Source organism: Haloferax sp. AS1 (assembly GCF_014530665.1).
Classification (GTDB): domain Archaea; phylum Halobacteriota; class Halobacteria; order Halobacteriales; family Haloferacaceae; genus Haloferax; species Haloferax volcanii.
This window is the reverse complement of sequence record NZ_SPSA01000001.1, coordinates 944,042-999,275: the sequence shown is the minus strand read 5'-3', so window position 1 is coordinate 999,275 and position 55,234 is coordinate 944,042. Positions and strand designations below refer to the sequence as shown.

The following is a 55,234-nucleotide window of genomic DNA, read 5'->3' as shown; positions in this document are numbered from 1 at the left end:
GCCGAGGACGCCCTGCGGGTGACCGCGCTGACCGAGGCGGCCTACGAGTCAGCGACGACCGGCAGGCGGGTCAACGTCGACGGCGACGCCTGAGCAGAGTGTGATTTGAGTTCTCGACTCGGGCCGTCACACCCCGGACAGCCGGTTCAGCGCGCCCGACGACCCGGTCACGACCCCTCGGTCGCTGGTGCAGACGTACAGTTCGCCGTCGGGGTCGCGGCCGAACGCGAGGACGTTCGTCCCGCCGTCGTCGCGGTCCGTCACGGGTAGCTCCGCGATGTCCCACGGGCGCGACTCGCTCGGGCGGGCGGCGAACAGTCTGCCCTCGGACTGCCAGTCGGCGAAGACGTACGCGCCCGAGAGGTCCGGAATCGCCTCGCCGCGGTAGACGTGGCCGCCGATGACGGCCACCCCGGACGGCCCGTCGCCGCTGTGGGGGTACTCCAGCACCGGGTCGATGAGCGGCGCGCCGTCGGGCGTCTCGGTCGGGCAGTCGCCCGCGCGAAAGCAGTGTGCGCCCTCGCGGACGTTCCAGCCGTAGTTGCCGCCGCGCTCCAAGAGGTTCACCTCCTCCCACGCGCCCTGTCCCACGTCGGCGACGTAGCAGTCCTCGCCGTCGAACGAGAGCCGCCACGGGTTTCTGAACCCCCACGCGTACTGCTCGTCGCGGCCGTCGGAGCCGACGAGCGGGTTATCCTCGGGGATTCCGTAGGGCCGGTCGTCGTCGCCCGAGACGCCGCCGGTCGAGTCCACGTCGATGCGGAGGACGCTCCCGAGGAGGTTCTCGGTCACGTCCTGTCCGTTGCCGCCCGGCACGGCGTCGTACCAGTCGTCGATGTGGCCGCGCCCCTCGTCGTTCGCGCCGCCGCCGTCGCCCGTGGCGACGTAGAGATAGCCGTCCGGGCCGAACGCGACGGCTCCGGCGTTGTGGTTCGACTGGGGTTGCGGGAGTTCGAGCAGCGTCCGCTCGGCGTCGGCCGAGACGGTCGTCGCTTCGGGGTCGACCGTCAGTTCGCTCAAGACGAACGTGTGGCTGTCGTCGGAGGGCGTTCCCGGTCGCCGCGGGGCGCTGTACCGGAGGTAGAGCCGCCCGTTGTCGGAGAACTCGGGGTGGAAAGCGACGCCGAGGAAGCCGCGCTCGTCGTAGCCGCCGACGTCGACGACGCGGTCGGTGATGTCGAGATACGATTCGCTTCGCAGTCCAGAGTCGTCGTGCAACCAGATTCGACCGGGCTGGTCGACGACGAACCGTCGGCTCCCGCCGAACGCCTCGGGGATGGCCACGTCGACCGGCGAGGCGAACCCGGTCGCCACCGTCTCGTAGGCGACTTCGAGGCCCGCGAGCGAGCCGCCGCCCCCGGAATCTGCGGTCGCGGTCGAGCCGTCGGTCTCGCCGGTCGTCGCGTCGCTGTCGGTCGTCGCTCCGGCGTCGTCGGTCGGTGCGCTCGCACAGCCCGCGAAGCCGCCCAAGAGAGCCGCGCCGGTCGCGGCGAGGAACTCGCGTCGGGACCCGTTCATGTCAACGTAGTACAGCGCGAGCGGAGTAAGGCTTGCTGCGGTCGGGTCGGTTAGGGCCCCGCGCTCGTCCGCCGGCCCCGCGACTCGAATCGAGCGGCGATTCCGAATCTCTTACCACCCGATAGTGACGACGGGTACGACATGGACGAGGTACTCGCCGCCGACGGCCTCAGGAAGTCCTACGGCGACGTGGAGGCGCTCTCGGGCGTCTCCCTGTCGGTCGCCGCGGGGGAGGTCTTCGGCCTCATCGGTCCGAACGGCGCGGGGAAGACGACGCTGGTTCGCGCCCTCACGGGCACGACCGCGGTTGACTCGGGGTCGGCGGCCATCCTCGGACGCGACCCGACCGAGGTGGACCGCCAGCGCCTCGGCGTCCTCCCGCAGGAGTTCCGGCCCGCGGGTCGGCTCACCGCCCGCGAACTCGTGGCCTACTACGCGGGGCTGTACGACGACGCCCGCGACCCCGACGCGGTGCTCGACGAGGTCGGCCTCGCAGACGCCGCCGACACGTGGTACGAGAACCTCTCGGGCGGCCAACAGCGCCGCGCCTGCATCGCGCTGACGCTCGTCAACGACCCCGACGTGCTGTTCTTGGACGAGCCGACCACCGGCATCGACCCGGCGGGCCGCCGGTCGCTGTGGGGACTCGTCGAAGACCTCGCCGCCGGCGGGACGACGGTGTTTCTCACCAGCCACTCCATGGCGGAGATAGAGCGCCTCGCCGACCGCGTGGGCCTGCTCAACGCGGGCGAACTCGTCACGGTCGGCCAGCCGGACGCCCTCGTCACCGAGTACGGCGGCGAGAGCCGCCTCGTCGTCCGAACCGACGGCGACGCCGATGCCGACGCGGCCCTCGGCTCGGTGTCGCTCCCGGCCGCGCTCGACGCGACGGTGTCGGGCGACGGCATCACCGTCCACGGCGTCGGCCCGCGCGACATCGGCGACGTGGTCGCCGCCTTCGACGACGCGGGCGTCGTCTACGAGTCGCTCGTCTGGAAACAGCCCGGCCTCGAAGAGGTCTACCTCTCTTTGACCGGCGAGCAGTTCGAGGCGGCCCGTCCCGCCGCGGCCGCCGCGGTCGGAGGTGACAGATGAGCCTCGCCGCCCGCGTCCGCTCGGAGTTCGTCGCCTCGTGGCACTCGTTCCTCCGGCGGCGGACGGCGGTCTTCTTCACGTTCTTCTTCCCCGCCATCATCGTCGTCATCTTCGGGGCGCTCGTGCAGACCCAGCCGACCGGCGGCGGCCTGTTCGCCGAGCCGAAGGAGTACTACATCGCCGGCTACCTCGCGGTCGTCGTGCTGTTCACCCCGCTGTCGCGGGTCGGCAGCACCATCGCGCGCCACCGCGAGGGGAGTCGCTTCGAGAAGCTGGCGACGACGCCGCTGTCGCGCGCCGAGTGGCTCCTCGCGCACTCGCTCGTCAACGTCGTCGTCATCGGCCTCGCGGCGCTGTTGCTCCTCGCGCTGTCGGCGCTCGTGACGGGCGCGTCGATTCCGCTGACGCCCGCGACGCTCGCAATCGTCCCCTTCGTCGCGCTCGGCGTGACGCTGTTTTGCGGCCTCGGGGCCGTCATCGGGAGCGTCGCGGACTCGCAGGACGGCGTCATCGCCGCGAGCAACGCCATCGCGCTGCCCCTGTTGTTCCTCTCGGAGACGTTCGTGACGCCCGACCTGCTCCCGGCGTGGTTCGTCCCCGCGCTGAATCTCTCGCCGCTCACGTACTTCGCCCGCGGCGTCCGGGCGCTCACCTACGGCGGCGGCGACTGGCTCACCAACCTCGCGGTTCTCGCGGCCCTCGCGGTCGTCTTCTTCGCGGCGGGGACGGTTGCGATTCCGCGGACCGACTGAGGCGGAGACGCGCGACCGCGCCGCGACGCGCAGCGCGGCAACCGTGGCTCACGGGTGTGCTCGGAGCGCTCCCCGAGGGCGTCCGGCGCGCCCGCAAACTCAAGCCTTAACCCGCGGCCGACCCCACGTGGTGGCATGGTCGAAACTGAGACGTACACCATCGAGGGACCGGGCGGAGACACCGAAGCGCTGGAACTCCCCGCGGGCCTCGTCGACATCTTCGCGGAGCAGGGCGAAGACCCGACCGACGTCGTCGCCGACGTGGTCGTGCAGGCGTTCGCACAGCAGGCACACGTCGTCGCGCACCACAGCGAGGGCGGCGCGCCGGCCGACATCGCTGAAATCAACGAACAGATGGAAGAGCTGTTCGAGGAGCGCTTCGGCGTTCCGCTGTCGGACGCGCTCGGTCACTCGCACTAAGCCGCGTTCGCGGCTCGCGGTTCACAGTTTTCTCTGTCGTTCCGAGTCGAAAGCGAGAGCCACGCGTCTGGGCCGTCGTGGCGGGTCCGCCGCGCTCAGATGAACGCCAGCGGGACCATGACGGCGAAGCCGGCGACGAGGCCGGCGAGCAGTTCGACCCGGCCGCCGCGCGGGAGGCGCTTTCCGAGTTCGAGCGCCTCGGGGATGAACTCCGTGAGGACGAGAAACACCATCGCGCCCGCCGCGAAGCCGAAGCCGAACGGGAGGAACTCCCGGGCGATGCGGACGAAGTAGAACGCGATGACCGCGCCGATGGGCTGGGGCAGACTGGAGAAGATGGCCCACCAGACGAGCTTCCAGTTCGAGACGTTCATCGACCGCAGCGGGATGGAGATGGCCAGCCCCTCGGGGACGTTGTGAATCGAGATGGCGATAGTCATGAACACCGCGAGCAGCGGGACGACGAAGCCGAACAGCTGGAAGCCGCCGTCGAGGCCGAGGTCGGCAAACGAGACGCCGACGGCGACGCCCTCGGGAAAGCTGTGGACGGTGAGGATGCCGAGAATCAACAGCAGTTTGCGGAAGTCGGCCTCCTCGTACTGCTTGGGGTTGACCTCCGCGCCCTCGATGACGTGATGGGCGACGAGGACGAGCGCGACGCCGGCGAGCATTCCGATGCCGAGTTGGAGCGGCGTCCCGTTCGCGAGTCCCTCGAAGACGAGGCCGAACAGCGACGCCGACACCATGATGCCCGAGGCGACGCCCCACAGCGCCACGTTCCAGCGGTCGCTCACGTCCGAGACGAAGAAGAACGGAATCGCGCCGACCCCGGTCGCGATGGCCGTGACGAGCCCCGCGAGAAAGACGAACGTGAGAGCGGCAAACTGGTCCATACCGAACGTAGCCACTCGGCGCCGATAAGTATTATCATATACCAGATATTTTTGGCTCGCCTAAATATTTGAGTTGCGGGTAGCAAGCCTCAGACAGTTTAGACGGGCCAAAAACTCCGACAGGAAGATGAGATAGATATTCTGATATATCGGGACTCTGCGGTCAGTCGTCGGCCGGCGACGCGCCCTCGGGTGAGTCGGTGTCGCCGCCCATAGGCGAGACGGGGGTGGCCGCGACGGAGCGGGCCGACCCCATCCAGCGCTCGACGTTGGCCGAGACGTAGTCGCGCGCGCCGAAGGCGACCGCGCCGCCGACGCCGATGGCGAGGGCCGCGGCGATGCCCCACGCGAACGCCTGCGCGATGGTGAACAGGATGGCCACGTCGATGCCCATCGTGCTCAGACCGATGACGACGGCGGTGAAGTAGAGGAACATCCGGGTGCCGACCGCGAAGACGCTCGTGTACGGCGTCTCGGTCGCCGCGCGGGTCCGGGTGATGGCGTCACCGATGAAGTCGGCGACGACGAATCCGAGGACGATGACGAGCAGGCCGGCCACGAACGACGGCGCGTACGACGCCGCGGTCGAGACCCATTCGGAAAACAGGTCGACCGCGAGCACGTCGGCGGCCGCGAGCACGGCGATAGCGTAGACGAACCACTTGCCGAGCGTCCCGAACGCGCCCGAGACGGCCTTTTCGGTCCCGCCGAGAATCTTCCCGACGGGCGTCGCCAACACGGCCTTGTCGACTTCGACGCGGTCGGCGACCCGCGTGATGAGCCGGGCCGCGATGCTGCCGATGAACCAGCCGACGATGAGAATCAACAGCGCGCCCACGAGCCGCGGGACGAACGCGAGCACGGCGTTGGTCAACTCTGCGATGGACTCGGTCAGCGTGACTTGTAACGGGTACATTGTTGCGGGTGGAACGTCGCGCTCCCCGAAGTTAGTTAAGAATACAAGAACCGTGAATAAAATCATCTCGTAATCGGAACCCTCCGGTTTCTCCGATACTCGGGGAAAACGGACGAACTGGCGATTCTATCGGTTGATCTTTGATTTCTCGACCGGCCGACTCGCGGGCGAGACGGTCTCTGGTTCGAGCGCGTCGGCCGTGATTTAATCTCAGCTTGATTCGTCGCCCCGGCCGCGAGAACCGGTGCGTTCGTCGGCGAGACGGCCGAGCTGCGTCGCGATTTCCTCCATGGCGACGACGAGTCTGGCGGCGTACCAGATGACGACGACGATGACGACGAGAAACACCCACGCGAGGACTTGCTGGGCGATGAGAAGCGCGTAGGCGAGCGTCAGCGCGAGGAACACCGCGACGGCGACTTTCGCGCCCGCGGTCCGGTGGAGTGGCGTGTCGTCCGGTGGTGGGGACATGGCCCGTCGTTTTCAGGCAACGGAGTTATATGTTTGGCCGCCACGGGCCGGCGTCGATACCCCCCACTTGACGAGCGTATTCGGCCCAATTCTGTGGTATAAATCACGAACCCTCCCGATTAATTGCGCTACTGTATCGTGCCACCAAAGGCCGTGAGAGCGCCCACACCACCGAGTTTATCAGTCAATGACGGGAATCAACAACCAATGGGAGAGCTATCCGAATTGTTCGCGCCGAACCGAATCGCGGTGGTCGGTGCGACCGAGCGCGAAGGAGCAATCGGACGGGCAATCATGGACAACCTCATCGACGAGTTCGACGGTGAGGTCGTTCCGGTCAACCCCAAGTACGACGAACTGTTCGGCCTCCAGTGCTACGGCGACGTCGGCGAGACGGACGCCGACCTCGCGGTCATCGTCGTCCCTCCGAAGGTCGTCCTGCCGGCGATGAAGTCCGCCGGGGAGGCGGGCATCCAGAACGTGGTCGTCATCACCGCCGGCTTCGGCGAGACGGGCAGCGAGGGTGCCGCCCGCGAGCAGGAACTCCGCGACATCGCGGAGGAGTACGACCTCAACGTCGTCGGCCCGAACAGTCTGGGCATCATGAACACGGACGTGGGCATGAACGCGACGTTCGGCCCCGACATGGCCCTCGACGGCAACATGTCCTTCATGAGCCAGTCGGGCGCGTTCATCACGGCCGTCATCGACTGGGCTAACGACGAGGACATCGGCTTCAAGGACATCGTCTCTTTGGGTAACAAGGCCGTCCTCGACGAGGCCGACTTCATCGAGGCGTGGAACGACGACCCCGACACCGAGGTCATCATCGGCTACCTCGAAGGCATCTCGGCGGGTCGCGAGTTCATCGACTCCGCCCGCGACGTGACGAAGGACACGCCCATCGTCCTCGTCAAGTCCGGCAAGACCGACGCCGGCGCGCAGGCAGCCTCCTCGCACACCGGCACCATCGCCGGCTCCGACGCCGCCTACGAGGCCGGCCTCGAACAGGCGGGCGTCATCCGCGCGGACTCCGTCCAGCACCTGTTCGACACCGCCCGCGTGCTGGGCGACCAGCCGCTCCCCGAGAACAAGGACGTGGCCGTCATCACGAACGCCGGCGGCCCCGGCGTCATGACGACCGACGCCATCGGCGAGTCGGAACTCCAGATGGCCGACTTCACCGACGAGACGCTCGAAGCGTTCTCCGAGTCGCTCCCCGCCGAGGGGAACATCTACAACCCGGTCGACATCGTCGGTGACGCCGACAACGCCCGGTTCAAGGAGGCCCTCGACGTGGCGCTCGCCGACGACAACGTCGGCATGGCGCTCGTCTTGACCTGTCCGACGGCCGTCCTCGACTACAACCAACTCGCCGCCGACACCGTCGAACTCCAACAGGAGTACGACAAACCCATCGCCGCCTGCTTCATGGGCGGCGAGCGCGTCGATGCCGCCTCCGACGTGATGAAAGACGCCGGCATCCCGAACTACTTCGACCCCTCGCGCGCCGTCGACGGCCTCGAAGCGCTCTCGGAGTACGCCGACATCCGCCAGCGCGAGTACGACGCGCCCACCGAGTTCGACGTGGACCGCGAGCGCGCCCGGGAAATCCTCGAAACCGTCGAGGACCGCGACGAGACTCGCCTCGGCGTCGAAGCGATGGAACTGCTCGACGCCTACGGCATCGAGACGCCGGCCGGCGACATCGTCGACGACCCCGCCGACGCGCTCGAAGTCGCGGAGGACATCGACGGCAACGTCGTGATGAAAATCGTCAGCCCGGACATCCTCCACAAGTCCGACATCGGCGGCGTCAAGGTCGGCGTCGAAAACGAGGACGTCTACGACGCCTACGAGGACCTCATCACCCGCGCGAAGAACTACCAGCCCGACGCCAACATCCTCGGCGTGCAGGTCCAAGAGATGGTGAACCTCGACGACGGCGTCGAGACCATCGTCGGCATGAACCGCGACCCGCAGTTCGGCCCGCTCATGATGTTCGGCCTCGGCGGCATCTTCGTGGAAATCCTCGAGGACACGACGTTCCGCGTCGCGCCCGTCTCCGAGACGGAAGCGGAAGACATGACGAAGGAAATCGACGCCGCGCCGATGCTCCGCGGGGCCCGCGGGAACGACCCGGTGGACATCGGCGGTATCACGGAGACCATCCAGCGACTCTCCCAGCTCGTCACCGACTTCCCGGCCATCCTCGAACTCGACATCAACCCGCTCGTCGCGCTGCCGGACGGCGTGAAGGCCGTCGACGTTCGACTCACCGTCGACCCGGACGAACTTTAAACACTTCACCACCCTATCACTCAACAATGAACACGGTACTCGTCACCTCGACCGGAGAAAGCACCGGGAAGACCGCAATCACGCTCGCACTCGGCGTCCTCGCCACGGAGCGCGGACTGGACGTGGGCTACATGAAGCCCAAGGGCACCCGGCTCCAGTCCAGCACCGGCAAGACGCTCGACGAGGACCCGATGCTCGCCCGCGAACTGCTCGACATCGACGCGGAGATGCACCAGCTCGAACCCGTCGTCTACTCCCCGACGTTCATCCAGGGCGCGGTCCGCGGCAAGGAGAACGCCGAGGAGCTTTCGGAGGTCATCTCCCACCACTTCGAGGACATCTCGGCCGGCAAGGACCTGATGCTCGTCGAGGGCGGCGGCTCCTACCGCACCGGCGGCATCGTGGACCTCACCGACGGCGACGTGGCGGACCTCCTCGACGCCGAAGTCGTCCTCGTCGCCGACTACCAGCACCCGAGCGACCTCGACGACGTGGTCGCGGCGGTCGAAGACATCGGCCCCGACCGCCTCGCGGGCGTCGTCTTCAACCGCGTGAGCGATTCCGCCTACGACGAACTCGAAACCGAGGTCGCGCCGTTCCTCGAAGCCCGCGGCGTTCCCGTCCTCGGCGTCGTCCCGACCGAAAAGGACCTCGCGGGCGTCACCGTCGAGGAACTCGCCAACGAACTCGGCGCGGACCTCGCGACCGACGCGCCGACCGACGCCTTCGTCGAGCGCTTCCTCGTCGGCGCGATGGGCGGCGACGCGGCGCTCCGCTACTTCCGCCGCACGAAGAACGCCGCGGTCATCACCGGCGGCGACCGCGCGAACATCCAGCGCGCCGCGCTCGAAGCCCCCGGCGTCAAATGTATCATCCTCACCGGCGGCCACCGACCCGTCGGGGCCGTCATCGGCAAGGCCGAAGAGAAAGGCGTCCCGGTGCTCCTCGTCAACGGCGACACGCTCTCCGTGACCGACCGCGCCGAGGACATCGTCAGCACGGGCCGCACCCGCGACGAGCGCACGGTCAACCGGATGCGCGACCTGCTGTACGAACACGCCGACATCGACGCCATCATCGGCAACGTCGAGCCGTCCGGCGACGGCGGCGCGGCTGACGACGGTGTGACTGACGACGCGGCCGCCGACGAAGACGACGAGTAACGGCCGACGCGTCGGTATCGACTACGGTACTGATTTTTTCGGGATTCGGACTCAGACCCCGTTTTCGTCGCGCTCGCGACTATCGAGGTAGTCGTTGACGAGCGACGGCGCGCCGACGCCGACGCCGAGGAGCGCGAAAAACGAGAGGACGAACTGTCCGGTGGCTAGCTCGACGAGATAGGCGGCGGGGAGGGCGGCGAGGACGAACCCGGTGACGACGAGCGTCTGTCGGGAGACCATACGCCCGCTACGGTGGTCAGGAAGTTAATAGTTCCAGGTCACGTTACCGGTGGCCGGTCAGCAGCGCCAGCCGCGGTCGGTGTCGTTCAGGAGTTCCGCGCCGTCGTCGGTGACGACGACGAGGTCCTCGATTCGGACGCCGAACTCGTCGGGGAGATAGACGCCCGGTTCGACGCTGAAGACGTTCCCGACTTCGAGTTCGCGGTCGCTCCCGGCGACGATGTACGGCTCCTCGTGTACGTCGAGACCGACGCCGTGGCCGGTCCGGTGGATGAATCGGTCGCCGTAGCCCGCCTCCTCGATGACCTCGCGGGCCGCGCGGTCGACGTCGCCGGCGGCGACGCCCGGTTCGACGGTCTCGACGGCGGCGGTCCGGGCGGCCTGTACGACGCCGTGGACCTCAGCGAACTCCGCGGGCGGCTCGCCGGCGAAGACGACGGTTCGGGTCTGGTCGCTCGGGTAGTGGTCGACGACGGTCCCGAAGTCGAGGACGACCGGGTCGCCCGACTCGATGACGCGGTCGCCGTGGCTGTGGTGGGGCATCGCGCCGTTGGGACCTGACCCGACGAGCGGGCCGAAGGGAATCCCCTCGCCGCCCTCGTCCGCGAGGAGGCGCTCGATTTCCGCGGCGAGTTCGTTCTCGGTCATGCCGACGGCGTCCGCGCCCATGTCGCGGACGCGCTCGACCGCGCGGTCGACGGTCGCCCCGGCGCGGCGGAGCGCGTCGAGTTCGGCGTCGTCCTTCCGCGCGCGCAGCGGCGCGACGACCTCGCTCGCGAGGCCGAAGTCGGCGTCGGGGAGCGCCGCCCGGAGGTCCTGCGAGAAGCGCGCCCACATCGTGTCGTCGACGAGGACGCGGCCGCCGGCGAGGCCGAGGTCCGAGACGATGTCCGCGAGGGCGTCCCGCGGGTCGTCGTCGTCGCTCCACGTTCGCACGTCAGCGACCCACGACTCGGCGCGGACCTGCGTCTCGTAGAGGTCGGGGACGAGGAACGCCGGCGCGCCCTCGCGAGGGACGAACAGAAGCAGGTGGCGCTCTGCGGGTTCCTCGTCGAAGCCCGAGAGGTACAGCAGGTTTCGGCTGGGGAACAGCACGGTCGCGTCGGCGTCCACGTCGGTCAGTCGCTCCTGACAGGCGCGGGTCCGTCGTTCGAAGGGCGTCATGCGAGTCGATACGAGCGCCGGGGGAAAAGCGTGGGCGGTCCGCGAGCGCGGCGGGTCGCGGACCACCGGCCGGCCCACCCCGGTCCGCGGGCGTCCTACGCCCCGAGGTCCAGCGGGTCGTAGAGCTGGCCGGTGATGGATTCGAAGGCGTCGGAGGCGGTCACGAGGCCGACCACGGAGCCGCTTTCGGGGTCGCGGACCATGGCGAGTTCCTGATTTTCCTCCTGAAAGCGGTCGATGAGGTCGCTGACCGAGAGGTCCGAGGGGACCGAAAGCGGGGGCGCGGCGATGTCGTCGAGGCGGCGGTCGCCCGACTGGAGGCGGTCGATGTTCGAGAGCACCGTCGGCGCGTAGACGACGCCCCGCACGTCGTCCAGCGAGTCCCCGACGAGCGGGAACCGCGAGTGCTGGGGGTTCGACCGGACGCGTTCGAGGCTCTCGTCGGTGGTCGCGTCGGCCGAGAGCGCGACGACGTGGTCGGCGGGGACCATCACGTCGCGGACGGGCAACTCACCGATTCGGAGCGCGTTGAGCACTTCCTCGCGGCGGTCCTCGGGGAGCGAACCCTGTGAGAGCACGTCCCCCATCTGGCTGCGGACCTCGCCGCGCGTGAGCCGGGTGCCCTCACCCGCGGAGCCGTCGCCGTCCTCGTCGTCGAGTTCGGCTTCCTGCCACGAGCGGGTTATCTCGACGCCGACGAGCGACAGCAGGCGTTTCGCCAGCCAGTCGGCGACGACGATGACCGGGTACATCAGCTTCGTCCAGCCGTAGAGGACGGGCGCGGTGTACTTCGCCACCGTGCGGGAGCGCTCGACGCCGAGGTACGTCGGCACCTGCTCGCCGAGGACGACGTGCGAGAGGTTGATGACGACGAGCGCCAGCCCGACCGAAAGCGACGTGTGGGAGCCCGCCGCCCCGCCGCCGCCGAGGACCGCGTCGAACGTGGCCGCGACCGCGGGTTCAGCGACGACGCCGAGGCCGACGCTGGCGATGGTAATCCCGACCTGACAGCCCGAGAGATACACTTCGAGTCGCTCCGTCATCTCCCACGCGAGTTCGAGCCCGCGGGAGCCCTCGAAAGCGGACTCGTCGAACTGCGGGACGCGCGTCATCGCGAACTCGGAGACGACGAAGAAGGCGTTCGCGAGCAACAACACCAGACCGCCGCCGAGGCGAAGCGCGGTTTCGACACCTACCATGTACCGCGAGCGTTCGAACCGGACTCCCCTGAGGGTGTCGGCTCGGCCCCGCGGTGTGAACGCCCCGCGGACGACGTCGATGGGTGGCGCTTCCGGGCGGTAGACGCGACCGGCGTGCGAGAGACACCTTAGCGCTCGAACAGCTTTATCTCGCGGGGCGTCGCATTGTCGGCCATGAGTTGGAAAGCAATCGACGCCCTCGACGACGCTCGTGACGCCACGACGTCGCTCCTCCTCCCGTTCGACGCGGGTCGATGGGCGCGCCTCGCATTCATCGCCCTCTTCGTCGGTGGTCTCGGCGGGAGCGGCGGTGCCGGAAGCAACACCGGCACGACCACCCCCACCGGAGGCGGCTCGACCGACATCCCGACCGATTCGCTCCCCGGGTTCGTGACGCCCGAAAACGTCTTCGCCGCGGTCATCGCGCTCGTGGCGGTCGGTATCGTCCTCTGGCTCGTGTGGATGTTCGTCGGCTCCGTGATGCAGTTCGTCCTCGTGGACGCCGTCGTCACGAAAGACGTGCGCATCCGCAAGCCGTTCCGCGAGCGCTTCTGGCTCGGCGTCAGGCTGTTCGGCTTTCAGGCCGGACTGTTCGTCGCCGTCCTCGCGGTCATCCTGCTCCCGATCGCGGCGGTGCTTCTCGGTTCCGTCGCGGTCACGCCCGCGGTTGGCCTCCTCGCCATCCCGCTCGTCTTCCTCGCCATCGCGCTACTGCTCGTCGTCGCCATCGTCATGCAGTTGACGACCGACTTCGTCGTCCCGACGATGATAGCCGAAGACCGCGCGCTCCTGTCGTCGTGGGGACGGGTCGTGCCGGTGTTCCGCGCCGAACTCTCCGAGTTCGGCCTGTACGTCATCGTCCGGTTCATCCTCGGCATCCTCGCGAGCATCGCTGTCGGCATCGCGGCGCTCCTCGCCGTGCTCGTCGTCGCCATCCCCTTCGCCATCGTCGGCGGCGCGGCGTTCCTCGCGCTCAACGCCGCGAACGTCGCGCTGTTCTCGACGGTCGGCCTGGTCGTCTTCGGCGCGCTCGGCGTGCTGTTCGTCCTCGCGGCCATCGCGGTCGGCGCGGTCGTCCAGATGCCCGTCGTGACGTACTTCCGGTACTACTCGCTGTTCTTGCTCGGCAGCGCCGACGACTCGCTCGACCTCGTCTCGCAGTTCCGGTCCGACGACGACTCGTCGGCCCCGGACGGCCCGACGCCCGCCTGAGAATCGAAGACTCGCTCACCGACTTGGCCCGCCCGCCGACCCGGGTTCCTTTTTTTCACCCCGCCGTCGACGTGACCGCCTCGCGGTCCAGCCGTCCGAGGAGCACGAGAATCGGAACCATCAGCGCGCCGCCGACGACGAACGGTGTCCAGAACGCGACACCGGTGTAGAGCCCGCCGGCCAGCGCCGGCCCGAACGTCCGAGCGAGGCTTCCGGCGCTCTGAGTGAGACCGAACGCGCCGCCCTGCTCGTCGTCCGTCGCCGAGCGGGAGACGAGCGTGTTCAAAGAGACGTTCGTGAGCGCGTTGCCGAACGACAGCGGCGTCATCACGACGAGCAACGCGAGCACGCCCGCCGGGAGGACGGGACCGACAGGCAAGAGCGCACCGAGGTCGGGGACGAACGCGCCCAGTTGCGGTGAGAAGGGGACGGCCGCGAGCGTGAGCACCTGAATCGCCGCGCCGCCGACCGCCAGTCGGTACTCCCCGAAGCGGTCGGTGAGCGGGCCGACGAGGCCGCCCTGGACGACCGCGAGGACGACGCCGACGTAGGTGAGAAGCACCGCGTTCTCGGTCGCGCCGTAGCCGTACTGGTCGTTGGTGAGGAAGATGAACTGGCTTTCGAGCGCCGAGAAGGCGAAGGAGACGAGGAAAAAGGAGGCGACGAGCGTGCCCAGTCCGGGCGACCGGAGCGCCGAAAGGAGCTGTTGGACGCGAGACTCGCGGGGCTCGGCCGAGGCCGGCGTCTCGTGCGCATCCGGCGGCCGCGACTCGGGCAGGACGAAAAAGGCGACGACGAGGTTCGTCCCGGTGATGACCGCGGCGGCGAAACTCGGCAGCGAGAACTCCGAGACGGGGACGAACGCGGGCAACACGCCCCGCGCGGCCGCGATGACCGATTCGCTGGCGAAGAAGCCGCCGAGCGCGGGGCCGAACACGAAGCCGAGGCCGAAGGCGGCCCCGAGGAGGCCGAGCCCCTTCGCCCGGTCGTCCGCGGCGGTGATGTCGGCGATGTACGCCTGCGCCGTGGCGATGTTGCCGCCCATCGCGCCCGCGAGCATCCGCGCGGCGAACAACACCGCGAGCGACCCGGCGACGCCGAACAGGAGCCACGCCAGAACGCTCCCCGTGAGCGACAGGAGCAGCACGGGCCGCCGACCGCGGGAGTCCGAGAGGCGACCCAAAAGCGGCGCGGCGAGGAACTGCATCGCCGAGTAGGAGGCGATGAGCAGGCTCCCGACGAACTCCGTCGCGCCGAACGAGAGGGCGTACAGCGGAATCACCGGGATGAGGATACCGAACCCGAGGAGGTCGACGAAGACGATGAGAAACACCACCCCGAGCGCCCGCCGCGGGTTCTCGACTGTCATCGTCTCCTCCGTTGGCGCGGCGTGGAATAACCACACCGATACCGTCCGTCTCGGACAGTAAGCGGTGATTAATTAATACGTTGACACGCCTGCGTGTCAGTATGTCCTTCGAATGGGTCTCGTACTTCACGTGCGAGGAGTGTGGGCTGGAGCGCCCGTCGCCGGAGGTGCCCTACGACCGACTCGGGTACGCGGTCTGTCCGGGGTGCGGTGCGGAGACGCGCCCGGCGGCCGCGGCGATGGCCGACGCCTCGACGCCGGTGGATGGGTAGACACTTCGGGCTTCGCCGCCACTCACCGGCATGAGCTGGACGGAAGTCCGTCGGGACGACCGCATCGTGGAGTGGGAGCGGAGCGACGGTCACGCGACCATTCGGCTCCGACGCGGGCCGAACGCGTGGCACGTCAGAGTCGACCGGCTCTACCAGTCCGCCGAGGGCCGCGGCTACGAGGGCGAGCGGTTCGAGTCGGAAGCCGAGGCGCGCGAGACCGTCGACGCGTGGAAAGCCGAGTACGACGTGGACGGCTGACGCCGGGCTACTGGAGTCGGCGGGTCGTCTCGACAAGCGGGTGTCGGGCGTAGTCGACGATGTCGATGTCCGAGATGGAACTGAGGCCCTCCTTTTCGGCGGTCCGCTGCATCCCGAGTTCGACGGGGTCGTCGACGACGATGACGTAGGCGTCCATCTCCTCGATGCCGATGCGGTCGGCCGCGAGGACGCGGTGGTGGCCGTCCGCGAGGAGCAGCGTCCCGTTGTTGTCGATGACGACGAGCGGTTCGGCGAGGCCGCGTTCGAGTTCGTACCGGCGACCGTCGAGTTCGTCGGCGTAGACGCGGGCCTGCGTGGGGATGAGGGCCGAAAGCGAGACCGTGCGGCGCTCTTGGTGGACCGTGATGCCGTGAATCTGTTCGAGCGTTCGCATGAGTTTGCCCACCTTCTCGGGCGTCGCGCGCTCGATTTGGCTCCGGATGACATCGGTGTTCGAGATGATGCCGACGAGGTTACCCGCGTCGTCGACCACCGGGAGTTTCTGGATGCCCGACCGGAGGATGACGCGGGCGGCGTCGTTCACGTCCATCTCGGGATGAGCGACGACGAGGTCCGTCGCCATCACCGTCTCGATGGGCGCGTCGTCCGCCGACAGGAGGATATCGCGGGCCGTGACGAAGCCCTCGGCCTTGCGTCCGTCGCAGACGGGGAACCCGTTGTGTCCGTCGCTCTCCGCGATGCGTTGGGCGACGTCCGCGACCGTGTCGGTCGGAGAGACGGTCTGGACCTCGCGCGTCATGTACTCCTTGACGGTCGCTTTAGTAGTCATCTCCCACCTGATAGGGCCACCGTCGGCAAAAACGTGTGGGCGCTCACTCATCTAACGGGTACTCGAAGGCCACGTCGGTGTCCAGACTCGGCGTCGGCGTCGCGTGTTCGAGCGTCTCGAACACCCGTCCGGCGACGATGTCGGTGACGATGGTCGCGAGCGACTCCCGAGAGTCGTCGCCCACGTCGTCGAGGATGCCGAGCGGAATCTGTGCGCCCGCCATGTCGGCGTGGCCGCCGGCGCTCCCGATGGAGCCGAGCGCCTCCCGGAACGCCTCACCGAGGTCGACCCGCGCTCCGCGGGCGCGACCGGAGACGTAGACCGTCCCGTCCATCAGGCCGTAGACGACCGTCACCTCGACGCCCTCCATCCCGAGGAGGTGGTCGGCCGCCTGCGCGAGCGCGTCCCGCTCGCGGATGTCACCGACGTTCGTCGTGAGGACGTTCCCCCGAACGTCGCGGTTCGAGACGGCGCGCGCGAGCGTCTCCATCGTCTCGGAGGTCAGACTCGGCGTCTCGACCCGTTCGAGCAGGTCCACGTCGACGTGCGGGATGAGGAAGGCGGCGGCCTCGAAGTCGGCGGTCGACACCTCCCGCGTGAAGTCGTTGGTGTCGACCTGAATCCCGAACAACAGCGCGGTCGCCACCGTCGTATCGGGGACGATACCGAGCCGTTCGAGATACTCCGCCAGCAGCGTGCTCGTCGCGCCGACGCCGCGTCTGAGGTCGACGTACGCCGCCTCGACCGGCGCGCGCGGCGGGTGGTGGTCGATGACGACGTCGATGGTCGTCTCCGGCGGCAGGCGGTCGTTGACGCCCGGCCGGGAGTGGTCGACGAGCGCGAAGCCGGCGTACTCGTCGTCCGCGGGCACCTCGTCGAGGACGCGGAGGTCCAGTTCGAGGAGGTTCACGAGCGCGCGGTTCTCTTGGTGGGAGATATCTCCGAAGTAACACACGTCGGCGTCGACGCCCGCCCGCTCGGCGATGGCTTGGAGCGCCAGCGCCGCGGCGATGGCGTCGGGGTCGGGGTTGTCGTGCATCACGACCGCGAGCCTGCCGTCGACGTTCCGAAGGACCCGCATCAGCCGGTTCAGCCGCTCCGTGTGCGACGTGCCGACGGCGTCGAGGATGCGCTCTGTGACCACTCGGCGCGGGTCGATGACCTCGTCGGCGAGGTCGTAGATGTCGGCGCGCACCGACGGGGCGGCGTCGTCGCCGAGGTAGACGACGAGCGGCGCGTCCGGATAGTGGTCGCGGGCCGCGCGCGCCGCGTCGAGATTTCCCTGCGGCGACTGTCCGCCGACGACGACGAGGTCCACCTCGTCGGGGTAGGTCGACGGGTCCGCGGGGTCGCCCTCTCGCGCGGCGATGCCGTCCGAGCGGAGGTCCTCGGCGCGGCCCTGTCGGTCGGTGACGACCGTCACCGTCCCGCCGCGGCCGGCGAGTTGCCCGACGAGGCCCCCACCGAGCGACCCGCAGCCGAGAACCAGGCGACGTACCATACACGGACGGTCGAACTCCGGCCGCAAAACCCTACCGTCCTCCCATCCGGCGATGATATTATGTCATGGCATACCATGACACATATACGATGGAACTCGAGACGCAACTGCTCCCCGAATCGCGAGCCGAGTCGTTCGTCCGAACCTGTCGAACCGTCGTCGGCGACGACCTCAGGAGCGTGACGTACTTCACGCACGACCGCTGCGAGCAGATATACCTCCGGAACGACCTCGAAGCCGACGCCGACCTCACCGGATTCGTCGAACACGAGACCGACGGGTTTCAGGCCCGAACCGCCTATCGCGGCTCCGAACTCGGTGACTACCGCTACACCGTTCGCGCGTTCGACCACGGCTACCTGACGCGGGTGACCGCAGACGACAAGGGCGTGTTCGTCACGACCGACGGCCTGACGCTCAGGCGCTCCGAGGAGTTGGCGTCGGCGCTCGGCGAGTTACTGCGAGAATAAAAGAAATCGAACGGAGTTGAACCGAACCGCCGAAACGCTCAGAAGAGCGCGGCGGCGACGGTCTGAGCCGTCTCGATGACGGGCTGGAAGCCGGGCAGGAGCAGGACCGTCCCCACCGCGGCGAAGACGATCGCCACGTAGAGACCGACCGGCTGACTGCCGATTTCGAGGGGCTTCGACGGCTCCTCGATCCACATCGCCTTCACGACGCGGCTGTAGTAGAACAGCGACAGTGCGCTGTTGACCGCGCCGACCGCGGCGAGCCACCAAAAGCCGGAGCCGATGGCCGACTCGAACAGGGCGTACTTCGAGAAGAAGCCGCCGAACGGCGGAAGCCCCGCGAGCGAGAACATGAAGACGGTCATCGCCGAGGCGGCGATGGGTGCCTTCGACGCGATGCCGTTGTAGTCCTCGAACGTGCGGCCGAGGCCCCACTTTTCGACCATGGCGATGAACAGGAACGCGCCCGTGTTCATGAAGCCGTAGACGAACAGGTGAGCCATGCTCGCGCCGAGGACGTCACCGTTCGCGGCACCGCCGTCGGTGGTGATGGCCGCGAGACCGATGAGCGCGTACCCCGCGTGACCGATAGAGGAGTACGCGAGCATCCGCTTGACGTTGTTCTGCGTCGCCGCCGCGAAGTTACCGAGCGTCATGGTGACGACGGCGAGCACCGCGAACAGCAGCGACCAGTCGACGCTCCCGCCGCCGATTGCGGTGACGGTTTCGAGGGGGAACGCGACGGTGAACACGCGGAAGGCGACGGCGAAGCCGGCCGCCTTCGACGCCGACGAGAGGAACGCGCTCACAGGCGCTGGCGCGCCCTCGTAGGCCTCCGGCGCCCAGAAGTGGAACGGGACGGAGGCGGTCTTGAACGCGAAGCCGCCGGCAATCATCAGCACGCCGAGGCCGAGGACTCCGACCAGTTCGGTGCCCTCAGCGAGCGTCGCGGCGATTTCCGGGAGCACCAGCGAGCCGGTGACGGCGAACACGAGGCTGATACCGAACGCGAACACCGCCGACGACAGCGCGCCGATGAGGAAGTACTTCAGCCCGGCCTCGATGCTGCCGCGGTCCTTCTTGAGGAACGCGACGAGCGCGTACGAGGGCAGGGACGCCAGTTCGAGGCTGACGAAGACGGTCGCCAGCGAGTTCGACATCCCCATGAGGGTCATGCCGGTCGCGGCGAACAGCACGAGGGCGTAGAACTCGCCTTGGTACTGCTGGTCCGCGAGGTAGTCGTACGAGGCGACCGAGACCATCGCGGCGACGCTGGTGAAGATGAGCGTGAAGAACAGGCTCATCCCGTCGACGACGAGCGCGTCGCCGTACAGCGAAATCGCGCCGCCGGTGGACTCCATGCCGGTTCCGCCGATGAGGAACCAACCGGCGATGCCGCCGGCGGCGAGCGCGCCGAGCGTCGCCGTGCCGGCCAGGAGGCCGTTGTTCGTGGAGTCGGGGTCGATGGTGTCGATGAGCAGCAGCGCGAGCCCCGTCAACGCGAGCACGATGGCGGGAGCCGTTGCGAACCACTGGGGAGCGGACTGGAGGGGCGTCATCTAGAACGCACCTCCCAGTTCGAGAATCGGGTTAACCGCGTCCTGAATCATCGTGAAGAAGATGTCGGGCGAGACGCCGAGCACGATGGTCAGAAGCAACAGCACCGCGAGGGGTGCAACGTCGTGGAACGGTGCCTCCGTGATGTCGTAGTCGCCGTCGAACCGGAACGGTCCGAACAGCGTCCGCTGCATCGCGAACAGCAGGTAGCCGGCGACGATGACGATACCGAACATCGCGGCGCCGGTGAACAGCGGCATCGCCTCCATCACCGTGGACTCGAACGCGCCCTTGAAGATGAAGAACTCGGCCGCGAAGCCGGCCATGAGCGGCAGGCCCATGTAGCCGAACGCGCCGGCGACGAAGATGCCCGCCGTGACGGGCATCCGGTCGGCGATGCCGGACATGTCCGACACCATGCGCGTGTGGGTCGTGTTGTAGATGACGCCGACGGCCATGAACATCAGTCCGGAGATGAGGCCGTGGGCGACCATCTGGAAGGTCGCACCGCCGACGCCGTAGGTGGTGTAGGCGATGAGACCGAGGATGACGTACCCCATCGACGAGACGGAGGAGTACGCGACGATGCGCTTGAGGTCCTGCTGGGCCAGCGCGAGCAGTGCGCCGTAGATGACGCTCGCGACGGCGAGCAGGGCGATGGGCAGCGCGAAGGCGCGCGCCGTCTCCGGCAGCATCGTGAAGTTGAACCGGAGCAGGGCGTACGTACCCATCTTCAGGAGGACCCCCGCCAGCATGACCGACACCGGCGTGGGGGCCTCGACGTGTGCGTCCGGCAGCCACGTGTGAAGCGGGGCGACCGGGACCTTCACCGCGAACCCGAAGAACATCGCGACGAACGCGACAGACGCGAGCGCGCCGGCCGACAGTCCCGCGAAGCTCCCGAGCTGTCCGGCCTGCAACGCCTGCGCGATTTCGGGCAGGCGGAACGACGAGATAGAGTCGCCGAGACCGAACACGAGCGAGATGAAGCCGATGAACATCACGAGCGACGCGATGTTCGTGTAGACGAAGAACTTGATCGCCGCGTACTTGCGGCGTGGACCGCCCCAGACGCCGATGAGGAAGTACATCGGCAGGAGCACGGCCTCCCAGAAGATGAACCAGACGAAGAAGTCGAGCGCCGTGAAGACGCCGAGCAGGTTCGCCTCCATCAGGAGCATCAGGCCGAAGAACTGGGACTGACGCTCCGAGATGGGCGTCCACGCGCTGACGATAGCGAGCGTGGTGAGGATGGTCGTGAGGACGACAAGCGGCATGCTGATGCCGTCGACGCCGACCATCCAGTGAATGTCGTACTGGCCGAGTTGCAGCCAGGCGATGTCTGTCTCGAACGCGATGTTCCCGCCCAGGAGGGCGTTCCCGCTCGCGTCGTACTGTTGCCACATGTAGAGGCTCCCGACGACGGGGGCCAGACTCAGCGCGAAGGCCGCCTTGCCGGCGTACCGGTCCGGCAGGACGAAGGTGACCAGCGCGGCGAGGAACGTGACTGCGATGAGCGCTTCGATTATCATGCGAACCAACCTCCGAGCAGACCGAGACCGAGAAGCAGCGCGGTCAGACCGAGCGTGAGGAGCGCCGCGTAGTTGCTCACCACACCGGTCTGGACGCGCTTGACGCGACCGCCAGCGAACAGGCTCACGCTGGAGATACCGTTGACGACGCCGTCGACGATGCCCTGGTCGAACTTATCGAGGGCGCGCGAGATGGGCTGGACGACGCCGGTCGCAATCCAGACCTGGTACTCGTCCTGGTAGTAGTTGTTGTACAGTACGGTCTTGATGCTCCCGAGTTTGTCCGTGTGTTCGACGGGCTCGGGGACGTTGTACAGGCGGTAGGCGAGTCCGGCACCCGCGAGGGCGAGGGCCAGCGAGACCAGCCCCGGCGCGATAGAGCCGATGCCGGCCGGGTGGAGCCCCGCACCGACGCCGCTTTCGAGCACTTCGAGGTAGTGGTGCGCGGTCAGCGACGAGATGCCGCCGTCGAGCCAGTCGTGGAGGAACGTGAGGTGAATCCCCGTGAGATCCTCCACCGGAGCCATGTTGACGAGGCCGGTGACGGCCGCGAGCACGCCGAGGACGGCGAGCGGGAACTTGACGTTCCAGCCGAAGCCGTGCGGGTCGCGCGCGGTGTCGCTACGCGGTTCGCCGTGGAAGGTGAGGAACACCATCCGGAAGGTGTAGAACCCGGTGAAGAACACGGCGATGAGCCCCATCGCGTACGCGACGAGGAAGACGGTTCCGAGACCGCCGTCGGTCCCGAGCCCGTGGTTGAGCGCCTCGTAGAGAATCTCGTCTTTCGACCAGAAGCCGGCGAACGGAACGATGCCGGCGAGCGCGAGCGAGCCCGAGAGGAACGCGTAGTACGTCACGGGCATCTTGTCTTTGAGGCCGCCCATGTCCCACATGTTCTCGTTGTGGTGCATCGCGATGATGACCGCACCGGCACCGAGGAACAGAAGCGCCTTGAAGAAGGCGTGCGTGAGCAGGTGGAACGTCGAGGCGACGTAGCCGCCGACGCCGAGCCCGAGCATCATGTAGCCGTACTGGCTGATGGTCGAGTACGCGAGCACCTGCTTGATTTCTTTCTTGACGACGCCCATCGTCGCGGCGAAGAGGGCCGTGAAGCCGCCCACGAGCGCGATGATACCGAGCGTCGTCGGGATCAGCGCGTAGAAACCGTACATCCGGGCGACGAGGTAGACACCCGCGGCGACCATCGTCGCCGCGTGAATGAGCGCGGAGACGGGGGTCGGGCCTTCCATCGCGTCCGGAAGCCACGTGTGCAGGGGGAACTGCGCGGACTTGCCGACGACGCCCCCGAGAACGAGGAGGCCGACGACGGTGAACCACGCCTGTTCGCCCATGCCGAGGAACGTGTTGACCGCGTGCTCGCCGTGGAGCGCCTCCTCGGCGAGGACGGGGAACGCCTCGGGACCGGCGAACGCGGCCGAGCCGAACGTCGCGAACACCGCGACGACGCCGATGAGGAAGAAGTAGTCACCGAAGCGGGTGACGAGGAACGCCTTCTTCGCGGCGCTCGGCGGGCCCTCCTGGCGGAACCAGAAGCCGATGAGCAGGTAGGAACACAGCCCCACCAGCTCGAAGAACATGAACGCCATGAGGAGGTTGCTAGACACGACGAACGCCAGCATCGACGCGGTGAATAGGCCGAGCCCGGCGTAGTAGCGCGGGAGGCCCGTCTCGCCCTCGTCGTTCATGTAGCCGAGGCTGAAGATGTGGACGAGGACGGCGACGAGCGTCACGATGACGAGCATCATCGACGAAAGCGGGTCGATGAGTAGGCCGAAGTCGAGCGTCACCGCGTCGCCGGCGCCGGTCGCCCACGTGTAGATGTGTTGGTTGTAGGTCTGTCCGCCGCTGACGGCGAAGAACGTCGCGATGGACAGGACGAACGAGCCCGCCGTCGCGCCGATACCCGCCAGCGCGCCTCCCTTCGGCATGTACCGTCCCGCCCCGAGCGCGATCAGGAACGAGAGGAACGGGAGGAGGACGATGGCCGGAGCGAAGTCTAAGATACCTGCCATAGATTACCACCTCATCGTGGTCGCGTTGGTCACGTCCACGCCGTCGAAGTTGCGGTACAGTACGAGGATGATGCCGATACCGACCGCCACCTCGGCGGCGGCGAGCGCCATCGTGAACAGCCCGAACGTCTGGCCCGTCACGTTACCCCAGTAGTAGGAGAACGCGACGAGGTTGATGTTCGCGGCGTTCAGCATCAGTTCGACCGACATCAGGAACAACAGCGCGTTCCGACGGGTCAAGAGGCCGAAGATGCCGATGCAGAACACGGCGGCCGACAGAACGAGGTAGTACTGCGCGGGCACCATCAGTTGTCACCCTCCTCGTCGTCGAACAGCGTCTGCTTGAGCTCCCGACCGCCGTCGGTCAGGATGGTCCGCATCTGCCCCGTGGTGTCCTCGCGGCGAGCGAGGAGCACCGCGCCGGCGAGCGCGGCGACGAGCACGAGGTCGATGATTTCGAACGCGACCAGCATGCTCTCGCCGTCGACGCTTCCGAACCCGAGGTTGAACATCGAATAGCCGATGCTCGCGGTGATGTTTGCTCCCTCCGGGAACCCCTGTGGGTTCGGGAACGACGCGCCGAGGAACACGACCGCCATCACGACGAACAGCGCGACGGCAGCGAGTCCGGGCACGAGGTGCGAACCGAGTTTCAGCTGCGGTTTGGTTGTCATGTACTACTCACCTCCGGATTGATACGCGTCAGCATCACGGCGAACGTGATGAGAATTAGGACCCCGCCGACGTAGACGAGGACCTGCATGGCGGCGAGGAACTCCGCCTGCAACATCACGTAATGCACCGCGACGCTCAAGAGCGCGCCCCCGAGCAGGAGTGCGGAATGCCAGATGTCCCGCACGAGGACGACGCCCAGGCTGCAACCCACGGTGACGAGGGCGAACAGCGCGAACGCGATGGTTTCATAAACCATTGTGTGTGTCTCCTTGAGATATCCCTTTGAACATTTCGAGAACGTCCTCAGCGTCCGGTAGCGGACGCGGGCTGACGGGACTCGAACGATTCACTCGCGGTCATGTTACTGGTAGTCGACCTCTCCTTCGCCCTCGCCGACCCACGCGTTGCGGTCGGGGTTGCGGGAGTTGAGCGGGTCGATATCCTTGTACCACGGGACGTTCTTGAGCTGTTCTTTGTTGTAGACGAAGTCGTTTTTCGTGTCCGCCGTGAACTCGAAGTTCTGCGTGAGCAGGATGGCGTCGACGGGACAGACCTCCTCGCACAGCCGGCAGTAGATACACTGGCCGATGTGGAGGTTGTACTGCTCGCCGTTGCGCTGGTCGTCCTGAACGATCTGAATCGTGTCGTTCGGACAGACGTTCTCACACTGGCGACACCAGATACACCGCTCTTGGCTGAACTTGTGGACGCCGCGGAAACGCGGGCTCACTTCGGGCGCGGTCTCGGGGTACTCGACCGTGAACGTCTGCCCGTCGAGCGCGTGCTTCAGCGTCACTGCCATGCCTTTCAGGATTCCGATCATGCAATCACCCCCACGATGATGGCCGTGAGAACCAGGTTGGCGAAGGAGAGCACGAGCATCCCCTTCCAACCGATTTCGAGGAACTGATCGACGCGAAGGCGCGGCACTGCGGAGCGCGCCCACTGGGTGAACAGGAAGAACGCCCAGATTTTGATTGTGAACCAGACGAATCCGGGCAGGACCGGGCCCGCCGGACCGCCGAGGAACAGGGTCGCCGCGATAGCGCCGCCGAGGAAGATGTGGATGAACTCACCGAGGTAGATGAGCACGAAGTAGACCGAGGAGTACTCGGTCTGGTACCCGGCGACAATCTCGGTCGGCGCTTCGGGGATGTCGAACGGGTTGCGGCCGACCTCCGCGAGGTTCGCGATGACGAACAGCGCGAACGCGAAGGGGTTCACGAACGCGAACCACGTCGGAATCGTCACGCCGGCGACCGAAAGCAGCGGTTCGGCCTGCACGGCGACGATTTCGCTCATGCGGAGCGACCCGGCGAAGATAACGACCGAGGCCGCCGTGACGACCAGCGGAATCTCGTAAGCGATGTTCGCCGCGACGGCGCGGAGCGCGCCGATGAGCGAGAACTTGTTGTTCGATGCGTAGCCGGTCATGACGATGCCGAGCGAGGCGATAGACGCCGCGGCGAAGGCAAAGGCGAGACCGGTTTCGGGGTCCGCGAGCTGGATGCCGTTGCCCATCGGGATGACGGCGAATCCGAGCAGCGCGGAGAAGGGAATGACCATCGGCGCGAGGTCCCAGGCGGGACGGTCGACGCCCTCGGGGACGACGAGTTCCTTCGACAGCAGACGGACCGCGTCCGTGACGATGGTCAGGAGACCGAACGGACCGATTCGGTTGACCGCGATGCGGTCGGCGAATGCGGCCGTGATTTTCCGCTTCGCCCACGGCCCGGCGAACGCCGTCATGATGAGCATGATGTTGGCGACGAGGAACGCGCCGACGAGGCCGCCGACGACGTCCCCGAGGATGCCTTCGAGACCGAGGAGGCCGCTGACCGTGTCCGGAAGGACCGCTTGCAGATGCATCACCTGTCCACCTCTCCGAGCACGATGTCGAGGCTGCCGAGCGAGGCAATCATGTCCGGAATGTACTCACCCTCGGACATCTCGGGGAGCGTCTGGAGGTTCGAGAAACACGGGCTCCGAATCTTGAAGCGAGCCGGCTTGTCCGTGCCGTCCGCGCGGATGTAGATGCCGAGTTCGCCCTTCGCGCCCTCGACGGCGCGGTAGATTTCCGTGTCCTCGTCGGGCTTGAGGGTGCGCGGAACGTTCGCCTGGATGTTCCGCTCGTCTTCGGGCCAGTCTTCGAGCAGGTCGACACACTGCTGGATGATCTTGGCCGACTCCTCGACTTCGCGCATGCGCACGAGCAGGCGCGAGAAGTTGTCGCAGCCGTCCTCGACGACGACGTCCCAGTCGAGTTCGTCGTAGTAGCCGTAGGAGTCGTCGCGACGGAGGTCGTAGTCGATACCGGAGCCGCGGGCGACCGGCCCGGTCGCGCCGTAGCTCTTTGCGACTTCCGGCGGCAGGACGCCCGTGCCGACCGTCCGGGCCTGCAGGATTTCGTTCGAGGTAATCATGTCGTGGTACTCCTCGAGCGCCTGCGGGAGCCCGTCCATGAAGTCGCGAATCTTCTCGAAGAACTCCTCGCGGGGTTCGGGGAGGTCCCAGACGACCCCGCCGAGCCGGAAGTAGTTGAACATCATGCGCTGGCCCGTGAGGTCCTCCAGAATGTTCTGGACGATCTCGCGGTCCCGCATGGCGTACATGAAGATGGCCGTGAAGTCGCCGTAGACGTCTAGCGCGAACGTGCCGAGCGCGATCATGTGCGACGCGATGCGGCACAGTTCCGCACCCATCGTACGGATAATCTGGGCGTACTCGGGCACCTCGATGTCCGCGAGGTCCTCTGCGGCGCGGGCGTACGCCCACTCGTTCAGGAGACCGGACGAGATGTAGTCCCAGCGGTCGGGGTACGGCATAATCTGGTGCCGGTAGGTCCCCTGTTGACACATCTGCTCCTCGCAGCGGTGGAGGTAGCCGATGTCGGATTCGAGGTCGACGACCTGTTCGCCGTCGACGACCGTCTCGACGTGCAGCACGCCGTGGGTCGCCGGGTGGTGGGGACCGATGTTGATGTACATCGTGTTGCTGTCCCCGGCGCGGTGGTCCTCTTCGAGCGGGTTGGCGTGCTCGCGGAGCGTCGCAATCTGCGGGCGGTCCTGGTCGTAGTCAAGCCCGAGCGGGTGCCCCTGCCACGTCTCCGGCAGGAGGATGCGACGCAGGTCCGGATGGTCCTCGTACTGGATACCGACGAGGTCGTACGCCTCCCGTTCGTGCCAGTCGGCCGTCCGGAACACCGGCTCGGCGGACTGACTGACCGGGTTGTCCTTCGACGTGGGCACGACGACCGAGACTTCGTCGGTCCGGTCGTCGAACTTCGTCAGGTGGTAGATGGACTCGTAGCGGTCCTCGTACTCCTGTGCGGTCACACACGAGAGGTGGTCGAAGCCCGCTTCGTCGCGGAGCTTGAACAGCGCGTCTTGGACCTCGTCGGGACGGATGACGAGGCCGGGCGCGTTCAGGTGCTCTTCGCGGCCGACGACGAGGTCGCCGAGCAGCTCTGCGAGTTCGTCGCCGCGGCTGACGCCCGATTCGAGTTCCGCGGGGTCGTCGGACTGCTGTTCTTCGAGGCTCATGGCGAATCAGCCCAGTTGTACCGCATAACGAGGTCCTCTTCGTCGATCTCCGCGGCGAGCTTGTCGACGATTTCGTCGCGTTCGAGGTCGCCGAACTGCTCCAGCTCGTACGGCTTGACCGTCACCGGGCTGGACTCGCCGTTGGCGATGCGCTCTTGCAGCTTCGCGATACCGTAGATGAGTGCCTCCGGGCGCGGCGGGCAGCCGGGGATGTGAATGTCCACCGGAATGACCTCCTCTGCGCCCTTGATGACGTTGTAGCCCTCCTGGAACGGGCCGCCGGAAATCGTACACGACCCCATGCCGACGACGAACTTCGGTTCGGGCATCTGGTCGTAGACGCGCTTCATGCGCGGGGCGAACTTCGAGACGATGGTCCCCGGCACGATAATCACGTCGGCCTGCCGCGGCGACGCACGCGGGACCCCGGCCGCAAAGCGGTCGAGGTCGTGTTTCACCGAGTAGGTGTGCATCATCTCGATGCTGCAGCACGCGATACCGAACTGCAGCATGAACATCGAGGACCCGCGGACCCAGTTCATGAACTTGTCGAACTTCGTGAGGATGAACGGTGACGAGCCGAACGCCTCCCGAAGCTTCGAGTTGAACCGGTCGTCCGCCCCCGCCATGCGGGCGTCGCGAGTCTCGGTCTGTACCTGTGTGTCGTCCGTGACGAATGGCTTCTGTTCGCTACTCATGCATCTTGCCTCTCTGTCTTACGACGGTTTGCCTGCGGGCTTTTGACCCACTTGACTGCGCCGTTGCGCCACGCCCAGACGAGGCCGACGACGAGGACACCGATGAAAACGAGCATCGGCGTCAGAATCGTCGCCAGCGACGCGCCCTGTTCGAGGGCCGAGCGGTAGATGACCGTCCAGGGGAAAATTAGGACGGTCTCGATGTCGAATACGAGGAACAGCAGCGCGACCATGTAGTACTGAATGTTAAACTGGACGCGCGCCGTGCCTGTCGGCACCTCACCACTCTCGTACGTGGCACTCTTTCCTTGTTCCGGTACGCTTGGGCGAAGCAGCGCCGACACCGCCATCATCGCGAGCGGTATGCCGACACCGACCAGCCCCATCGCACCGATTGCAATCCAATCACTCATGCCGTGTCTCCCTGACGTGCGGCGGTTAGAAGCGCTCCCCTATAAACATTGATTTGTGTGTTTCGGGCGCGAGAGGGCTTCTATTTGGAAAATACGCGAGAGACGCCCGGAACCCCGCACGGGCGGGGTTTCGCCGCCGGAATCGACCCCCACAGACGCGGAAACGACCGGGCGGTGACCGACCGCGAAACGCGCCCCGCTACCGCGACTCGCGGAAGCCGGCGACGCCGAGGTCGTGGAGCGCGGCCGAGGTCTCGGCCACGTCGGACACGAGGTCCTCGTGGTAGTCGACGAGTCTGTCTTCGAGTTCGGGGTAGCCGCGGGAGAGCGCCTGTACGGCCGACAGCGCCGCGTTGAACGACTTGCCGGCGTCGACCGCGACGATGGGTGCGCCGGTCGGCATCCCGATGACCGAGTCGACCGACTTCTCCTGAACGGGGACGCCGACGACCGGAATCGGGTACGCGATGGAGGCAGTCATGTTCGGGAGGTCCGCGGACTTGCCGCCCGCGCCGGCGATGATGACCTCGACGCCGCGGTCGCGCGCGGTGTCGCCGTAGGCGTACATCAGGTCCGGCGTCCGGTGCGCGGAGACGACGTACGTCTCGTAGGTGAATCGCTCCTCGGGCGGCGCGTCGAAGTCCGTCTGTTCACCGAACCCGAGCGTGTCCAGCGCCTCGTGCGCGCCGGACATCACGTCGAGGTCGGAGTCGGACCCCATGATGATACCCACGTCGGGCGTCGTCTCGGGGTCGCGGTCGGCGTCGGCCTGTGCGTGCAGTTCGTCGATGAGGTCCCGTTCTGTCGTCATGGTGAATCAGTCGAAGCGCAGTCCGTCGCGAAGCTCGCGTGCGCGTGCGAGAAGCGTTTCGAGGTCGGCGTCGTCGCCGCCGACGGCGGTGAGGTGGCCCATCTTGCGGAGGGGACGAACCTCGTCTTTGCCGTACCAGTGCAGCGAGACGCCCGATTCCGCGAGCGCGTCGTCGAGGCCGCCGAGTCGCGCCGGCTGGCTCTCGTCGACCGTGCCGAGGACGTTCGCCATCACGGTGGGCGACCGGCGGGTCGTCGCGCCGAGGGGCCACCCGAGGACCGCGCGGACGTGCTGTTCGAACTGCGAGGTGAGCGCGCCCTCGATGGTCCAGTGGCCGGAGTTGTGCGGCCGCGGCGCGACCTCGTTGACGAGCACGTCGCCCGCGGCGGTCTCGAACAGTTCGATGCCGAAGACGCCGCGGCCGGGCAGGTGCGACAGCACCTCTCGGGCGACGCGGTCGGCCTCCTCGCGCACCTCGTCCGTCGTCCGCGCCGGGACGACCGTCTCGCGGAGAATCTCCTCCTCGTGGACGTTCTCGCCCGCGGGGAACGTCCGAACCTCGTCATCGCCGCGGACGCCGATGACCGAGAGTTCGCGCTCGAAGTCGACGAACGCCTCGGCCATCGCCGGGCCGCCGACCTCCTCGATGGCAGCCTCGGCGTCGTCGGGGTCGGACACGGGGACGTTCCCGCGGCCGTCGTAGCCGCCGGTTCGGGCTTTCAGCATGACCGAGCCGAACTCGTCGAGCGCGTCGCGGAGGTCGGCCGCGTCGTCGACGCGGTGGAACGGCGGAATCGGGATGCCCGCCTCGCCGAAGGTGTCCTTCTGGACCAGTTTGTCCTCGATGGTCCGGAGCGCGTCGGGCGACGGGTGGACCGCGATGCCCTCCTCGGCGGCCAGTTCGTCGAGCAGGTCGGGGTCGGCGAGTTCGATTTCGAACGTCAGCGCGTCGGCCCGGGCGGCGAGTTCCGCCATCGCCTCGGGGTCGTCGAAGCCGCCGACGATTTGGTCGGCGACGGCCGACGCCGGGCAGTCGGGTGTCGGGTCGAGCACGACGATGTCGACGCCGAGCGGTGCGGCGGCCTCCCCGAGCATACGCCCGAGCTGGCCCCCACCGACGACGCCGAGCGTGGGTCCGGGTACGGTGACGGTCACAGTCGCGGATTCAGTACGTCGGTGCATAAACGTTGCCACATTCGGTGCCGAGATAGTCACATACGTGGATAGAATTGGACAACAGCCGACGCCGAACGCGCCGGGCGCTCGCGGCGCTCACCCTGTCGAACGCGAGGAAAAATCGAGGTGGTCGAACGCCCCGACCGAGCGTCAGCCCCGCGTCTCGTTCGCGGCGTCAAGGGCGTCCTCGTCGATGAACACGACCACGTCCTCGCTCCAGAGCTTGAAGGCGTGTTGGCGCGCGACGTAGCCGTCGAGTTCGGATTCGAGTTCGGCGCGGTCCCACTCGTAGGCGATGACGACCGGCGGCGCGTCGGCGGTCACCTCGGAGACGTTCGCGTCGGGCGCGCTACTGGTGCGCTCGACGCCCGCGCTCTCGAAGTACCACGGGAGCGGGAGGCGACTGTGCCACGACGGCCCGTCGAGGGGGGCAGACTCGTTTTCGACGTAGAAGTGCGTCTCGTCGCTGTCCGGCGGATGCGTGCCGTACAGGAGCACGTCCGTCCCGGAGTTGGCGGCCGACACGCGCTCCACGTCGTCGAGGGTGGCCTGTAAGTCGTTCGCGGGTTGCGCCCACTGGAGCACCTCGCTGTCCTCGTCGGTCGAGGCGTTCCAGTAGTCGACGTTCGCGGCCGCGACGCCGCCGACGGAGGCGACCAGCACGAGCGCCGCGAGGCCGACGCCGACCGTGTCTTTGGCGTCGAGCGCCTGCACGCCGGAGCGGAAGACGAACGCCGCGCCGACCGCGGCGGGAACCGCCAGCGGGACGACCGCGTGGACGACGACCCACGGCGCTTGGATGTCGGTCGCCAGCGGGTAGCCGAAGATACACACGACGCCCCAGTAGGTGGCGAAGGCGACGAGCCACCGGATTCGGCCCGCGACGACGCCGTAGCGGTCGACGACGATGCCGACGAGCGCGAAGACGATGAGCACCGGCGCGCCGTAGACGAACGTTTCGAGGAAGTCCTTCAGATACGGGAGGTACTCGTGGGACTGGTGGCCGCCGCCGAGCCAACTGCCGACCATCTCGGAGACCGCGCCGACGCTTCCGGCTTCGAGAACCGGGAGCATCGAGGCGGAGCCGCCGAGCGCGTTCCAGAGGTCGGGCCGCGGCGCGTAGAAGAAGACGAAGACGGCGAGGAACGCGAGCAGGCCGCCGAGGACGCCCGCGGCGTAGCGAACCGCGCCGTAACCGAGACTTCCCGCCCCGCGTGCGCGAAGTCGCTCGCGGATACTCGCGGGCAGTTCGGAAAAGAGGATGTCGCGGGCGGACTCGCCGGCCGACGTGCGGGCGAGCAGCCGGTGGTCGAAGACCAGGAACGCCGCTCCGAGGAAACAAGCGAGGTAGACGACGTAGTTCTCTTTCGTCGCCGCTCCCGTTGCGAAGGAGGCCCCGGCGGGGATGAGGTAGGCGAGGCGGCCGGTGTCGTACGCGCGGACGACGAAGCCGAGCGCGGCGAACGAGAAGGCGGCCACGAGCACGTCGTTGCGCATGAACCGCGAGTAGTAGACCAAAAGCGGGTTCGCCGCGAGGAAGAACGCGAGCGCGACCAGCTCGTCGCGGCGGAGGTGCTCGCGGAACAGCCAGACCGAAAGCGGGAGCAGGCCGCCGACGAGCGCCACGGGGAGCCGCGCCGTGAAGTCGGTCGCCGGGAGGACCGCAAAGAGGTAGTCGTTGACCACGGGGAGGAACGGACCGTGGATGATGGGCCGGTAGGAGAACTCGCCGGTCTCGTGATACCGCAGAATCCAGTAGCCGACACGGCCTTCGTCCCAGTGGAAGATGCGGCCGCCGAGGTCGGCGAGGCGGGCGAGGAGGGCGAGGGCCGTCACGCCGAGAATCGCCAGGAGGGCACGGGACCGAGCGACCGCCTCGGTCCCACTGTCAGTACTCATGCCCACCCATCGCGACGCCGACAATACAACTTTTGTGCTTGCCCGTCGCCGGGGCCAAATTCGGTCGGTGTCGGTAGTTCTTTTATCCGAGACGGGAAGGGTCGGCCATGGTCTCTCTCGGACTCGTCGTGGCCCGATTCAACTCGTCGGTCACGGAGCAGATGGAGGAAGCGGCCCGCGACGCGGCCGCCGAGCGCGACGCGGCGGTCGTCGAAACGATTCAGGTCCCCGGCGCGTACGACTCGCCGCTCGCGGCCGACCGACTCGCCCGCCGCGACGACATCGACGCCGTCGTCGTCATCGGCGCAATCGTCACCGGCGACACCGACCACGACCGCGTCATCGCCGACGCGACCGCGAAGTCGCTGACGGAGGTCTCGCTGGACCGCGACAAACCCGTCTCGTTCGGCGTCTCCGGTCCCGGCATGAGCGGCGCTGAAGCGCGCGAGCGCGTCAGCAAAGGTGCGGAAGCGGTTTACGCCGCGACCGATATGGTGGAGGCGTTGGCATGAACTTCGATTTCAGCGACCGAGTCGGCCGCGTCGAACCGAGCGCGACGCTCGCCATCTCGAACCTCGCGAGCGAACTGGAAGCGCAGGGCGAAGACGTCGTCGACCTCTCGGTCGGCGCGCCGGACTTCCCGACCCCGGACAACATCACGCAGGCGGCGAAGGACGCCCTCGACGCGGGACACACGAGCTACACCTCGTCGAACGGGATTCCGGAACTCAAGGACGCAATCGCGGCGAAGCTCCGCGGGAACGGCGTCGACGCAGAGGCCGACGAGGTCATCGTCACGCCCGGCGGCAAGCAGGCGCTGTTCGAGACGTTCCAGACGCTCGTCGACGACGGCGACGAGGTCGTTCTCCTCGACCCCGCGTGGGTCTCCTACGAGGCGATGGTCAAACTCGCCGGCGGCACGCTCAGCCGCGTCGACCTCGCACAGCACGACTTCAGGCTCGAACCCGCGCTCGACGAACTCGCCGAGACGGTCTCCGACGAGACGAAACTCCTCGTCGTCAACTCGCCGTCGAACCCGACCGGCGGCGTGTTCTCCGACGCGGCGCTCGAAGGCGTCCGCGACCTCGCGGTCGAACACGACTTCGCCGTCATCTCCGACGAGATTTACGAGCGCATCGTCTACGACGGCTTCGAGCACACCTCGCTCGGCTCCCTCGACGGGATGGAAGACCGCACCATCACCATCAACGGCTTCTCGAAGGCGTTCTCGATGACCGGCTGGCGGCTCGGCTACCTCCACGCCCCGTCCGACCTCATCGCGCAGGCCGGCAAACTCCACTCGCATTCGGTCTCCTGCGCCGTGAACTTCGTCCAGCACGCCGGCGTCGAGGCGCTCTCGGAGCGCACCGACGACGACGTCGAGGAGATGCGTCAGGCGTTCGAGGACCGCCGCGACATGCTCGTGGACCTCCTCGCCGAACACGACGTCGACGTGGCCGTCCCGAAGGGCGCGTTCTACATGATGCTCCCCGTCGACGACGACGACCAGGCGTGGTGCGAGGGCGCGATTCAGGACGCGAAGGTCGCGACCGTCCCCGGAAGCGCCTTCAACGCACCGGGCTACGCCCGTATCTCCTACGCCGCGAGCGAAGAGCGCCTCCGCGAGGCCGTCGAGCGTCTCGCCGAGCACGACTACATCTGAGCCGCCCGCGACGACCGTCTCTTTTCGGGGTGGCGGACCGATCTCCCAGCCGATTCGTGACTTCCATCTGAACTGTGTGCTAGCAATGAACGTCATTTTTGTTGTCTAATACTCGATTAGATTTATGTTCGAGAGTGCCCATGTAGCATCCATACATACCGAACTCCGGGTGGGATTTCCGCGGATAAACCGCGTATGTATACGAGAGACAACACATGAAACTCAAACAACTATTCGAAGACGACGACGCGGTGTCGCCGGTCATCGGTGTGATTCTGATGGTCGCGATTACCGTCATCCTCGCGGCCGTCATCGGGACGTTCGTGCTGGGACTGGGTGAACAGACGGCGACCGCTCCGCAGGCGAGCTTCAGCTTCGACTACGAGAACAACTCAGCGGGTGCGAGCAGCGGTGACGGGGTGCAAGGAGACGTACTCAAGATAACCCACGAGAGTGGTTCGCAAATCGCGGCCGAGCGGCTCTCTGTATCGGTTACTGGAGCAACAGACGGTACAGGAAGTAGTGTTTCTCTTGCGGATGGAGAACCATACATCCCAGACCCGATGAATGCGGGTAAGACAATCGAGATCAACGACACCTCTGTTGGTCTAGCCATAGATAATGATGCCCCTGGTGAAGACGTTAACCTCGCGAGTTCAACTGTCCGCGTCGTCTGGACCGACGAAGCGGGGTCGAGTTCCGCGACCCTCCAGCGATGGTCCGGCCCTAACGCGTAACGCAGTTCGTACCAAATCCGCGATAATCGGCCACCACGCGGCCGACGACTTCGATTTTTTATCGGCGCATCGCCCCGAGAGTCCCGACTTTCGCACCACTCACCGGCTGCATTGGTTGCTGTCCCCACCGATTTCTCGCCGCCCGAACGCCGGGCCAGACGGTGACCGATGAACCCCCGCCGGCGAAGATACTTATGTGAGTCCGCCGCCACCACTGTGACAGATGCGCGTGCGCGACCTCCCGCTGTCGTCGGCCCTCGTCTCCCACTACGAGTCGAACGGTATCGAGGAACTCTATCCGCCGCAGGCCGCCGCCGTCGACGCCGGCGTCGCGGCGGGCGGTCGCGTCGTCGCCGCCATTCCGACCGCCAGCGGCAAGACGTTCATCGCGGAACTCGCCATGCTCACCGCCGACGGGCCGGCGCTGTACATCGTCCCGCTCCGCGCGCTCGCCCGCGAGAAGTACGAGACGTTCGACCAACTGCCCGGCGTGAGCGTCGGTATCTCCACCGGCGACTTCGACGCCGCCGAAGAGGAACTCGGCGACCACGACATCGTCGTCGCCACGAGCGAGAAAGTCGACTCCGCGATTCGAAACGGCGCGCCGTGGGTCGACCGCCTCGCCTGCGTCGTCGTCGACGAGGTCCACCTGCTCGGCGCGCCGGGGCGCGGGCCGACGCTCGAAGTGACGCTTTCGACCCTCCAGCGTCGCGTCCCGGACCTCCAACTCGTCGCCCTCTCAGCGACCGTGGACAATCCCGAAGCCATCGCCGACTGGCTCGACGCGGAACTCGTCGAGAGCGCGTGGCGGCCCGTCTCGCTCCGCACCGGCGTCTACGCCGACGAGACCGTCGAATTCGACGACGGAACCGACCTCGACGTGGTCGTCCCCCCGACCGGGCCGAACGACGACGAGGCGACCGAGGCGACCGTCGCGCTCGTCGAAGACGCGGTCGAGACCGGCGGGCAGTGTCTCGCGTTCGTCCGGTCGCGCCGCGAGGCCGAAGCGCTGGCCGACCGCCTCGCCGACGAGGAGCTGTCGCCCGCGCCCGCCCTCGGCGACGAACTGGACGAACTCGGCGGCACCGCGACCGGCCGCCAGCTCTCGGAGTGCGCCCGGACCGGCGTCGGTTTCCACCACGCCGGGCTGCGGAGCGCCCACCGCGTCGCCGTCGAGAACGCGTTTCGGGATCGCCGGCTCGCAGTCATCTGCGCGACGCCGACGCTCGCCGCCGGGGTGAACGTCCCCGCCCGGCGGGTCGTCATCCGCGACCAGAAGCGCTACACCGGCGACGCGATGGAATGGATTCCCGTCCTCGACGTGCACCAGATGTGCGGCCGCGCCGGTCGCCCGCACCTCGACCCGTTCGGCGAGGCGGTGCTCGTCGGCGACGCGGACACGAAAGCCGAACTGGTCGACCGCTACGTCACCGCCGACGCCGAGGCCGTGGACTCGCAGTTCGCCGACCCCGAGGCGCTCCGGACGCACGTGCTGTCGGTCGTCGCCTCCGGCTTCGCCGACAGTCTCGACGGCGTCGCCGACGTGTTTTCGGCGACCTACTACGCCCACCAGCACCCGAGCGTGGACCTCGCGGACCTCGTCGCCGACGTGGTGTCCGACCTCGAAGCGATGGAGCTCCTCGACGCGACGGGTGAGACGCTGTCGGCGACGGCGCTGGGCGCACAGACCTCAAAACAGTACGTGTCGCCGACGACCGGGGCGCGCATCGTTTCGGGCATCCGCACCATCGAGACGATGGCCGACGAGCACGTCACCGCCCGGACCGCCCTCGAAGTCGTCTGCGACACGCCGGATATGCACGACACCTACCTCGGCAACCGCGAGCGGGCGCAGATGTACCAGTACGCCCGGAGCCACGCCGCGGAGTTCACCACCGCGATGCACGACGCCGACCCCTTCGAGGAGTGGCTGACGGCGGTGAAGACCGCCCGCATCCTCCACGAGTGGACCGAGGGCTCGGACATCGAGGAACTCGTCGAGCGCTACCGAATCGGGCCGGGCGACGTGGAGTCCCGCGTCGAGCGCGCCGAGTGGTTGTTGGGCGCGGCCGACGCCCTCTGTACCGCCCTCGACGCGGACGTACCCGAGTTCCGCGAGGTCCGGGCGCTGCTGTCGCCCTGAATCGGAGGCCCGGACGCGTGACGCTCCCGTGATGACATCGCTTCGCGCCGAACCGTTCCCTTTCGCGTCGCGGGGCCAAAGGCGCTTCGGGATGCCGTTTTAAGCTTCGCGGGGGCGTAGGCGAGGCTATGGGTATCACGTACGAAGACTTCCTCGACCTCGACTACGAACCGACCGACGAGGACCTCGTCTGCACCTTCCGTATCGACCCCGCGACGGGGATGTCGAAGGAGGCGGCGGCGAGTCGCGTGGCCTCGGAGTCCTCCAACGGGACGTGGGCGGCCCTCCAGACCGGCGCAGACTTCACCGACATGGGCGCGACGACGTTCGACATCGACGGCGACCTGATTCGGGTCGCCTACCCCGCCGGGCTGTTCGAACCCGGCAATATGCCGCAGGTGCTGTCGTGCATCGCCGGCAACATCATGGGTATGAAGGCGGTCGACACGATTCGCCTCCTCGACTGCGAGTGGCCCGAATCGGTCGTCTCGGCGTACCCCGGCCCGCTGTACGGGTCGTCGGTCCGCGAGGAGATATTCGGCGTCACCGACCGCCCCATCACGGCGACGGTGCCCAAGCCGAAAGTCGGCCTCTCGACGGCGGCGCACGCGCAGGTCGGCTACGACGCGTGGGTCGGCGGCGTCGACCTCCTGAAGGACGACGAGAACCTGACCGACCAGGCGTTCAACCCCTTTTCGGACCGCCTGACCGAGTCGCTGTCGCTCCGCGACGACGCCGAAGACGAGACGGGCGAGAAGAAATCCTACCTCATCAACGTCACCGCCGACACCCAGACGATGCTCGACCGGGTGGACGAGGTGGCCGCGCAGGGCGGCGAGTACGTCATGGTAGACATCATCACCGCGGGCTGGGCGGGCCTCCAGACCGTCCGCGAGCGCACCGAGAAACACGGTCTCGCCATCCACGCCCACCGCGCCATGCACGCCGCCTTCGACCGGCTCCCGGCTCACGGCGTCTCGATGCGGGTGCTCGCGCAGATAAGTCGCCTCTGCGGCGTCGACCAACTCCACACCGGCACCGCCGGCCTCGGCAAACTCGCCAACGAGGACACCGTCGGCATCAATGACTGGCTCACCGGCGACCTGTACGGGACGACCGACGTGCTGCCGGTCGCCTCCGGCGGACTCCACCCCGGTCTACTCCCTGACCTGCTCGACGCCACGGGGACGAACGTCTGCGTCCAACTCGGCGGCGGCATCCACGGCCACCCCGACGGTACCCGCGCTGGCGCGGTCGCGCTCCGGTCGGCCATCGACGCCTACGCCGAGGGGCGGTCAATCACCGAGGCCGCCGAGGAGACGCCCGAACTCGCCGTCGCCCTCGATAAGTGGGGGACGGAGACGCCGCGGTAGGCGGAGAGGAACGGCGCGGTCTCCTCGCGTTCGCAATTGTTGCTGTTTTGTGACAATGGTTCGAAACGTGTTGAGTGATTATTGCAATACCGAGTGCGAGTCTCGGCCCGCTATTTGGCGGGAATCACGAGGGAATCCGGGGTCCGAGTATCGGTAATAATAACCGGCGAGTGAGATTTATACGGTTGTTTTTGTAGAGCTATATTCAGAGTGAACCGGGCGATTTCTCGGTCAAACAGCGCATACTGAGGAATTCCGGGGGCCGACGATATCAATCAAACCATGAAGATACGAACGAAACTCATCGCGCTCTGTCTCGCCATCTCGCTGATACCCGTGTCAGTCGTCGGCGTCGCAGGCGTCCAAGGGATGAGTAGCATTGGAAACTACGCCCAAGACCAAAGCGAGGCGACGCTCGAATCACAGATTACCGGCGACCTGAATCAGACCGTCGCCGCCCGGCAAGAGGAGATACAAAACCTCCTCGACGCCCGCCGAATCGACGCGCTCGCGCTGGCTGACTCGGCACCGGTGCAGAACTACGAGGCCGCCCGCGACGGGGAGATGGAGCTCGTCCAAGAACAGAGCCAAGCGCAGTTGGGCTACATGGCGCTCCAGATGCGCGCCACCGTCGAGACCACGAAACAGAGCGTCCTTGCGAACCAGTACGGCGGGCAGGACTGGGCGGACCTCTCGCCAGCGCAACAACAGCAGGTGAAAGACCGTGTCGAGGCTCGAATCGCCGGAACCGCCGGAGACGGCGTCCAACAGAGCGGGACGCTCTCCGACGCGTTCCGACCGGGCTACGTCGGGTCGACCGGCTACGCGTTCATCCTCGACGGGAACCTCGATTTCGTCGTCCACCACGGCCTCGAAGACGGGGTTAACACGGTCGACGACGCCGGGATAGCGGCGTTCAATCAGGTGCCCGCCGAAATCGAGTCGAACGCCGCCGTCCGCAACGGCGAGGACTGGGGCATCGTCGAGTACGAGTGGGAAGACACCACCCAAGAGGGCAACCCCGTCGAAGAGAAGTTCGTCGCGTACACCTACCACGAGGACTTCGAATGGGTGCTCGCGCCGAGCGTCTACTACTACGAACTCCAGACGGCCGCCGTCACCGACGCGCGCGACCAGATTAACGACTCGTTCCGGAGCTACCTCGAAACCCGCGCCGTGACCATCGACGGCGAGGAACACCCCGCCTACGACGAGATTCTGTTCACCGACGAGAACGGGCAGGGCATCGTCAAAGCGACGCGCACGGGCGACGGCATCGCCACCGAGTCGGTGTCCGGCACCTCGTTCGCGGACGAGGCGTGGTTCGAGACCGCGACAGAGCTTCAGAAGGGCGAGATCCAGGTGAGCGAGGTGACGACCGTCGACGGCGACGCCGCCGTGTACGTCACCGCGCCGGTGTACCGCGGGGGAGAACTCGCCGGAACCATCACGCTCCAGTTCAACTTCGAACTCCTCAACACGCTCATCGACGACATCCAGGTCGGTGAGACCGGCCACCTGACTATCGTGAGCGAGCGCGGGACGCTGTTGACCGACTCCCGGGAATCGCTCGGCTCCGTCGAGTCCGAAATCGCGGAGAACGCGACGGCGCTTGTCGGCCAGTCCGGCCTGACCACCCACGAGACGACCGGCGACGGCGGCGAGGCGGCTCGCTACTTCGTCGGTTACGCGCCGCTCAACTTCGGTAACGGGCAGTACGAACTCGTCGCCACCGTCCCCGAGTCCGACGTGACGGGGCCGGTCGAACAGCTCGGGCAGGCGATGAACGACCGGGCGGACACCGCTCGAAACATCATGCTCCTGTTAATCGTCGGCATCATCGCGGTCGTCGTCGGCGTCGGCTACGTCGCCGCGCGGTACTTCTCGGAGCCGATAGAGGCGCTCCGGGACCGCGCCAAGTCGCTCGCCCGCGGGCGGTTCGACGACGGCGAGGACATCGACGCCAACGACGACGAACTCGGCGAACTCGTCGAGGCGTTCGACGACATGCAGGAGAACCTCCAACGGCAGGTCTCAGAGCTTCGGACCGCCGGGACGGAACTCGGAGACGGCAATCTCGACCAGGACCTCCGGACCGACCTCCCCGGCGAGTTCGGAGCCATCATGTCCGACCTCGACACCGGGATTCAGAAGCTCCAAGACGGCTTCGTCGAGGTGCAGTCGGTCGCCGACGAGTTCGCTGCGGTGAGCAACGAGACGGTGTCGAGCGCGAAGGAGATAGAGTCCGCGAGTCAGGAGACCGCGCGGTCGGTCGAGGAAATCGCCCACGGCGCGGAACAGCAGACCGAGCGGCTCCAGACGGTCGCCGACGAGATGAACGACCTCTCGGCGACCATCGAGGAGGTCGCCGCCTCCGCCGACGGCGTCGTCCAGTCCGCCAACGAGGCCGTGTCGCTCGCCGACGAGGGGCGCGACCACGCCGCGGAGGCGACAGCCGAGATATCGACCATCGAGACCGAGGCCGACGAGGCGGTCGAGCGGGTCGAAGCCCTCGGCGAGCAGGTGGGCGAAATCAACGAAATCGTCCAGCTCATCAACGACATCGCGGAGCAGACGGACCTGCTCGCGCTCAACGCCTCTATCGAGGCGGCCCGTGCGGGCGAGGCCGGCGAGGGCTTCGCCGTCGTCGCCAACGAAATCAAGGCGCTCGCCAAGGAGGCGAGCGAGGCCACGGACGAGGTGGAGTCCCGAATCGGCAGGGTGCGCGAGAGCGCCGACGACACAGTCGACGACATGCAGTCCATGCAGGACAGCGTCGAGAGCGGGTCCGAGACCATCGGCGAGGCCATCGAGATGTTCGACCACATCTCGGGGGCGATTCGAGAGGCCGAACACGGCGTCGAAGAGATTTCGCAGGCGACCGAGAACCAAGCCGTCTCGACCGAGGAGGTCGTCTCGATGGTCGACGACGTGTCGAGCGTGAGCGAGGAGACCACCTCGGAGACGGCGACGGTCTCGGCGGCGACCGAAGAACAGACGGCCGCGATAAACGAGGTCACGCGGAACATCCAACAGGTGTCGGAGTCCGCCCAGTCGCTCAAGGACCTCGTCGGCCGGTTCGACGTCGGCGACGCCGGCGACGCCGGCGGAAGCGACCGCGGTGGCGACGCCGCACCGAGCGAGACGAGTCCCGCCGCGTCGTCGCAGTCGATGAGTCGGGCGGTCACCGACGGGTCGGGGACCGGCCCCGCCTCGCCCTCGGACGACTGAGCCGGCGGCGACGCGCGACACCGCGCGACGCCGGCCGTCCCGCCGCCGACTACCGGTCTACTTCTCCCATTATCGTGTCGAGACTCCCGAGCGCCGCGATGAGGTCCGGGATGTACTCGCCTTCGGCCATCTCGGGGAGCGACTGGAGATTCGAAAACGAGGGGCCGCGAATCTTGAACCGCGCCGGGGTGTCGGTGCCGTCGGCGCGGATGTAGATACCCAACTCACCTTTCGCGGCCTCGACCGCGCGGTAGACCTCGGTGTCGTCGTCCGGTTTGAGGGTGCGCGGGACGTTCGCCTGGATGGTCCGCTCGTCGTCGGGCCAGTCTTCGAGCAGGTCGACACATTGGGCGACGATGGTGGCCGACTCCTCGACCTCGCGGAGGCGGACGAGCAGGCGCGCGAAGTTGTCGCAGCCGTCCTCGACGGCGACCGACCAGTCGAGTTCGTCGTAGTAGCCGTAGGGGTCGTCGCGGCGGAGGTCGTAGTCGATGCCGGAGCCGCGGGCGACCGGCCCCGTCACGCCGTAGTCCTTGGCCACCTCCGGCGGGAGGAGTCCGGTCTCGACCGTGCGGGCCTGCAAAATCTCGTTCGCCGTCAGGAGGTCGTGGTACTCCCGCAGTTTCTCGGGGAGGCCGTCGACGAACGTCCGAATCTTCTCGAAGAACTCCTCGCGGGGTTCGGGGAGGTCCCAGACGACCCCGCCGAGCCGGAAGTAGTTGAACATCAGCCGCTGGCCCGTGAGGTCTTCGAGGATGTTCTGGACGAGTTCGCGGTCCCGCATGGCGTACATGAACGTCGCGGTGAAATCGCCGACGACGTCGAGGGCGTACGCGCCGACCGCGAGCATGTGCGAGAGGATGCGGCTCAGTTCGGCCGCCAGCGTCCGGAGCACCTGCGCGTACTCGGGCACGTCGATATCCGCCAGCGCCTCCGCGGTGCGGGCGTACGCCCACTCGTTCAGGAGGCCGCCGCCGCCCCAGTCCCAGCGGTCGGGGTACGGCATAATCTGATGTCGATAGGTTCCCTGCTGGCACATCTGCTCCTCGCAGCGGTGGATGTAGCCGATGTCGGGCTCCACGTCCGCGACCTGCTCGCCGTCCAGCGTGACTTGCAGATGCATCACGCCGTGAGTCGCCGGGTGGTGCGGCCCGATGTTGAGGAGCATCGTGTTCGTGTCGGCGCGGCCGTCTTCGGCAAGCGGGTTCGCGTTCTCGTCGTACCGGACGACCTGCGGGCGCGTCCGGTCGTAGTCCAGCCCGAGGGGATGACCCTGCCACGTCTCCGGCAGGAGGATGCGGCGCAGGTCCGGGTGGTCTTCGTACTCGATGCCGACGAGGTCGTACGCCTCCCGCTCGTGCCACTCGGCCGTCCGAAACACCGGCGCGGCGGACTCGCTCACCGGGTCCGAGCGCGGCGTCGGGACGACGACGCTCGCCTCTCGGGTCGGGTCGTCGTACGATTTCAGGTGATAGACGGACTCGTAGCGGTCCTCGTACTCCTGTGCGGTTACACACGAGAGGTGGTCGAGACCGAGGTCCTCGCGGAGGGCCGAAAGCGACGACTGCACCGCGTCGGGGCGAATCTGCACCGCGGGTGCGTGAACGTGCTCCTCGGTGGCGAGGACGGCGTCGCCCAACGCCCGCCGGAGCGCGTCGGCGTCGAGGGGACCGGAGGCGTCGTCGGCGAGCGCGGCGGGGTCGTCGTCGGAGTCGGGGGTCTGTCGCGGGCGTTCGAGTGACATGGCGGCTGACATCCGTTCGTTCGTCCGAACGCCGGTTCGGCGTTCTGCCTCACGAGTGCGGCCAGTTTTTATGTCGCGGTCGAATCAACCCGCGGGCATGAAATCGGTCAGGCTTCGCTTCACGCCCGACGACGGGCAGCTGCATCCGATGCACGAGTTCGTCGTCGACCACGAGGCGTTCGAGCGGACCGAACTCCACCACTGGAACCCGACGGTGACCGACAGAAACACCATCGTCTTCGAGGTCGTCGGCTCCGACATCGAGGCCTACGAGGCGGCGCTCGCGGAGACGGAGCGCATCCGGTCGTACGAGGTCTCACAGCTCCCCGGCGACTCGTTTTTCATCGTGGTGAACGAGCGGCTCGACGCCGCGGGCGCGAGACAGACGGCGGCCGTCACGCGGGGCGACCTCATCGTCGTTCCGCCGGTCGTCTTCGACGGCGACGGCACGGTGTCGGTGACGCTCGTCGGCACCGACGACGCCCTCCAGTCGGCGGTCGAGGAGCTGCCGGAGGGTCGCGGCCTCGAAGTCGTGCGGGTGCGGGAGTACACGGGACCGGGGAGCGTCTCCGCCGGGTCGCTGTCGCCCCGCCAGCGCGAGGCCGTCGAGGCCGCCGTCGACTGCGGCTACTACCGCGAGCCGCGGACCGGGGCGGTCGCCGACGTGGCCGCGCGGCTCGACTGCTCGACGAGCACCGCGGCGGAACACCTGCGAAAGGCGGAGATGAAGGTCATGGCCGACCTCGTCGGCGGGCCGTGACCGCCTCCGATCGGCGGCGTCGAACCGACCTGACTACGGTTCGACCCACGGCTCCGAGGTACCTTCTCCGAACAGTTCCCGCATCAGGATGACGACGCTCTCGGGCGGGAACTGCCCGCGCTCGGTGACGATGGCGTCCACGTAGCGCGGCGGCGTCACGTCGAACGCGGGGTTCTCGACTGTCGGGTTGCCGAGGTCCGCGAGCGTCTCGTCGTCGACGACCTCCGCGGTGTCGCGCATCTCGATATCGACGGTGTGGCCGGTCATCGTCCCCGGGTGGAGCTTGAGCGTCTGCGCGGCGACCATGATGGGCGTCCCCCGGTCGCGGGCGTTGACCGCGAGACCGCTCGTCCCGATTTTGTTGATGACGCTCCCGTCGGCCGCGACGGCGTCCGCGCCGACGAGCACGTGGTCCACGTCGTTGAGGTAGCGCCGCGCCGCCGAGTCGACGACGAGCGTGACGGGCACGCCCAGTTCGTCGAGCCGCTTCGCGGTGATGTGCCCCTGGTTTCGCGGCCGCGTCTCCTTGACGACGGCCTCGATGTGTTTTCCCTGCTCGACCGCCGCCTCGACGCACGCCAGCGCGTCCGTCGAGTGACAGTGGGTCATGACGGTGTCGCCGTCGCGGAGGCGGTTCGCGCCGACCTCCCCGAGGTCGGCCTGCGCGCGTTCGAGGCGGGCGCAGAACTCGTCGGCCGACTCGACGACGTTCTGGCGGAGTCCCTCGACGGTCGTACTCGACATGCCGCGGAGGACGTACCGGAGGGCGTTGGGGAGACTCACGGCGGTCGGCCGCGTCTCGTAGAGCGCTCTCGCGGCCGCGCGAAGTTCGCTTCTGAACGCCTCGGCGTCGGCGGCGTCGCTCTCCGTGGCCTGCGTCCGGAGCGCTCGTGCGGCCGCGTCGGCGATAGTCGCCGCGCCGCGAATCTCCATCGTGTCGATTTCCGTCGCGGTGCGCCGGACCTCGGGGTGTACGCGGTCGTCCATGCGAGAACTACGGGCGTCGAATGCAAAAAGGTCGCCGCGGCGAGGGATTTCACACCCGCTCGACCAGCGCCTCGTCGGGGTGTCGCACCCGGACGGTCTCGACGCGCTCGGTGAGCGCCTTCGCGTCGGCGAGTTTGTCCTCGGACTCGGCGTGGACGGTAAACAGCGTCTCGCCGCCGGCGGCCATCTCGCCGACGCGGCGGTGGAGTTCGAGGCCCGCACCGGGGTCTCGCGGCGCGCCGGCCCGGCGGGCGACCTCGTTGACGAGGCGGTTGTTGACGTGCGTGACCACGCCGTCCCGGTCGGCGCGGACCGAAATGGTATGCCGGCCGGGCGAGAGGTCCGCGGCCTCCACGTCGGGGTCGCCGTTCTGCGCGGCGAGTATCTCGCGGAAGGTTTCTTCGGCCTGCCCCGAGTCCAGAATCTCGGCGGCGTCGGCGTCGACGCCGGTGGATTCGAACAGCAGGTCTGCGAGGCGAATCGCCTTTATCCGCAGGTCGTTCGGGCCGCCGCCGGCGAGCGTGGCGAGGACCTCGCGGGCTTCGAGCACGGGGCCGACGCCGCGGCCGACCGGCGCGGCCCCGGTCGTGATGGCGCACTCGACGGCCATCCCGAGGTGGTCACCGACGCGGTTGAAGTCCTCCGCGAGTTCGCGCGCCTCCGCGAGGCTCTCGACTTTCGCGCCCTCGCCGTAGGGGATGTCGACGACGACGTTTGTCGAGCCGGCGCTCTTCTTCTTCGAGAGGACGGAGGCGATGAGCTGTCCTTTGGGGTCGATAGAAAGCGGCGTCTCGGCGCGGATGATGCGGTCGTCGACCGGCGAGAGGTTCACCGCGCCGCCCCAGACGAGACAGCCGCCGGTCTTCCCGACGATATCGCGTATCTCCGCGACGGAGAACGCCACGTCGCAGATGACTTCCATCGTGTCGGCGGTGCCCGCGGCCGAGGTGACGGCTCGCGAGGAAGTCTTCGGAATCTTCAGCCCCGCCGCGGCGACGATGGGGACGAGAATCGGCGTGACGCGGTTGCCCGCGACGCCCCCGATGGAGTGCTTGTCGGCGATGACCGGCTCCTCCCACGCGATGGTCTCGCCCACGTCCGCCATCGACTCCGTGAGGTGCATCGTCTCCTCCATGGACAGCCCGTTGGTGTAGGTCGCGGAGACGTACGCCCCGAGTTCCACGTCGGCGAGGCGCTCATCGTAGATGTCGCGGACGATTTGGGACAGTTCGTCGGCTTCGAGCTCGATGTCGTCAAGCTTCTTGCGGATGTAGTACACCGAGTCGGGCTGCGGCGCGACCGACACCTCCACGTCGCCCTCGATGTGGCCGAGGCGGCGCGTCACGCCGAGGGTCCCCTCGGAGACGAGCTCGTCCGTCAGCTCAACGATGCCGATGGCCGTCCGCTCGCCCCACCGGAGTTGGATGCGTTCGAGCGCGTGGACCCCGAGTTCGGCCGCGTCGCTCTCGTTCAGGAGGACCGTCGGCGACCGAGTTCCGATGTCGATGTGCTCGGCGACGAGTTGCATACCCGACGGTCGGGCGAGAGAGTCAATAAATCGACCCCGAGTCTCGGGGACCGAGAACGCTTACGCGAGGTGGGCTTCGACGAGGTTCTTCAGGTCGTCGTAACCGCGGACGCCGACGAGCTGTTCGACCGCCTCGCCGTCGGCAAACAACACCATCGTCGGGACGCCCCGGACCTGGTACTGGGCGGCGAGCTCCTGGTTCGCGTCCACGTCGACCTTGGCGACCGCGGCGTCGGTGTTCTCCGCGAGCTTCTTCACGGTGGGTTCGAGCATCTTGCACGGACCACACCAATCCGCGTAGAAGTCCACGAGCACCACGTCGTACGAGGCGACGGCGTCGTCCAGCTCGTCCGCGCCGTCGACGTGGATGGGCTCTGCCGGGCCAGCCGCGGCTTCTTTCGCCGCACTCCCGCCGTCGCCGCGGAGCTTGGATTCGAGTTGTTCGCGTTTCTGCTTCCGGATGTCGGTCAGTTCGTCGTCGGACATACCTACCGATACCGGCCGCGACGTAATAACGGTTTTGCACAATTCGAGCAATAATATCTCCAAAGAGTGGTTCGTGGTGACAGACGGCACGCTCCGGAGACGCCGCTGTGGGTTGCGACCGAGAGACGAGACAGAGACGGCGGCGACGCGACCGCGAGTTACGGGTTGGTTCGGGGGCGGCTCGGGAAGTTCGAAAGCCGCCTTTCGGTCCGGCTCAGTCGACGTACAGCGAGTAGGTGATGACCGCGAAGCCGATGAGCGTCAGCACCGAGTCGATGAGCAGTCCGGTGGCGAGGTCGACGTTGAGAATCACGTCGAGCGCGCCGCCGAGCATCGCGCCGAGGGTGACGACGCCGAAGCCGAGCGCGAGCGCGCGGAGCGACGCCGCTCCCGTGTTCCGGTACGCCTTGTAGCTGAAGTAGGTGATGAGCCCGCCGAGGACGAGGATGCCCGTCTTGACGACGATAATCATCGTCGTAATCGTCGGCGAGGCGCTGAGGTGCCCCATCAGGTCTCCCTCCGGACCCGCGACCAGATGTCCGCGAGGCGTTCGTCGGGCGTCTGCTCGGGGCGGCCGACCGCGACGTCGAAGTCGCGCTCGTCGTTGAGGGCGATTCGCACCTCGTCGAAGGCGACCTCGTAGGTCGTCGCGTGGTGACCGTCCGCGCGAATCTGGGTCCCCTCGGAGAGGAGCGCCGCGTCCGTGAGCAGGTCCAGCTTCCTGTACGTCGTCGAAAGCGGGATGTCACACGTATCTGAGATTTCGCTTGCCGTCATGGGTTCTTCGAGTCCTCTGATGATGGCTCGGGCGTCCGCGTCGTCGAGCGCGTCGAGCACCGCCGTCAGTTCGGCCGACTCCATCGCGGACCGGTCGCGCGCCATTATCCAGAACTCCGGCGAGAGCCTTATTAACCCTCCGGGTCGGCCTCGTCGGCGTCCGCGGTCTCGGCGTCTGTATCGTACGCGCCCTCCATTCTGAGGGTCCCCGCGCGAGCCAACACCGCGGGGGTTCGACAGACGCCCGGCGCGCCCGTCGCCTGCGGCACCGCGCAGTTGTTGCAGTTCTCGCAGACGACCCGCGTGTCGGCCGACACGTCGCGGCCGAGCAGTCGCGCCGGGAGTTCCGGTTCGGCGTAGAACGGCCGGGCCATCCCGACGGCGTCGCAGGCGTCTCCGAGCAGTCGGTCGATTTCGCCGCGCTCGCGGATGCCGCCCTCGCAGAGCACGGGCGCCGAGACGGCGTCGCGGACGCGGCGGCACAGGTCCGCGTTCCACGCCGGGTCGAAGTCGTACCACGCGGCCTCGATTCGGTTGCCGAGTTCGACGAGCCGCGCCCGGAGCGGGCCGCCGAAGGCCGCGGCGTAGCCGTCGCGGTAGCGGTCGTCGCGCCACGCGCGGGCCGGGAACGACCCGCGGACGATGCTCGCGTCCCAGAACACCGACCCCGAGACGGGGACGAGCGCGTCGTAGCCCGCGTCGTCGAGGCGGCGACAGATTCCGACCGCGTCGTCCTCGGTCAGGCGTCGGCGGATGCCGGGCGGCGCGGCCGTCTCGGCCGGCACTTTCGTCGTGAGCGGCACGTCGCCCGCCCGCGAGCGCACCTCGTCGGAGACGACCTCCAGAAATCGGACGCCGTCCCCGAACTCGTCGTCCCGGCGGTTGTAGAACGGCGAGAGGAACTGGTGGACGATGCCCATGTTCGCGCCGGCGACGTGGACCACGTCGTAGCCGGCGTCGACGGCCATCGCCGCGGAGCGACCGAAGTCGGCCGCGAGGTCGTACACCTCGTCGGTCGTCATGACGTGCGCGTCGTAGTCGAGGAAGCCGAGGGCGTCGAGCAGTCTGAGGAGTCGCGGCGGCCGGGAGACGGCGAGCTGTCGCAGGTCGGGGTGGTCGCGTCGGTACGCGGCGTGCCACGTCTCCATGCTCCGCAGGCCGCCGTACTCCAACTGGACCGCGACGGCCGAGCCGTGGTCGTGGAGTCGCTCCGTCACCGCCGACAGCGACGCCGCGAACTCGGAGTCGGCGATTCGCGTCATCCCCGGCGCGGCACAGCCGCCCGTCTCGCGGACGATAGTCGCGCCCTGACAGACGAGGCCCGCGCCGGCCCGCGCCGCGGGTTCGAGTTCCGCCGCGAGGCGCTCGGGCGCGTCGGGACCGGTGCCCGCGCATTCGAGCACCGGCGCGCGGTAGAGCCGGTTTCGGAGCGTGAGCCCGCCGATGTCGAGCGGGTCGTCGAGCCGGGGAGTCGCCATGAGGACGACATGGCGCGCGAGCGACGTAAATCGACGCGGCGGTCGGTCGCCGCCGGTCAACCTTCTTACCCGTCGGCTCCGATGACCGTCCCATGGACCCCGAACCGTTCAGGTACGACTCGGAGGTGCCGCCGGGCGAGGTGCGCCACCTCAGATACGAAATCAGCGAGACGTACCTCGGCGACCCCGTCGAGATACCCGTCACCGTCATCAACGGCGAACAGGGCGGGCCGTCGGTCTTCATGACCGCGGCGCTCCACGGCGACGAACTCAACGGCGTGAAGGTGATGCAGGAGGTCGCGAGCCGGTACAACCCCGCGGACATCCACGGCACTATCGTCTGCATCCACGTTGCGAACGTCCCGGGCTACCTCGCCCAACAGCGCTACATCCCCATCTACGACCTCGACCTGAACCGGTCGTTCCCCGGCCGCGACGGCGCGAACACGGCCGAGCGCATGGCGAACCAAATCTACCGCCGGTTCGTCGAGCCCTGCGACCTCGGCATCGACTTCCACACCTCGACGCGCAACCGGACGACCATGTACCACGTCCGCGCCGACATGAGCCGACCCGAGGTCGCCCGCCTCGCGCGGTCGTTCGGCGCGAACCTCATCCTCTCGGGCGAGGCCGAGGCGAGTTCGCTCCGCACCGTCGCCACCAACGACGGGATTCCGACCATCACCGTCGAGATGGGTCGCGCCCACCGCTTCCAGCCGGCGATGGTCGACCGCGCGCTCGACGGCGTCGAGAGCGTTCTCGCCGAGTACGGCGTCCTCCCGGACGAGGCGGTCAGCTGGCCGGGTTGGACGCGCGTCATCGACTCCGCGACGGACAAGACGTGGCTCCGCGCCGACGTGGGCGGCCTCGTCGAGATGCAGTACGGCGACGTGCCGCTGGTCCACGAGGGCGACACCATCTGCACCATCTCGGACCACTTCAAGACGAGAGAAAAGCGCGTCTCGGCTCCCTTCACCGGCCTCGTCGCCGGCGTCCTCCAGAACCCGGTCGCCGCCCCCGGCCACCCGTTGTGTCACCTCGTCAGCGTCGACGACGCGACGCTCCGCGAGATAGAGCGCGAAATCGAGGCCGGCGAGTTCACGGAGCGCCCGTGGAGTTAGGGCGGACGCGGTGAACGCGTCGCCGACGACGCCGCCCGGTCAGTCGTCCGCGCCGACCTGCTCGTGGGTGTGGTGGAAAAATCGGACGTGCGGCCGGCCGTCGCGTTCGACCGGCTCGAAGCAGACGCGCCGGTAGCGCTCGTTGTCGAGGAGGTTGACGAGCAGGCCGCGGTCGTGGAGCGAGACCGAGTCGTAGGGCGTCGCACAGACGGGACACAGTTCCGGGTCGGTCGCGTCGCTCATGCTCACTCGCCCGTGCCCGAACCGACCGCGTCAGCGACCCGCGAAATCGTCTCGAACTCGTCGTCCGCGTAGGCGACGAACCGAACGTCGCGGAGCGAACTCGGCTCGAACGCCCGAATCTCCTCGCAGATGAGTCGCGCGCCGTCGACGAGGTCGAACCCGGCGACGCCGCAGCCGAGCGCCGGAATCACGAGCGACTCACAGCCGCGGTCGTCCGCGGCTCGAAGGGCGTTTTTTGTGGCGTCGCGGATGCTCGCGGCGGTCGCCTGCCCGTCCCCGTCGTGGGGCATCGCCGCGGCGTGAATCACGACCTCGGCGTCGAGGTCGAAGGCGTCGGTGACGGCGACCGCGCCGAGGTCTATCGGTCCCTTCGCCATCGCGGCCTCGTTCAGTTCGGGGCCGCCGCCGCGACGGAGCGCGCCCGCGACGCCCGACCCCATCCGGAGGCTCGTCCCCGCGGCGTTCACCAGCGCGTCGGCCGACTGGGCGGCGATATCGCCCTGTACGACGGTGAAGTTCACGTCAGGCCAGTCGGTCCATGTCCTCGTCGTCGAGGGCGATGTGCGAGGCCGCCACGTTGTCGCGGAGGTGCGAGACGCTGGACGTGCCGGGGATGGGGAGCATCACGTCCGACCGGTGCAGCAGCCACGCGAGGGCGATTTGCTGGGGCGTCGCGTCGTGTTTCTCCGCGACCGCGGCGACGGCGTCGGCTCGGTCACCGAGGTCGCCCGCGCCGAGCGGGTACCACGGGATGAAGCCGACGCCGTACTTCTCGCAGGCGTCGAGGCTCGCCTCGAACTCGCGGTCACCGATGTTGAACCGGTTCTGGACCGTGGCGATGTCGACGATGTCGCGCGCCTCGTCGAGCTGCTCGACCGAGACGTTCGAGAGGCCGACGTGTCGAATCAGCCCCTCGTCTTTCATCTCCGCGAGCGCGTGGACCGAGTCCTCGAAGGGAACGTGCGGGTCCGGGCGGTGGAGCTGATAGAGGTCGATGGTGTCCACGCGGAGGCGGTCGAGGCTCCCGAGGACGGCGTTCCTGAGGTAGTCGGGGTCGCCGTTGGGCTTCCAGTCGCCGTCGGTGTTGCGGAGCAGGCCGCCCTTCGTGGCGACCACGAGGTCGTCCGGGTAGGGCGCGAGCGCCTCGCCGATGAGGCGCTCGGAGACGGCGGGACCGTAGGAGTCCGCCGTGTCGATGAGGTCGACGCCGTGAGTGAGCGACTCGTGGAGGACCTTCTTCGCGTTCTCCACGTCGTCCGGCTCGCCGATGATGTCGTCGCCGGTGATGCGCATCGCGCCGAAGCCGAGTCGATGCACCGTGAGGTCGCCGCCGATGTCGAACGTGCCGCTGGCGTTTTCGAGTCCCATGGGTGACAGTTCGTCGCCAGACACCTGTGCGTTTCGTTGGGGGAAATCGGCCGCAGGGAACGGAGCGATGCCCGCGACCGCCGAAACCCACACCCGTCGGCGGGCCGAACGGCCGCCATGGACCTCCTGTCGATGCGCTGGCGGCACACGCTGTTCGCCCACTGGCCGGTCGACCCCGAACTCGTGGAGCCCCGACTCCCCGACCGGCTCTCGGTGGCCACCTACGACGGGCGGGCGTGGCTCGGCGTCGTCTCGTTCGACATGACTGACATCCGCCCGCGCGGGTCGCCCATCGGACTGGGGTTCCCCGAGGTGAACCTCCGGACCTACGTCGAACCCGCCGACGGCGGCCCCCGCGGCGTCTACTTCTTCACCCTCGACGCCGCGGACCGCCTCGGCGTGACGATGGCCCGACTGGGCTACCGGCTCCCGTACCACTACGCGAACATCTCGGTCGAGGAGCGAGACGGCGCGGTCGACTACGAGAGCTACCGGCCCGCGACGGCCGAGACGCCGGACGCGCGGTTCGAGGCGACCTACCGGCCGACCGGCGAGGTCCGAACCCTCGACCCCGGGTCGCTCGACGCGTTCCTCGTCGAGAACTACCGCTTCTACACGGACGACTGGCCCGTCGTCATCGGCGACATCGACCACGACCCGTGGCCGATACGGGACGTGGAGGCCGAGATTCGCGCGAACACGATGTTCGAGGCCTGCGGCTTCGACCACCCCGGCGGCGACCCGATACTCCACTACGCGGCCGACCTCGACGTGACGGCGAAGCCGCCCGCGGTGCTTCGGTGAGGTTGGTCGCCTCGCCGCTGTCGCTCACTCGCTGCGTGCGCATGAGGCTGCGCCACCCGCCTCGCCCGCCCGAAGGTGAAACCTTCAAGCATCGCTGAACTAACCCGACGGACATGGCACTCATCGACACCGTGATGGCAACGCTCCACCTCGTCGTCGGCGGTCTCTGGACGGGGAGCGTCCTCTTTTTCGCGCTCGCCGTGTTACCGACCGCTCGCGCCGGAAACATCCGCGCCGCCGCGTTCGAATCGGTCGTCTCGCGCCTGACGATGTGGTCCCGCGGGGCCTCGCTCGTGATGTTCGCCACCGGCGGCCACCTCGCCGGCACGCGCTACACCGTCGACAGCCTGTTCGGCTCCGGCCGCGGCCACCTCGTCCTCGGGATGCTCGCGCTCTGGTTCGTCCTGACCGGCCTCGTGGAAGTCGGCCGCGCCCGCGCCAAAGACGGCCTCGCGGAGAAGAAGGTCCGCACGCCCGCCGAGAAGGCCGCACCGTTCTACCTCGGTGCCGCGTTCGTCGCCGTCCTGCTCCTCGTCGACGCCGGCCTGCTCCTCAACTGACGCCGGCCCCGACTCCCGAGGACTCCGTAGAGTATCCATATCTACGTTCGAAAATATATATTCTGTACGACATGTTTATGGGCTCGGTCCGGGTGGGTCCACGTGTATGCACGGGGACGAGACGCGCGCCACCGAGTCGCCGCTTCGAATCGAGCTGTGTCCCGACACCGGGCGGATACGCGTCCACCGGGAGACCGCGCTGGGGACGTTCACGCGGACCATCGACCGATGAGTCCGGACGCCCCGCCGACAATCGGGGAGACGCCGGTTGGGAGCCCCGACGAGCGCGGTCCCGGTCCCGTGCTCGCACGCCTCGGCCGGCCGGTCTCGGAGACGCCGACCCGGCTCGCGGTCGTTTCCGACCCGCACGTCACGCCGACGGGCTCCGGTACGTGGAAGGCCTACCACCGGAGCGAGACGCGGCTTCGAACCGCCGTCTCGACCATCTCCGACCTCGACGTCGACGCGACGGTCCTCCTCGGCGACCTGACCCGCGACGGTCGCCCCGAGGAGTACGACGTGGTCGACGAACTCCTCCGCGACCTGCCGGGGCCGCGGGTCGCGGTGCCCGGCAACCACGACGTGCCGAAGCGCTGGGACGACTACGACGCCCCGACGCCGGCCGAGTTCGCGGCGCGCTACGCCGACGGCTCCCTCCCGTTCGTCCGCCGGGTCGGCGGCGTCGACGTCGTCGGCCTCGACTCCGCCAGCGGCGGCCCGGACCTCGCTCTCACCGACACCCACGAGGGGGCCGTTCCCGACGCCCAACTCCGCTGGCTCGACACCGTCCTCGCTGACGCGACGACCCCAATCGTCGTCCTCCACCACAACGTCTTCCACCCTCGCCGCCACACCGGCCAGTTCCCCGACGCCGACTTCTACCAACTCCGCAACGCCGACGAACTCGCCGCGGTGCTCGCGCGCCACGACGTGCCGCTCGTGCTCTCCGGACACATCCACTGGCCCGCGACGGCCGTGCGAGCCGGCGTCCGCGAACTCATCGCCCCGGCGACCTGCTCGTTCCCGCAGTCGTTCGTCGTGGTCGATGTCGACCGCCGCGGGACGACGGTCCGACTCGTCCCGCTCGCGGGGCCGAAGGGCATGGCCGAGGCCTACACCCTCGCCGCCAGCGGGGCCGCTCACGGACAGGGCATCGTCGCGCACGCCGACCGCGGACAGCTGTCGGCGCTCCCGCTCGTCGACGAGCGGACGCCGCCGCGACGGGTCGTCGGCTCGGACGTTCCGGGGGCGGTTCGATGGCGGTGAGTCTCGACCGCCTCGACGACGCCCGCGAGGCACTTCGCGCCGAGCGCCGCCGCTGCGTGGACGAACGCGAGGCGTTTCGGGCGTTCCGCCGCGAGGTCGCCGCGTCGCAGGCGACGGCGTCGGCTCCGAATCAGGCCCCAGCGGCCGGGACGCTCGTGGGCCAGCGGGGCGGGCGGGGGCGAACCGACGCCGCGCTCTCCGGCCTGCGCCGGAGCTACGAGCGGACCGTGATGTCCGTCCCGCACTACGACGAGGAGTACGGCGACGACTTCGAGGAGAGCTTCGCCGCCGAGTTCGGCCCGGACGTTGCGACCGCGTTCCGGTCCGCGAGCGTTCTCTCGGCCCCGCTCCGGCGCACGATTGCAGCGGCCGCCGCCTCGTCGCTGGACGAACGCGGGCAGTTCATCGACGTCGTCGACGAGGAGGCCGAATCCGTGGCGTCGATGCGCGACGATATCGCATCCCTCCTCGGGCGGCTCGATGACCTCGACAGAACGCCGCTGTCCGACCGCGGCTTCGACGCGCTGTTGGCGCTTTACGAGGAGCTTTCGGCGCTTCGCGAGCGACTCGAAGCACTCGTCGCGGCGCGACAGGCGACGATTTCCCACCATCGGCGGACGCTCTC

General features: G+C 67.8%; 57 protein-coding genes (2 of these 57 cut by a window edge). 23 read left to right on the top strand and 34 right to left on the bottom strand.

Going from position 1 to position 55,234, the window contains the following annotated elements; genetic code table 11:
• Positions 1-93, top strand: partial view of a Gfo/Idh/MocA family protein gene (locus tag E4P24_RS05365; protein WP_115802372.1) — the end only. The gene continues 906 nt to the left of window position 1, outside the view; 93 of the gene's 999 nt are visible here — the last part of the coding sequence; its start codon lies beyond the left edge, outside the window; it ends in the stop codon at positions 91-93.
• A gap of 33 nt (positions 94-126) precedes the next feature.
• Here E4P24_RS05365 and E4P24_RS05360 read toward each other — a convergent pair whose 3' ends face one another.
• Positions 127-1,518 carry a sorbosone dehydrogenase family protein gene (locus E4P24_RS05360; RefSeq protein WP_188148212.1) on the bottom strand — a complete coding sequence of 464 codons (1,392 nt, stop codon included), beginning with the start codon at positions 1,516-1,518 and terminating at the stop codon, positions 127-129.
• A 141-nt stretch (positions 1,519-1,659) separates the two neighbouring features.
• Here E4P24_RS05360 and E4P24_RS05355 point away from each other — a divergent pair, with 141 nt between their 5' ends.
• The 3 genes from E4P24_RS05355 (at position 1,660) to E4P24_RS05345 (ending at position 3,785) form a co-directional block, all read left to right on the top strand.
• A complete protein-coding gene (locus tag E4P24_RS05355; RefSeq protein ID WP_006600503.1) occupies positions 1,660-2,613 on the top strand; it encodes an ABC transporter ATP-binding protein in 954 nt (317 codons plus the stop codon).
• Complete coding sequence (locus tag E4P24_RS05350; protein ID WP_006600504.1) at positions 2,610-3,365, top strand: ABC transporter permease; 756 nt, start codon at positions 2,610-2,612, stop codon at positions 3,363-3,365. Before E4P24_RS05355 ends, E4P24_RS05350 begins: the two co-directional genes overlap by 4 nt.
• Positions 3,366-3,500: 135 nt before the next feature.
• On the top strand, positions 3,501-3,785 hold the full coding sequence (locus E4P24_RS05345; RefSeq protein WP_006600505.1) for a hypothetical protein: 285 nt from the start codon (positions 3,501-3,503) through the stop codon (positions 3,783-3,785).
• 95 nt (positions 3,786-3,880) lie between these two features.
• Here the strand turns inward: E4P24_RS05345 and E4P24_RS05340 are convergent, their stop codons facing one another.
• From E4P24_RS05340 to E4P24_RS05330, 3 genes are all read right to left on the bottom strand, one after another.
• Positions 3,881-4,678 carry a ZIP family metal transporter gene (locus E4P24_RS05340; protein ID WP_115802368.1) on the bottom strand — a complete coding sequence of 266 codons (798 nt, stop codon included), beginning with the start codon at positions 4,676-4,678 and terminating at the stop codon, positions 3,881-3,883.
• A 163-nt stretch (positions 4,679-4,841) separates the two neighbouring features.
• Entirely contained in the window at positions 4,842-5,594 is a 753-nt protein-coding gene (locus tag E4P24_RS05335) for a hypothetical protein (protein WP_004043941.1), read from the bottom strand.
• Positions 5,595-5,804: 210 nt separating this feature from the next.
• Positions 5,805-6,065, bottom strand: a complete 261-nt coding sequence (locus tag E4P24_RS05330) for a hypothetical protein (RefSeq protein ID WP_004064088.1) — start codon at positions 6,063-6,065, stop codon at positions 5,805-5,807.
• A 207-nt stretch (positions 6,066-6,272) separates the two neighbouring features.
• On the opposite strand from E4P24_RS05330, the gene E4P24_RS05325 reads away from it, so the two are divergent.
• Together E4P24_RS05325 and E4P24_RS05320 are read left to right on the top strand one after the other, a co-directional pair.
• Entirely contained in the window at positions 6,273-8,366 is a 2,094-nt protein-coding gene (locus tag E4P24_RS05325) for an acetate--CoA ligase family protein (RefSeq protein WP_188148211.1), read from the top strand.
• A 26-nt stretch (positions 8,367-8,392) separates the two neighbouring features.
• Positions 8,393-9,529 (top strand): phosphotransacetylase family protein, encoded by a 1,137-nt coding sequence (locus E4P24_RS05320; protein ID WP_188148210.1) that lies wholly within the window; start codon positions 8,393-8,395, stop codon positions 9,527-9,529.
• 51 nt (positions 9,530-9,580) lie between these two features.
• Here the strand turns inward: E4P24_RS05320 and E4P24_RS05315 are convergent, their stop codons facing one another.
• The 3 genes from E4P24_RS05315 to E4P24_RS05305 form a co-directional block, all read right to left on the bottom strand.
• The gene (locus E4P24_RS05315) at positions 9,581-9,769 is read right to left on the bottom strand and encodes a hypothetical protein (RefSeq protein ID WP_004064092.1); all 189 of its coding nucleotides are present in this window, start codon (positions 9,767-9,769) and stop codon (positions 9,581-9,583) included.
• Between the two features lie 57 nt (positions 9,770-9,826).
• On the bottom strand, positions 9,827-10,933 hold the full coding sequence (locus E4P24_RS05310; protein WP_188148209.1) for a Xaa-Pro peptidase family protein: 1,107 nt from the start codon (positions 10,931-10,933) through the stop codon (positions 9,827-9,829).
• Between the two features lie 95 nt (positions 10,934-11,028).
• Positions 11,029-12,132 carry a hemolysin family protein gene (locus E4P24_RS05305; protein ID WP_115802364.1) on the bottom strand — a complete coding sequence of 368 codons (1,104 nt, stop codon included), beginning with the start codon at positions 12,130-12,132 and terminating at the stop codon, positions 11,029-11,031.
• A 174-nt stretch (positions 12,133-12,306) separates the two neighbouring features.
• On the opposite strand from E4P24_RS05305, the gene E4P24_RS05300 reads away from it, so the two are divergent.
• Positions 12,307-13,344 carry a hypothetical protein gene (locus E4P24_RS05300; protein ID WP_188148208.1) on the top strand — a complete coding sequence of 346 codons (1,038 nt, stop codon included), beginning with the start codon at positions 12,307-12,309 and terminating at the stop codon, positions 13,342-13,344.
• A 55-nt stretch (positions 13,345-13,399) separates the two neighbouring features.
• Here the strand turns inward: E4P24_RS05300 and E4P24_RS05295 are convergent, their stop codons facing one another.
• Positions 13,400-14,713, bottom strand: coding sequence for a tetracycline resistance MFS efflux pump (locus E4P24_RS05295; protein WP_006600508.1), 1,314 nt, complete (start codon positions 14,711-14,713; stop codon positions 13,400-13,402).
• A 101-nt stretch (positions 14,714-14,814) separates the two neighbouring features.
• On the opposite strand from E4P24_RS05295, the gene E4P24_RS05290 reads away from it, so the two are divergent.
• Both E4P24_RS05290 and E4P24_RS05285 read left to right on the top strand, forming a co-directional pair.
• Entirely contained in the window at positions 14,815-14,985 is a 171-nt protein-coding gene (locus E4P24_RS05290) for a hypothetical protein (RefSeq protein ID WP_004043950.1), read from the top strand.
• A gap of 30 nt (positions 14,986-15,015) precedes the next feature.
• Positions 15,016-15,243: a hypothetical protein gene (locus E4P24_RS05285; RefSeq protein WP_004043951.1), complete on the top strand. Its 228-nt coding sequence runs from the start codon at positions 15,016-15,018 to the stop codon at positions 15,241-15,243.
• A gap of 7 nt (positions 15,244-15,250) precedes the next feature.
• Here E4P24_RS05285 and E4P24_RS05280 read toward each other — a convergent pair whose 3' ends face one another.
• The gene (locus tag E4P24_RS05280; RefSeq protein ID WP_004064102.1) at positions 15,251-16,033 is read right to left on the bottom strand and encodes a CBS domain-containing protein; all 783 of its coding nucleotides are present in this window, start codon (positions 16,031-16,033) and stop codon (positions 15,251-15,253) included.
• A gap of 43 nt (positions 16,034-16,076) precedes the next feature.
• Positions 16,077-17,534, bottom strand: coding sequence for a DHH family phosphoesterase (locus tag E4P24_RS05275; RefSeq protein ID WP_004064103.1), 1,458 nt, complete (start codon positions 17,532-17,534; stop codon positions 16,077-16,079).
• Positions 17,535-17,623: 89 nt separating this feature from the next.
• On the opposite strand from E4P24_RS05275, the gene E4P24_RS05270 reads away from it, so the two are divergent.
• Positions 17,624-18,004: a hypothetical protein gene (locus E4P24_RS05270; RefSeq protein WP_004043954.1), complete on the top strand. Its 381-nt coding sequence runs from the start codon at positions 17,624-17,626 to the stop codon at positions 18,002-18,004.
• A 38-nt stretch (positions 18,005-18,042) separates the two neighbouring features.
• Here E4P24_RS05270 and E4P24_RS05265 read toward each other — a convergent pair whose 3' ends face one another.
• The 14 genes from E4P24_RS05265 to E4P24_RS05200 form a co-directional block, all read right to left on the bottom strand.
• Positions 18,043-19,563 (bottom strand): NADH-quinone oxidoreductase subunit N, encoded by a 1,521-nt coding sequence (locus tag E4P24_RS05265; protein WP_004064104.1) that lies wholly within the window; start codon positions 19,561-19,563, stop codon positions 18,043-18,045.
• A complete protein-coding gene (locus E4P24_RS05260) occupies positions 19,564-21,093 on the bottom strand; it encodes a NuoM family protein (RefSeq protein ID WP_004064105.1) in 1,530 nt (509 codons plus the stop codon).
• Positions 21,090-23,126 carry an NADH-quinone oxidoreductase subunit L gene (nuoL, locus tag E4P24_RS05255; protein ID WP_188148207.1) on the bottom strand — a complete coding sequence of 679 codons (2,037 nt, stop codon included), beginning with the start codon at positions 23,124-23,126 and terminating at the stop codon, positions 21,090-21,092. The genes E4P24_RS05260 and nuoL overlap by 4 nt, the downstream gene beginning before the upstream one ends.
• Positions 23,127-23,129: 3 nt before the next feature.
• Complete coding sequence (gene nuoK, locus E4P24_RS05250; RefSeq protein WP_004043958.1) at positions 23,130-23,432, bottom strand: NADH-quinone oxidoreductase subunit NuoK; 303 nt, start codon at positions 23,430-23,432, stop codon at positions 23,130-23,132.
• Positions 23,432-23,800 (bottom strand): hypothetical protein, encoded by a 369-nt coding sequence (locus E4P24_RS05245; RefSeq protein ID WP_004043959.1) that lies wholly within the window; start codon positions 23,798-23,800, stop codon positions 23,432-23,434. The genes nuoK and E4P24_RS05245 overlap by 1 nt, the downstream gene beginning before the upstream one ends.
• Positions 23,797-24,057, bottom strand: coding sequence for an NADH-quinone oxidoreductase subunit J (locus E4P24_RS05240; protein ID WP_004043960.1), 261 nt, complete (start codon positions 24,055-24,057; stop codon positions 23,797-23,799). Before E4P24_RS05240 ends, E4P24_RS05245 begins: the two co-directional genes overlap by 4 nt.
• Before the next feature lie 105 nt (positions 24,058-24,162).
• Positions 24,163-24,624: an NADH-quinone oxidoreductase subunit I gene (locus E4P24_RS05235; RefSeq protein ID WP_004043961.1), complete on the bottom strand. Its 462-nt coding sequence runs from the start codon at positions 24,622-24,624 to the stop codon at positions 24,163-24,165.
• A complete protein-coding gene (locus E4P24_RS05230) occupies positions 24,621-25,670 on the bottom strand; it encodes a complex I subunit 1 family protein (protein ID WP_004043962.1) in 1,050 nt (349 codons plus the stop codon). The genes E4P24_RS05235 and E4P24_RS05230 overlap by 4 nt, the downstream gene beginning before the upstream one ends.
• Positions 25,670-27,343 (bottom strand): NADH-quinone oxidoreductase subunit D, encoded by a 1,674-nt coding sequence (locus E4P24_RS05225; protein WP_004064108.1) that lies wholly within the window; start codon positions 27,341-27,343, stop codon positions 25,670-25,672. The genes E4P24_RS05230 and E4P24_RS05225 overlap by 1 nt, the downstream gene beginning before the upstream one ends.
• Complete coding sequence (locus E4P24_RS05220) at positions 27,340-28,041, bottom strand: NADH-quinone oxidoreductase subunit B (protein ID WP_008573492.1); 702 nt, start codon at positions 28,039-28,041, stop codon at positions 27,340-27,342. The genes E4P24_RS05225 and E4P24_RS05220 overlap by 4 nt, the downstream gene beginning before the upstream one ends.
• On the bottom strand, positions 28,038-28,454 hold the full coding sequence (locus tag E4P24_RS05215) for an NADH-quinone oxidoreductase subunit A (protein ID WP_004043965.1): 417 nt from the start codon (positions 28,452-28,454) through the stop codon (positions 28,038-28,040). Before E4P24_RS05215 ends, E4P24_RS05220 begins: the two co-directional genes overlap by 4 nt.
• Before the next feature lie 199 nt (positions 28,455-28,653).
• Complete coding sequence (gene purE / locus E4P24_RS05210) at positions 28,654-29,265, bottom strand: 5-(carboxyamino)imidazole ribonucleotide mutase (RefSeq protein WP_004064110.1); 612 nt, start codon at positions 29,263-29,265, stop codon at positions 28,654-28,656.
• 6 nt (positions 29,266-29,271) lie between these two features.
• Positions 29,272-30,420 (bottom strand): 5-(carboxyamino)imidazole ribonucleotide synthase, encoded by a 1,149-nt coding sequence (locus E4P24_RS05205; protein WP_008605780.1) that lies wholly within the window; start codon positions 30,418-30,420, stop codon positions 29,272-29,274.
• A gap of 171 nt (positions 30,421-30,591) precedes the next feature.
• Positions 30,592-32,340, bottom strand: coding sequence for a flippase activity-associated protein Agl23 (locus tag E4P24_RS05200; RefSeq protein WP_115860169.1), 1,749 nt, complete (start codon positions 32,338-32,340; stop codon positions 30,592-30,594).
• 107 nt (positions 32,341-32,447) lie between these two features.
• Between E4P24_RS05200 and ribH the strand changes: the two genes are divergently transcribed.
• The 6 genes from ribH (at position 32,448) to E4P24_RS05170 (ending at position 41,487) form a co-directional block, all read left to right on the top strand.
• The gene (gene ribH / locus E4P24_RS05195; protein WP_004064116.1) at positions 32,448-32,852 is read left to right on the top strand and encodes a 6,7-dimethyl-8-ribityllumazine synthase; all 405 of its coding nucleotides are present in this window, start codon (positions 32,448-32,450) and stop codon (positions 32,850-32,852) included.
• Positions 32,849-34,003, top strand: a complete 1,155-nt coding sequence (locus E4P24_RS05190) for a pyridoxal phosphate-dependent aminotransferase (protein ID WP_115802359.1) — start codon at positions 32,849-32,851, stop codon at positions 34,001-34,003. The genes ribH and E4P24_RS05190 overlap by 4 nt, the downstream gene beginning before the upstream one ends.
• Before the next feature lie 215 nt (positions 34,004-34,218).
• Positions 34,219-34,740: a type IV pilin gene (locus E4P24_RS05185; RefSeq protein WP_115860171.1), complete on the top strand. Its 522-nt coding sequence runs from the start codon at positions 34,219-34,221 to the stop codon at positions 34,738-34,740.
• Between the two features lie 223 nt (positions 34,741-34,963).
• On the top strand, positions 34,964-36,883 hold the full coding sequence (locus E4P24_RS05180) for a DEAD/DEAH box helicase (protein WP_188148206.1): 1,920 nt from the start codon (positions 34,964-34,966) through the stop codon (positions 36,881-36,883).
• Positions 36,884-37,011: 128 nt separating this feature from the next.
• Complete coding sequence (gene rbcL / locus E4P24_RS05175; protein WP_115860175.1) at positions 37,012-38,256, top strand: type III ribulose-bisphosphate carboxylase; 1,245 nt, start codon at positions 37,012-37,014, stop codon at positions 38,254-38,256.
• Positions 38,257-38,538: 282 nt separating this feature from the next.
• Positions 38,539-41,487: a methyl-accepting chemotaxis protein gene (locus tag E4P24_RS05170; RefSeq protein ID WP_188148205.1), complete on the top strand. Its 2,949-nt coding sequence runs from the start codon at positions 38,539-38,541 to the stop codon at positions 41,485-41,487.
• Between the two features lie 49 nt (positions 41,488-41,536).
• Here E4P24_RS05170 and E4P24_RS05165 read toward each other — a convergent pair whose 3' ends face one another.
• Positions 41,537-43,231 carry an NADH-quinone oxidoreductase subunit D gene (locus E4P24_RS05165; protein WP_188148204.1) on the bottom strand — a complete coding sequence of 565 codons (1,695 nt, stop codon included), beginning with the start codon at positions 43,229-43,231 and terminating at the stop codon, positions 41,537-41,539.
• Positions 43,232-43,328: 97 nt separating this feature from the next.
• Here E4P24_RS05165 and E4P24_RS05160 point away from each other — a divergent pair, with 97 nt between their 5' ends.
• Positions 43,329-43,991, top strand: coding sequence for a helix-turn-helix domain-containing protein (locus E4P24_RS05160; protein WP_006600513.1), 663 nt, complete (start codon positions 43,329-43,331; stop codon positions 43,989-43,991).
• 33 nt (positions 43,992-44,024) lie between these two features.
• On the opposite strand, the gene E4P24_RS05155 is transcribed toward E4P24_RS05160, so the two are convergent.
• The 6 genes from E4P24_RS05155 to E4P24_RS05130 form a co-directional block, all read right to left on the bottom strand.
• On the bottom strand, positions 44,025-44,978 hold the full coding sequence (locus tag E4P24_RS05155) for a ribose 1,5-bisphosphate isomerase (protein ID WP_144859610.1): 954 nt from the start codon (positions 44,976-44,978) through the stop codon (positions 44,025-44,027).
• Between the two features lie 49 nt (positions 44,979-45,027).
• Positions 45,028-46,506 carry an AMP phosphorylase gene (locus E4P24_RS05150; RefSeq protein WP_188148203.1) on the bottom strand — a complete coding sequence of 493 codons (1,479 nt, stop codon included), beginning with the start codon at positions 46,504-46,506 and terminating at the stop codon, positions 45,028-45,030.
• A 60-nt stretch (positions 46,507-46,566) separates the two neighbouring features.
• Positions 46,567-46,992 carry a thioredoxin gene (gene trxA / locus E4P24_RS05145; RefSeq protein ID WP_188148202.1) on the bottom strand — a complete coding sequence of 142 codons (426 nt, stop codon included), beginning with the start codon at positions 46,990-46,992 and terminating at the stop codon, positions 46,567-46,569.
• Positions 46,993-47,206: 214 nt separating this feature from the next.
• Complete coding sequence (locus E4P24_RS05140) at positions 47,207-47,500, bottom strand: hypothetical protein (RefSeq protein ID WP_004064151.1); 294 nt, start codon at positions 47,498-47,500, stop codon at positions 47,207-47,209.
• A complete protein-coding gene (locus tag E4P24_RS05135) occupies positions 47,500-47,874 on the bottom strand; it encodes a helix-turn-helix domain-containing protein (RefSeq protein ID WP_004043983.1) in 375 nt (124 codons plus the stop codon). The genes E4P24_RS05140 and E4P24_RS05135 overlap by 1 nt, the downstream gene beginning before the upstream one ends.
• 26 nt (positions 47,875-47,900) lie before the next feature.
• A complete protein-coding gene (locus tag E4P24_RS05130) occupies positions 47,901-49,247 on the bottom strand; it encodes an NADH:flavin oxidoreductase (protein WP_188148201.1) in 1,347 nt (448 codons plus the stop codon).
• A 92-nt stretch (positions 49,248-49,339) separates the two neighbouring features.
• On the opposite strand from E4P24_RS05130, the gene E4P24_RS05125 reads away from it, so the two are divergent.
• Entirely contained in the window at positions 49,340-50,368 is a 1,029-nt protein-coding gene (locus E4P24_RS05125; protein WP_008573471.1) for a succinylglutamate desuccinylase/aspartoacylase family protein, read from the top strand.
• Between the two features lie 39 nt (positions 50,369-50,407).
• Here E4P24_RS05125 and E4P24_RS05120 read toward each other — a convergent pair whose 3' ends face one another.
• The 3 genes from E4P24_RS05120 to E4P24_RS05110 are packed head-to-tail and all read right to left on the bottom strand — an operon-like array spanning position 50,408 to position 51,979.
• Positions 50,408-50,611, bottom strand: a complete 204-nt coding sequence (locus tag E4P24_RS05120) for a hypothetical protein (RefSeq protein WP_004064159.1) — start codon at positions 50,609-50,611, stop codon at positions 50,408-50,410.
• A gap of 2 nt (positions 50,612-50,613) precedes the next feature.
• Positions 50,614-51,132 (bottom strand): macro domain-containing protein, encoded by a 519-nt coding sequence (locus tag E4P24_RS05115; RefSeq protein ID WP_006600515.1) that lies wholly within the window; start codon positions 51,130-51,132, stop codon positions 50,614-50,616.
• Between the two features lies 1 nt (position 51,133).
• A complete protein-coding gene (locus tag E4P24_RS05110) occupies positions 51,134-51,979 on the bottom strand; it encodes an aldo/keto reductase (RefSeq protein WP_115860791.1) in 846 nt (281 codons plus the stop codon).
• Positions 51,980-52,096: 117 nt separating this feature from the next.
• Between E4P24_RS05110 and E4P24_RS05105 the strand changes: the two genes are divergently transcribed.
• From E4P24_RS05105 to E4P24_RS05090, 5 genes are all read left to right on the top strand, one after another.
• Entirely contained in the window at positions 52,097-52,783 is a 687-nt protein-coding gene (locus tag E4P24_RS05105; protein ID WP_004043986.1) for a YqjF family protein, read from the top strand.
• 113 nt (positions 52,784-52,896) lie between these two features.
• On the top strand, positions 52,897-53,343 hold the full coding sequence (locus tag E4P24_RS05100; protein WP_188148200.1) for a transporter: 447 nt from the start codon (positions 52,897-52,899) through the stop codon (positions 53,341-53,343).
• Between the two features lie 106 nt (positions 53,344-53,449).
• Entirely contained in the window at positions 53,450-53,575 is a 126-nt protein-coding gene (locus E4P24_RS19155; protein ID WP_004043988.1) for a hypothetical protein, read from the top strand.
• Entirely contained in the window at positions 53,572-54,609 is a 1,038-nt protein-coding gene (locus E4P24_RS05095) for a metallophosphoesterase (RefSeq protein ID WP_115860195.1), read from the top strand. Before E4P24_RS19155 ends, E4P24_RS05095 begins: the two co-directional genes overlap by 4 nt.
• Positions 54,600-55,234 carry the 5' portion of a hypothetical protein gene (locus tag E4P24_RS05090; protein ID WP_004064172.1) on the top strand. Its footprint extends 142 nt past the window's final position, so 635 of the gene's 777 nt are visible here — the first part of the coding sequence; the start codon lies at positions 54,600-54,602; its stop codon lies beyond the right edge, outside the window. Before E4P24_RS05095 ends, E4P24_RS05090 begins: the two co-directional genes overlap by 10 nt.

Excerpts from the sequence above, each read along its gene's own strand:
- E4P24_RS05360 (WP_188148212.1), bottom strand. The coding sequence starts at position 1,518 with ATGAACGGGTCCCGACGCGAGTTCCTCGCCGCGACCGGCGCGGCTCTC.
- E4P24_RS05355 (WP_006600503.1), top strand. The coding sequence starts at position 1,660 with ATGGACGAGGTACTCGCCGCCGACGGCCTCAGGAAGTCCTACGGCGAC.
- E4P24_RS05350 (WP_006600504.1), top strand. The coding sequence starts at position 2,610 with ATGAGCCTCGCCGCCCGCGTCCGCTCGGAGTTCGTCGCCTCGTGGCAC.
- E4P24_RS05345 (WP_006600505.1), top strand. The coding sequence starts at position 3,501 with ATGGTCGAAACTGAGACGTACACCATCGAGGGACCGGGCGGAGACACC.
- E4P24_RS05340 (WP_115802368.1), bottom strand. The coding sequence starts at position 4,678 with ATGGACCAGTTTGCCGCTCTCACGTTCGTCTTTCTCGCGGGGCTCGTC.
- E4P24_RS05335 (WP_004043941.1), bottom strand. The coding sequence starts at position 5,594 with ATGTACCCGTTACAAGTCACGCTGACCGAGTCCATCGCAGAGTTGACC.
- E4P24_RS05330 (WP_004064088.1), bottom strand. The coding sequence starts at position 6,065 with ATGTCCCCACCACCGGACGACACGCCACTCCACCGGACCGCGGGCGCG.
- E4P24_RS05325 (WP_188148211.1), top strand. The coding sequence starts at position 6,273 with ATGGGAGAGCTATCCGAATTGTTCGCGCCGAACCGAATCGCGGTGGTC.
- E4P24_RS05320 (WP_188148210.1), top strand. The coding sequence starts at position 8,393 with ATGAACACGGTACTCGTCACCTCGACCGGAGAAAGCACCGGGAAGACC.
- E4P24_RS05315 (WP_004064092.1), bottom strand. The coding sequence starts at position 9,769 with ATGGTCTCCCGACAGACGCTCGTCGTCACCGGGTTCGTCCTCGCCGCC.
- E4P24_RS05310 (WP_188148209.1), bottom strand. The coding sequence starts at position 10,933 with ATGACGCCCTTCGAACGACGGACCCGCGCCTGTCAGGAGCGACTGACC.
- E4P24_RS05305 (WP_115802364.1), bottom strand. The coding sequence starts at position 12,132 with ATGGTAGGTGTCGAAACCGCGCTTCGCCTCGGCGGCGGTCTGGTGTTG.
- E4P24_RS05300 (WP_188148208.1), top strand. The coding sequence starts at position 12,307 with ATGAGTTGGAAAGCAATCGACGCCCTCGACGACGCTCGTGACGCCACG.
- E4P24_RS05295 (WP_006600508.1), bottom strand. The coding sequence starts at position 14,713 with ATGACAGTCGAGAACCCGCGGCGGGCGCTCGGGGTGGTGTTTCTCATC.
- E4P24_RS05290 (WP_004043950.1), top strand. The coding sequence starts at position 14,815 with ATGTCCTTCGAATGGGTCTCGTACTTCACGTGCGAGGAGTGTGGGCTG.
- E4P24_RS05285 (WP_004043951.1), top strand. The coding sequence starts at position 15,016 with ATGAGCTGGACGGAAGTCCGTCGGGACGACCGCATCGTGGAGTGGGAG.
- E4P24_RS05280 (WP_004064102.1), bottom strand. The coding sequence starts at position 16,033 with ATGACTACTAAAGCGACCGTCAAGGAGTACATGACGCGCGAGGTCCAG.
- E4P24_RS05275 (WP_004064103.1), bottom strand. The coding sequence starts at position 17,534 with ATGGTACGTCGCCTGGTTCTCGGCTGCGGGTCGCTCGGTGGGGGCCTC.
- E4P24_RS05270 (WP_004043954.1), top strand. The coding sequence starts at position 17,624 with ATGGAACTCGAGACGCAACTGCTCCCCGAATCGCGAGCCGAGTCGTTC.
- E4P24_RS05265 (WP_004064104.1), bottom strand. The coding sequence starts at position 19,563 with ATGACGCCCCTCCAGTCCGCTCCCCAGTGGTTCGCAACGGCTCCCGCC.
- E4P24_RS05260 (WP_004064105.1), bottom strand. The coding sequence starts at position 21,093 with ATGATAATCGAAGCGCTCATCGCAGTCACGTTCCTCGCCGCGCTGGTC.
- nuoL (WP_188148207.1), bottom strand. The coding sequence starts at position 23,126 with ATGGCAGGTATCTTAGACTTCGCTCCGGCCATCGTCCTCCTCCCGTTC.
- nuoK (WP_004043958.1), bottom strand. The coding sequence starts at position 23,432 with ATGGTGCCCGCGCAGTACTACCTCGTTCTGTCGGCCGCCGTGTTCTGC.
- E4P24_RS05245 (WP_004043959.1), bottom strand. The coding sequence starts at position 23,800 with ATGACAACCAAACCGCAGCTGAAACTCGGTTCGCACCTCGTGCCCGGA.
- E4P24_RS05240 (WP_004043960.1), bottom strand. The coding sequence starts at position 24,057 with ATGGTTTATGAAACCATCGCGTTCGCGCTGTTCGCCCTCGTCACCGTG.
- E4P24_RS05235 (WP_004043961.1), bottom strand. The coding sequence starts at position 24,624 with ATGATCGGAATCCTGAAAGGCATGGCAGTGACGCTGAAGCACGCGCTC.
- E4P24_RS05230 (WP_004043962.1), bottom strand. The coding sequence starts at position 25,670 with ATGCATCTGCAAGCGGTCCTTCCGGACACGGTCAGCGGCCTCCTCGGT.
- E4P24_RS05225 (WP_004064108.1), bottom strand. The coding sequence starts at position 27,343 with ATGAGCCTCGAAGAACAGCAGTCCGACGACCCCGCGGAACTCGAATCG.
- E4P24_RS05220 (WP_008573492.1), bottom strand. The coding sequence starts at position 28,041 with ATGAGTAGCGAACAGAAGCCATTCGTCACGGACGACACACAGGTACAG.
- E4P24_RS05215 (WP_004043965.1), bottom strand. The coding sequence starts at position 28,454 with ATGAGTGATTGGATTGCAATCGGTGCGATGGGGCTGGTCGGTGTCGGC.
- purE (WP_004064110.1), bottom strand. The coding sequence starts at position 29,265 with ATGACGACAGAACGGGACCTCATCGACGAACTGCACGCACAGGCCGAC.
- E4P24_RS05200 (WP_115860169.1), bottom strand. The coding sequence starts at position 32,340 with ATGAGTACTGACAGTGGGACCGAGGCGGTCGCTCGGTCCCGTGCCCTC.
- ribH (WP_004064116.1), top strand. The coding sequence starts at position 32,448 with ATGGTCTCTCTCGGACTCGTCGTGGCCCGATTCAACTCGTCGGTCACG.
- E4P24_RS05190 (WP_115802359.1), top strand. The coding sequence starts at position 32,849 with ATGAACTTCGATTTCAGCGACCGAGTCGGCCGCGTCGAACCGAGCGCG.
- E4P24_RS05185 (WP_115860171.1), top strand. The coding sequence starts at position 34,219 with ATGAAACTCAAACAACTATTCGAAGACGACGACGCGGTGTCGCCGGTC.
- E4P24_RS05180 (WP_188148206.1), top strand. The coding sequence starts at position 34,964 with ATGCGCGTGCGCGACCTCCCGCTGTCGTCGGCCCTCGTCTCCCACTAC.
- rbcL (WP_115860175.1), top strand. The coding sequence starts at position 37,012 with ATGGGTATCACGTACGAAGACTTCCTCGACCTCGACTACGAACCGACC.
- E4P24_RS05170 (WP_188148205.1), top strand. The coding sequence starts at position 38,539 with ATGAAGATACGAACGAAACTCATCGCGCTCTGTCTCGCCATCTCGCTG.
- E4P24_RS05165 (WP_188148204.1), bottom strand. The coding sequence starts at position 43,231 with ATGTCACTCGAACGCCCGCGACAGACCCCCGACTCCGACGACGACCCC.
- E4P24_RS05160 (WP_006600513.1), top strand. The coding sequence starts at position 43,329 with ATGAAATCGGTCAGGCTTCGCTTCACGCCCGACGACGGGCAGCTGCAT.
- E4P24_RS05155 (WP_144859610.1), bottom strand. The coding sequence starts at position 44,978 with ATGGACGACCGCGTACACCCCGAGGTCCGGCGCACCGCGACGGAAATC.
- E4P24_RS05150 (WP_188148203.1), bottom strand. The coding sequence starts at position 46,506 with ATGCAACTCGTCGCCGAGCACATCGACATCGGAACTCGGTCGCCGACG.
- trxA (WP_188148202.1), bottom strand. The coding sequence starts at position 46,992 with ATGTCCGACGACGAACTGACCGACATCCGGAAGCAGAAACGCGAACAA.
- E4P24_RS05140 (WP_004064151.1), bottom strand. The coding sequence starts at position 47,500 with ATGGGGCACCTCAGCGCCTCGCCGACGATTACGACGATGATTATCGTC.
- E4P24_RS05135 (WP_004043983.1), bottom strand. The coding sequence starts at position 47,874 with ATGGCGCGCGACCGGTCCGCGATGGAGTCGGCCGAACTGACGGCGGTG.
- E4P24_RS05130 (WP_188148201.1), bottom strand. The coding sequence starts at position 49,247 with ATGGCGACTCCCCGGCTCGACGACCCGCTCGACATCGGCGGGCTCACG.
- E4P24_RS05125 (WP_008573471.1), top strand. The coding sequence starts at position 49,340 with ATGGACCCCGAACCGTTCAGGTACGACTCGGAGGTGCCGCCGGGCGAG.
- E4P24_RS05120 (WP_004064159.1), bottom strand. The coding sequence starts at position 50,611 with ATGAGCGACGCGACCGACCCGGAACTGTGTCCCGTCTGTGCGACGCCC.
- E4P24_RS05110 (WP_115860791.1), bottom strand. The coding sequence starts at position 51,979 with ATGGGACTCGAAAACGCCAGCGGCACGTTCGACATCGGCGGCGACCTC.
- E4P24_RS05105 (WP_004043986.1), top strand. The coding sequence starts at position 52,097 with ATGGACCTCCTGTCGATGCGCTGGCGGCACACGCTGTTCGCCCACTGG.
- E4P24_RS05100 (WP_188148200.1), top strand. The coding sequence starts at position 52,897 with ATGGCACTCATCGACACCGTGATGGCAACGCTCCACCTCGTCGTCGGC.
- E4P24_RS19155 (WP_004043988.1), top strand. The coding sequence starts at position 53,450 with ATGCACGGGGACGAGACGCGCGCCACCGAGTCGCCGCTTCGAATCGAG.
- E4P24_RS05095 (WP_115860195.1), top strand. The coding sequence starts at position 53,572 with ATGAGTCCGGACGCCCCGCCGACAATCGGGGAGACGCCGGTTGGGAGC.